Genomic DNA, 57,671 nt, shown 5'->3' on the forward strand with positions numbered 1-57,671 from the left:
GGGCCGCATCATTACTCAATACAGAGTTTGATACGGCCCCTTTTAAATATTATAGTTATAATCTGTAACTTTAGGGAGTAGTCATTTTAGTTTTGACACACCCTCTTTTTTGTCAATTATTTATTCGGAGTTTCCCAAACCTTAGTTTCTGAACAGCTTAAATCAATCCACTTATCGCCACATTTAAGCTTGAAGTCACCTTTCTCCAGACGCCACTTGCCGTCATAACCTACAAAGGCCAGATCACTTCCCTTTATCTTCATGCTTACAGTCTTAGTCTCACCAGGCTGTAATGAAACCTTCTCAAAGTTACGAAGACGGATGTTGTCCGGAGTACTGCTTGCAACCATGTCTTTTGAATACAGAAGAACGGCCTCTTTACCTGCTACACTTCCAGTATTAGTTACATCTACAGACACCGTTATTTCATCAACTGCAGTGAAAGAAGTCTTGTCTGCACGGAGATTATCATAACTGTATGTTGTATAGCTCAAACCGAAACCGAACGGCCACTGGACATCCATCACTGAATCATAGTTATAGTTACCGCCCATCTGACCCATATTCTCACAAGGCTTGTAATCATAGGTAGCTATGGCATTGATATATTTAGGATATGTAAATGGCATCTTAGCACTGAAATTGGCATCACCGGACATAAGGTTAGCTAAAGCGTCACCACCGTAGTTGCTTGGAAGCATTACGTTGATTACTCCCTGAGCCAATGGTTCTATATCATTTATGATACGTGGACGTCCCTGATTCAATACCAAAACAATAGGTTTGCCGGTCTTTGAAAGTGCCTTAACCAGATTGCGCTGATTTTCTGAAAGGGTAAGATCGGTAAGATTACCCGGTGTCTCGCAATAGGAGTTCTCACCTATACATGCAACTATGACATCGGCACGGGAAGCTGCTGATACGGCCTTACCTATTTCTGGAGCGTTCTCCTCCCACCAATTGTCATTCTTATAAGGAGCATATGTAACACCTGGTTCATAAATTATATTTTCCTTTCCATACTTATTGCACAAAGACTCATATATGGTATTATATGCCTGGGCACACTCGTCGGCACGGTGTCCCTGCCAGCTGTATGACCATCCGCCATTAAGACAACGCATGGATTTTGCATTTGGACCGGTCAACAGAATCTTACTACCTTTTTTTATTGGAAGGATATTGTTCTCATTCTTTAAAAGAACTTCAGATTCTTCGGCTGCCTGAAGAGCTACTGCAGCGAATTCTGAAGAACCGAACTTGTCATACTTCTTGATATCCCAGTATGGATTCTCAAACAGTCCCAAACGATATTTGAGACGAAGGACACGTGATACGGCATCATCGATACGGCTCATTGGTACTTCTCCCTCCTCTACCAATTCTTTCAGATAAGTGCAGAAACTTACCTCGTATGGAACCATAGACATATCTATACCCGCATTGATTGCTATCTTTATAGCTTCCTTCTTAGTGGCGGCAATATGGTCGCGGGTACAAAGATTGTTGATGTCGGCCCAGTCGGTTACTATCATACCGTCCCAGTTCAGGTCTTCTTTCAACCATTCGGTAAGGAACTCACGGTTGGCATGGAAAGGCATACCGTTGTCAACACCGGAATTTACCATTACACTCAATGCTCCGTTACGGATAGCTGCAAGGAAAGGAGCAAAATGTTTCTCACGCATGTCACTGCGTGATATTGATGAAGGTGTACGGTCCTTGCCGGAAACAGGGACACCGTATCCCATATAGTGTTTCATACAAGCGGCTACATTATACTCACCGATATGGTTAGGATCTTCTCCCTGGAAACCGGCAACAGCTGCCTTACCCATCTCGGCATTTACATAGCAGTCCTCACCGTAGTTCTCCCACATACGCGACCAGCGTGGGTCACGGCCCAAATCAACGACAGGAGCATATGTCCATGGAATGCATCCGGCCTTGGTCTCGTAGGCAGAAATTTCTGCTCCCTTACGGACAAGGTCACGGTTAAAAGAAGAAGCCATGTTTATACCTTGTGGGAACATGGTACCGCCAAGGGTATAGGTTGTTCCATGTATCTGATCGACACCATATATACAAGGGATTCCTATTTCCTTCATGGAAATGTCCTGAATCTGCTTTATTGCCTCGGCCCATTTCTCCTTGGTCTGTGCGATACTCAAAGGGACATTAAGAAGTGAACCTACCTTATATTTCCCTATTACCGTGTCGAGCATAGCAGGATTAAGCACAAAGCCGTGCTTCTTGCTTTCCTCAAAATCACTTACCACATCTATTGTTATTTCACACATCTGACCTATCTTTTCTTCCAAGGTCATCTTGCCAAGCCATTCCTTTATGTTGGCTTCAATCTCAGGATCTGATGGGATGGCAGCAGGAACTTTTTTCTCCGGTCCGCTGCACGAACTCACGCCTACGCATAAAGCAGAGGCGATAAACAGGTTCTTTAGTTGATTCATAGTTATTTATATTTGAAATTTATAATGTAATCTTTATCTCTCTCTGTATCAAGTTGTAAGATTCCTTTGGAACTATACTCTTTACCATTAACCGTTATCATACTACAATATTCCGGAAGTTTAATCTTTAATTCAGGCATCCAACCACCTTTTATTATAGCCTGCACCACTTTACCATTCTTCCATTTCAGTCCAACGGTAGCTCCGCCTCTCACCTTCATTCCATAGAATTCACCTTCTTGCCAGCTATCCGGTATTGCCGGTAGCAAACTAACGAAACCATCCTGACTTTGAAGAAGCATTTCTCCTATACCCGAAGTTCCACCCCAGTTTCCATCCATTTGAAATGGCGGATGCGAACAAAACAGATTTGGGAATGTACCACTGCCATGCTGTTTAGGGTTATCATGAGTGTATGCAGGATACAGCAGGCTCTTAAACAGTTTATAAGCTCTATTACCATCACCCAAACGTGCCCAAAAATTAATTTTCCATGCACGACTCCATCCGGTACCTTCATCTCCACGTCTGTTTAAAGTCACCTTACATGCCTCAGCCAACTCCGGAGTATTATAAACCGAAATCTGATTGCCTGGATGCAATCCATATAAATGCGACACATGACGATGATGTACATCTGTTTCCTCATAATCTTCAAGCCATTCCATCAGGTAACCTTTCTTACTAATCTGATGAGGAGGAAGCTGACATATAGCCTTCTTCAAAGAGTCTGCATACAATGAATCGACAGACAATATATGTGATGCCGTTATTACATTAGAATACAACTCCCTAACCAGCTGTATGTCCATAGTAGGTCCCATACAGACACTTATAGGTGTACGGTCTTTTCCTTTAAGATAGAAAGAATTTTCAGGCGATGATGTAGGAGCAGTTACCAGCCATCCATGTTTTGGTTCTTTTACCATAGTAGAATAGAAAAATTCGGATGCTCCTTTAAGAATAGGATAAATCTCCGACAGATAGTTTCTGTCTCCGGTAAAAAGATAATGTTCCCAAAGATGCGCACAGAGCCATGCACCACCTGTATTTGTAGCTCCCCACGACGGATGTTCTCCGGGAGCAGTGTAATTCCACACATTTGTCATCATATGAAGTACCCATCCCCTGGCGTTTTCTCCATAAAAGGACTTGGCACTTTCCTCACCACTCTCAACCAGACGTTTTACCAAATCAATCAATGGAAGATAAAGTTCTGTCAGGTTACCCTGTTCCAATGGCCAATGGTTCATCTGGACATTAATATTTGTATGATAATCTCCATTCCATGGAGTGCCAGGCTCATTTGCCCATAAGCCCTGCAAATTTGGAGGAAGGCTACCCGGACGTGTACTGCTTATCAACAGATACCTTCCATAATTATAATATAGTGCAGCCAGTGAAGGGTCGTCGTACGACTGAAAACTCTCTATACGTTTGTCTGTAGTAAGATGTGAAGTATTGGAATTCTCAGGCAAATGAATACCCACACGGTGAAAATAATCGCCATATGCCGAAATTGTTTCCGCTTTAAGTTTGTTCCAGTCATAATCCAAAACATTATCCAGAACACGCTCAGCCTCGGTAGAATACACTTCTCCATTCAGATACGAAGTCTTGGCTGATACAAATACCCATGCTTCATCCGCATTTCGTACAGATATATAACCCTCTCCTGTTTCTCTCTCCGCTTTATCTCCAATACCTACAACACTTGTTATGGCCGAGTATCGTACGCCTCTTGCCTTGCTTCCGCTATCAAGTTCACCCGATATAAGAAACTTGCCGTCCGAAGGACTTTCTACCTCTCCCCTCTCAGGTCTGCTCAGACTCATTTTGAAAGATATTGAATTTCCTTTATCTGCCTTTATATGTAAAACCATAACATCTGCAGTTCTGGAAACATAATACTCGCGTACATAATTTACCCCACCTTTTCTGAAAGAAGTATAAGCGACACTCTCACTCAAATCCAGCCAACGTCTGTAATCACTCATGCTTTCATCAGCAAGAGGATAAGAATATTCTATATTCATATCAGCAAGCATCTGATAAGCACCGTAAGTACCACCCTTTTCAGGTTTCTTAGGTACAAAGCTTTTATACATAAGTTCCTGTGCTTCCTTGTTTTTCCCTTTAAAAAGCAGTCTGCGTATTTCAGACAAACTGGTTGATGCCTCAGGATTAAGATAATCAGCCTCCGAACCGCTCCACATACTAATCTCATTAAGGACAATCCGTTCTTTTTCAGTTCCGCCGTCAGGCATCATTCCAAGTCTTCCATTTCCCAAAGGTAAAGTTTCCTCCCACTGTGCAGCCGGTTCATCATACCATAATACCATCTCAGGACGCCTTAGTTCAGGCAAAAGATCCATTCCTGTAATAGATTTATAAATAGACTCAGCAATTATCCTTGCACCATATTTGTTCGGATGTACTCCGTCCTGATATTCATTCGGATAATAAGGTTTCATAGCTGTATTGAGGTCTATCATACTGATGTTCCGTTCCACAGCCACTTCTTTTATAATCGGAATTATACAATTATGTATTATACTGTCATTAATTCCCCATATATTGTTTTCAGAAGGGATAGGCAAACACAAGTATATTTTAGGTGAAGACGACAAAGCAGAAAAACTATCCAACAATGTATTCAAGTCATGCTTAAAATCATCCTTATGCAGCCAGTTATGAGGTTTGGAATCGTTTGTACCAAGTTTTATTGTAACAATATCCGGTAGAAATTCAAGTGCATCCTTAAAACGCTGTTCCTTCATATAAGGCAAATCGCCTTTCATGAGCAATGTTCTGGCACTGAGTCCAAAATTTCCCACTTCGTAATCATAACCCAACAAAGACTGAAGAACAGCCGGATAACTTTCCTGCGACGGATTTTCCAGCCCAAAGCCTTCTGTTATACTGTTACCTACACATGCAATTTTAATATTGTCTGCTTTAACAGAAAACACAATAAAGGTGAATAATAAAAATGACAATATATGTTTTAACATTCTCATTAGATTTTGATATTTTCAGTTTTCAAAAAAACATCTTTTTATGGAATTATCCAATAAAACCATTTATAAATGGTCAATTTTATAAATGCAAAGCGCTCCACCAATATAAAAATGATGGAGCACCTTCAAATATTTTATTCCCAATTATCTGTTCTGAATGGATATAAAGGAAGACCACGAAGGTTTGCTACATTACCCGGTTTATAATCGCGGAATCCATACCTTACGGCAACAGGATTTTTTACATTTTCACATGTTACTTTTATCTGATTACCACACGCTTCAGCCTCTGCGGGATAGAACACTTTGTCTTCGCCTGCCATCTCAAAACCTTCCATGTCTGACATGCGATTGAAGCCTTCCGGAGCATTATCAAATGTGAGGTAAACATCACCATCCTTCATATACATTGACTTATAAACTGGTCCATACGCCTCAATACCACGTACACCATAGGTTTTGCTCAACGCCATATAAGCAAGTCTTTTCCCAACATCTGTCTTATTCTTCGGATGAATATTTTTCATTTCATAAGGCATAACCAAATCATTTGTAGAAATCATACCACTGTTAGGAATCATGGACTGAGCTTTGAACTGAGACTCTCGGAGAAGAGCAAATAAATTTGTTTCTGGAGAGTTGAAAGGTGCTATCTCCACATAGTAAAAAGGAAGTTCACCAAGCCCCCATTCTTTACGCCATAATTCAACCATTGTCCTCAAGCGTTCGGCATAAGTGTTATGTTTTCCCACATTGGCTTCACCCTGATACCATAAGAAACCTTTAATAGTATAATTTTGTAATGGATGTAACATACCATTATACATCAATGTAGGGCTAGTATAATGCCACCATCCGTCTTCTCTCCTTATATCACGTTCCAGGTCAATATCAGGATATTCTGCCACTATTTCACGAGGTAACCATCCTTCTACGGTAGAACCGCCCCAACTACAATTTATAATACCAATAGGAATATCCAAAACCTGATTCATCATCATAGCAAAATTAAACCCTGTGGCACTAAATTCAGGAGCATTTTCAGGATTACTGACTTTCCAACTGCCCCTACAGTAATCAACAGGTTCTGTCTGCCCGTCCCTACCTATTGTAGCAACTCGTATGCCTTTCCACTTCGAGGCCGTAGCTATCAATTCATTTGCACCTTCTATTGGAGCATTCCAAAAACCCCTTAAAGGCATTTCCATATTAGACTGTCCGGAGCAAAACCAAACCTCACCTATCAGAATATTACTCAACTTAGTTTCCTCGCCATCGGATAATGTTATGGCATAAGTCTGGTAACTTGCAGATGGAGTCTCTATTTTTATTATCCATTTGCCATCCTTATCTGACATTGTTCTATAAACATTATTCGTCCAAGAAGGACAAATTGTTATTTCCTTGTCACTATCTGCTTTCCCCCACAGACAAACATCTGTTTGCTGCTGCAAAACCATATTGTCACTCAAGATTTCAGGCAATACTATTTTTGCCATTGCTCCAGCCTGCATCATCATCAGGCATGTAATCGTAATTAATTTTTTCATGTTTGAATTAATATTATATTATTCAAGTTTCGCAAATGCAAAACTTGAGTTTTAAAGTAATAAAGGAGGTATCAGCCCACCTAAAGTGGTCTTCAGTATGTAAAGTTTAATAGTAAGTACATTGACTGTATAATGCTGTTTGGCATTTAAGCTTTACCTTCTAAGTCAACTTGTTGACTGATAATACTTTATTACTTGCGAAACTTGAATTATATTAAACTTATTATTTATATTACTATTTACACTTTGCATAGCAGGTATTATTTCATAACAGATTAATTTCAAAATAGGCTATTTTATTTTAAAATGTTACCAATTATTTATTTAAAGGCAAAAATTTTATACTCCTCTCATATTTTGTTACTGGTACTTTATATGGTAACATTATAGACCTGCATGTACATCCAACTCCAGAAGTTGCATAATCAAGATTCAAAGTAACATTCTTACTCTTCTTCAACTGATAAGTATATAATGATTTGGTTAGATTATCAGTCGAAAACGGATATACATTAAAATTAAACAATTCATTCATAGAGATTTTTAAGCCACGTCCGCTCTTATTCTTAATCATCAACCATCTGTTATCACACCTCAAACCATAATCTTGCGGTATCAGATAAGGTTCATACATATCATTAACATTTGAGCTATATTGTCCAACCGGATATCCTGTTTTTCTATCCGGATAATTTTCTTGAGGTCCTCTTCCATACCATAAAATATTATTATAAGTAGAATCTATTTCCATTGTAAGGCCTATCCTCATTAACCACCTCGGAAGTCTACCTTGTGGAACAATCATATGGTTTATATCAATCTCTCCAGTATTTTTAACGCAATATCTATATATATTCTCAAATCCATTTATCTGAACGCCTGATATATACTTATCTAGTTTTCCATAAGACTCATCAGGAGACAATTTATAGCTTCGGCTATAAATATTGACAACATCATTTCCTTTATTATAATCAAAAGATACCATGATATCCTTCAATTTATCAATCCCGAAAGAATATTGTTCATTGACGGTACGCATACCATATTCTTTCTTCCAGCCAGTACGATCTTCTCCCCATGCAGCCCAATCGTCCAGTTCATTAGCAAGAGGGGCTCTCCATACATTAAAATCAACATCTGATTTTATTACCTCCTCATTATTTATATATAAAGAAAACAATCGTCCAGTTCCTTTAGAAAATCCATATTTAAAACCATCTCCTTCGACCCACAAACAAGTATCAGTATCCACACAATTCAAATTATGGTTTCCACATTGCATAGGTAAAACAATGTCCCTATGCCATGGCAAATCAAGCTGTTCCCATGCAACTATATGACCTTTATCGGCCCATATCTCTTTACTCTTCAGGCTTACCTTAAATTCCAATCTATATTCTACATTATCTTTTATTTCAGGTATAGAAATAGGTATAGCCACATTCTTTTTATGCAACGGAGCTATATTCTCATCTACAATGCCACGTTGGACAATTTTACAATCCTCCGTAAGGAACCATTCAACCAAATATTTATCCAGTTCTATAAAACTATGCTTATTCCATATCTCAACAATAAAATTGCCATTATTATCTATCCAGCTGAAATCAACCGGTTGTGCTGATTTTCTCATTTGCCACATTTCCGGTTGCGGCTTTCTGTCAGGCCATATTGAACCGTAAGTCCTTGCACCAATACCATAGCTATAAAATGTCCCTGACGGGTTTTCATTCTCAAAATCAAGCCATAGTACAGAATTTTCTTTACTCAAAACATTTGCTGAATAGATTTTATCAAATATGGCGACATTATCAATCATTGCGTCACATATAGCAACATTAATATCACACCCCTGGGTTTCTGAATTACGACCTATATTTACCGGGAATGGCAGATTCTTAATATGACCATTAGCAGGCATCTCTGCCAATTCTATATTATCTACAGATATAGACATGAATTTCCCATCATACTCACATAATACACTATGCCAATTATACTCCCAGTTTAACGGAAGTTTTGCTGTCAGTTCGTACCTTTTGTCAGTGAAAATATAAAACTTTATTTCATCTACTCCGTTTTGATGTACCCCAAATTGATTATTGCCCTTAGTTATAAAAGAGCCTGAATCCTTACATGAAGCACGCGGATATACATCAAATTTTAAAATAAGCTGATTACTCGTCAACTCCAGATTCTCTCCTCTGTAAATCTCAATCCATGCATCATGACCACTAAAGTCCGCAACCGTATTATTCCCAATCCTTTTCAAGTATACTTTTCCCATAATGTTTGCAGGAGTATCAAATGGTGAGCCGTCCTGTATCCTCCTTACTTTTTCTTCTATACCAGGACTAACAAAATCCCAAATAGCTCCACCAATTATCCTTGAATGAGAATTTATGACACGCCAATAATCATCCAATCCACCGCCTCCATTTCCTGCTACAGACAAATATTCATCCATAAAAGAAGGTCTTATATCATTATCATAGCCCATACCTTGCTGTATTTCCAACTCTATCGGACTAGGATATCTAGGGCCGACAATATCCTCTGCTTCATGTTTTGGTGCATTTCCACCATACATCCAAAGCCTTGTTTCATCATATTTCTTGCCTTCTTTCACAACTTCCGTAATATTAAATCCCTCACCAGACTCATTTCCAGCGCTCCAAAACAAGACACAAGGATAATTTCTATCCCGCAAGACCATCCTTCGCACTCTCTCTTTATACATTTCCGTAAAATCACTTCTTTCAGATACCCATTCTGTTGCATGAGCTTCAACCCCTGCCTCATCTATTACATAAAGTCCATACTCATTGGCCAATCTTAGATATGAATTCACAGGAGGATAATGCGAAGTACGCACGGCATTAAAATTAAACTGTTTCAATAATTCAAAATCCTGTCTGATAACATCCTCACGCATCACATGTCCCCATCGCGGATGTTGCATATGTGAATTCTGAGCATTGATCTTTACTGGAACTCCATTCAAGCAAAATACTCCATCTATTATTTGCGTTTCCTTAAAACCTATTTTTGTTTCAATTTTATCAATTATCTTATCCTGACTGTTTAAAAGTAACAAATGCAAGTCATATAGATTTGGTGTTTCAGCAGTCCATTTCAAAGGATTGATTATTTCTTCCGATATAGATACAGACTGTTCCCTGTCTATTTCAAACAAAGGAGATGAAAACTCACTTATTATATCGGAGTGTCTATCCAGCAAAACGGCTTTTACTTTCAACTCACCTTCTATACTATTTCCATACCTTTTTACATCTACTCTTAGATTAAGTTCTGAGTTGATATAATTATCATCCAATTCTGTTTCAACACACCAATCAAACAATCTTGTATCCGGTGTTGAATAGATTATGACATCATCAAATATTCCTGCAAAGCGCCAATAATCCTGACCTTCAAGATAATAGCCGTCACTATATTTGACTACCAAAACAGAAATAACATTTTTACCTTCCCTTAAACAAGACGTGATATTATATTCGGCAGGCTCCTGAGCCCCTTCATTATATCCCACCTCTTGCCCATTTATCCATACGAATGATGCTGAGGCAACTTTCTCCATACGCAAAAATACTTGTTTGCCATCCCAATCATCAGGTATTGTAAAAGTTTTCCGATACAGACCTGTAGGATTATAGTCTCTCGGCACAAACGGCACATTAACTTTAAATGGGGCATTCACATTTCTGAAGAGCTTGTCACCATATCCCAACATTTCCCAGTTTGAAGGTACTTCTATTTTATCCCAGTTATCATCATCGTAACTATAACTGTAAAAATCAGCTGGTATGCTATCCGGGGTAACAAACCACCTAAAATTCCATAAGCCGTTAAGTGAAATGTTACTTTTTGGTATATAATAACTTCTTCCCGGCTCCTGATTAACCTCAAATATTGCCGGATTCTCTATATAATAATATATATTGTCAAGAAACGCTGTTTGGGCTGTTCCAATAACGGCCTGAATAGATATAATAAAAAATATTATCTTCTTCATAGGATAAATATAAAAACTACTTGCATTCAATTGTATAAGAAGTTCCGGCAAGTCCTTCTCCTTCTACTGTTAAAGTAGCCGTTCCCTTCTGTGTATCAGATTGCAATAAGATTTGTGCCAAGCCATTGAATGATTTTACCTGATAGTGGCGCGCGCCTCTATCCTTCGGCGAATCACCATCTTTATATGCAGGGTCACCATTCCCTACACCTAAAATCCGTATAGGACCTTCAACGGTAAACTTTAACAAAGGACAAGCTGTAGGAACAAAATTATTCTTCTTGTCTTTTAGCTCCACATCTATAACAGCTACATCTTGTCCGTTTGCAAACAATGTATCCTTGTTTGCAGTCAGTACAATACGTTCCGGTTTCCCTGATGTACGAATCATCCGTGTTAATTGTCTTTTACCGTTCTTAAATCCTATAGCTTTGACTGTACCAGGATAATAAACGGCATCCCAGGACAAATGACCATTTTCAGGCATTTTTTTACGTCCGAGTTTCTTATTATTCACCGTAAGTTCCACTTCATCACAATTACTGTAAACCCAAACTTTTACACTTTCGCCTTCATGCCCTTCAAGGTTCCAATGCGGAAAAATATGTAGCGTAGGTTCGTCTGTCCACCATGATTTCAGATACCATGCTTCATCTTTCGGGAAACCGCAGTAATCGAAGATTCCTTTGTGTGTACCGGTCTGCGGATACCCTATTGGAGTAGGTTCACCACGGAAATCAAATCCAACCCAATAAAACATCCCACCTAACCAAGGGCGTTCGCTATAAAACTTCCACCCACGCTCTATACAATTCAAAACGCTGTCTTTACCTTCAGGTTTAAGATTGAGAGAGGCGATATGCCCGTTTTCATAATCGTCGAAATAAACCCCTCTTGTTCCGCACCCTGAGATTTCTTCAGTACCAATACCACACCGTAACGGATATTGCTCACGATATTTGTCAATAGGATTCTGGAGTATGTAATTATAACCTGCCACATCAGCCGGAATAAGGACTGCAGGCCCGCCGCTTGATGCCACGGTCATCATCCTGCTTGGGTCAAACCTGTGGCAATATTCACGCATGGAAGCAATCACACGTGTACCCTGTTGACTCCACTCCATTCCCCATTCCTCATTACCAACACTCCAAAGTATAATGCTCGGATGATTCCTGTCACGCTCAATCATCCGCTTTAACAAACGTACATGCTCGTTGTTTATCCCTGTAAGACGGTTTTCTTCTATCACAAGAATACCCAGACTGTCGCATGCGTCAAGCAATTCAGGAGTCATTGGATTATGAGAAGAGCGGTAAGCATTACATCCAAATTCTTTCAACCTCTTCAAACGGTAAATCTGCAAGTCATCTGGAATTGCGGAACCTACCCCGGCATGATCCTGGTGCATGTTCACTCCCTTTAGTTTCACCACTTTCCCGTTCAAAAGAAAGCCTTGATTCGCATCAAATTTAACTTCACGAATACCGATTTTAGTATTGTAAGTATCAACCTTCTTATCATCTACAAAGACCTCAGTTATTACATTGTACAGATATGGATTGTCCGTACTCCAAAGTTTCGGATTATCCACAGTCAATTGCGAACATACTGTTTGTGAGGCCTTTGGGCATAGATTCTCACCATTACCATAGCAACTGCCAACTTCTTTTCCTTCACAATCAAATAATATATGACGTAATTTGAAAGATGTTGCTTTCATTCCGGAGTTTTCTATATTTGTTTCAATATCCAAAACTGCGGAATCATATGTAGAGTTAAGCCTGCTGCTTATGAAAGTTCCGAAAGGAGCCACATGCAAGGCAGATGTTTTATGCAACCATACGTGACGGTATATTCCTGCACCTTCATAAAACCAACCCTCGGTCATTGAGGCATCCACACGAACGGTAATCAAGTTTTCACCCCCGTAATTCAGGTATTCAGAAATGTCATACGTCTGGGTGGCATATCCACTTGGTTCACCTCCCAAATAAAATCCGTTGACCCATATTCTAGAATCCCTGAAAATACCGTCAAACTGCAAATACAAATGACGCCCCAAGTCTGTTTGCGGTATATCTATAATCTTACGATACCATCCAACACTGTTTTCAGGATAGTTGTATCCCAACGTTTTATACCCATGGCTATGTATGGCATTCTTATCATAAGGCAAATATACAGCCCAGTCATGCGGCAAGTCAACCTTTTCCCATCCTGAAGCATCAAAATCCTTTGAATAAGGACCTTTATTATGAACTGAACTAGCTTTAGTAAGATAATTGAAATCTTCAATGCCACAACCGAAATCCTTTTCCGGAGATGAAGCAGAACCTAAAGCAAACTGCCAACCTTCGTCCAAAAGGATACGTTCACGTTGCGAATAGACATCAAATGGATTCCATGACACAAAAATAACCATTATAAATGCCAAGACATTTTTTCTCATATTTAATGATATATTCATATTAACTTAACAATATTTTTTTTATTATTCAAACTTCCATGAATCAAAACTAATATTCTGTCCTCTCAACACAAAATAAAGATCCGTCTGCCCTTTGAACTTTCTGGTAACTTCGCTTTTTATGATTTCCATATTACCGTTATCAACCATCAATGTGGCAATTGTCTCCCCTGAAGGAATGCCACGACGTACCTCAATAACTCCGTTTCCGCAAACCTTAGCCACAAAAGAAGAAGGTTTCTTGGAAAATTTCACACCTCTCAGACATATCAGTCCCTCTTCGCCATTTGAAATTCCCGCATACATGTTACCCACTTCAGGCGACTGCGTGAATTTTATGTTTTGTGTTGCGGCTGTAGTCTCTGCCTCATGAAATACAAATGGATTTAACGGCTGTATCTGTTCAACCCCTTTCAAGGTCTGGTTTCCCATGGAAATACGCACACTCTTTTCATCCACATTTATTTCATCCACACATACATTACGGAATCCTCCGTCGGTATTGAAACTACTTTGCAATGTCAATGTGTGATAAAACAAATACCATTTGTCACGGAATTTATGCAAATGTGTATGATTGTTACTGAATCCAAGTCCATAGTCACCAGGATTCTTCAGGTAATTATTATGATATTTCCAGCTCGTATTGTCAAGAGGCGTTTTGCTCGTCATATAGAACATACTACATTTCGTCGGTTTCTCTGTAGTATAGTTCCAATCGCTATAATCCTGCCAATCAGTATTATAAGTATAGACGTATGTACCGTTTATAAAATTCAACTCATTTGCCTCGAAATGATGAGGAGCATTCATTTTCACGATTTCACTGTCTATGCTTAGCATATCCTTTCCCAGACGCATGATACACGAAGAACCTGCACCTACCGCAAGCCATCCGGTACCATTGTCATCAATCACTGTCCCCGGATCAAAAGGGACTTTACAATCTCCAAGTCCCGGAGTATTGGCGTCAATCAAGCTTTTATCAAGAGGACTGCTCCAAGGACCTACCGGTGATGTAGCTGTCAAGACCCCTGTTCCAAACCCACTGTTTGAGAAATAAAGATAAAAATGTGTTTTCCCGTCACTCTCCTTACGTTTTACGATAGACGGTGCCCATGATGCCATAATCCATGGAGCTATGCTGTTTACATCTATGACTCCATGATAAGTCCAGTTCACCATATCATCAGTTGACATCATGACGAGAGATTTTATACGTTCGTAAGTGTTACGTCCATCACGTCCTACAGCCTCATATTGCTGGTTGTCGTTTGTAGCATACACATAGAGTCTTCCTTCATGTTCCACGGCAGTAGGATCTGCCGTAAACATAAAATCAAGCAAAGGATTGGCATCTCCGGACATCAATTTAGGAGAAACTTCCGGAACAATAGGCATATACTTGAAATTGTCATAGTCCGCCTGAACTTCCCCCTCCGCAAAAAGTCCGATATATACCCCAGTGAAACCTCCGTTGGTCTCGGTACTAAGATAGCGGGTATTCATACGTCCGGCTTCCGAATAATGTGTACCGTCAATGGAATACATCAGTGAATAAACCTCTTCACTCCCCTTTATTCTCAGATATATGAAATCATCAGGTATCTGACAGATGTCCTCCACATGGCAGAGTTCGTTCAGACGATAACGGAGTTTCAATTGTCCGTCAGCTACATAAAGGTCGTAATGAGCAGAAGGGCAAAGATAAGCAGTCATTCCTACATTCCCGTTTCCCTTTGCCTTCATCCTCGTAGTGGCTTGGAAATTAATATCCTCCTGCCGGCGTCCCACAAACGTAGGTGAGACTCCATAATCATCCAGTTTTTTGTCACTTCCTTTTATACGGAGAAAACCCTTGTTTTCCGTAAGAGAATAATTTTCCTTTACAGGAATACCTATCCAGTTCCATTCCACTCCCAGTTCAGGATTGTTAAAGTCCCAATCCGGACTGTTTTTTATTGTTGCTTGCGGAAGCGTCTTCACATCCTTCATATCGAGATTTATGGTTCCGTCCACATTCACCACCGGCCATCCTTCTTTATTCCATTCCACCGGTGCAAGGAATGTCTCTCTTCCCAATACATGGTGCTGACCGTTCTGCGTACGGAATCCAAGACATACCAGCCACCATGAACCGTCGTGCGCCTGTACCATATCAGCGTGTCCTACTCCCTGAATCGGATTGTTCTGCCCATTTTGGTTTATATGTGTCAAAATCGGATTTGCCGGATTTCCCTCATAAGGACCTTCGATATTCCGGCTGCGTGCTATAGTTACCTTATGACCATATTCCGTACCTCCTTCACTTATCATCAGATAATACCATCCGTCGCGCTTATAGACATGCGGTCCTTCCGGGAAACGTCCGCCGGTACCGCCCCAAATGCGCTTCGATTCTGTCAACATTTCTCCCGTTTTCGGATTGATTTCACAGAGCCATATGGCACCGTCGGGATTGCTCACCATGTAACAATGACCATTTTCAAAATAAAGTGAAGGATCAATGCCTCCCTGCTTAATCCACACCGGCTCTGACCATTCTTCTCTTGGATTATCCGTATATACCAAGAAATTTCCACGGTCTGAAGTATTGGTAGTAATCATATAATACGTTCCGTCATTATAACGGATAGTAGGAGCATAGATACCGCCCCACATATTTCCGCCTTTTATTTTCAATTGCGATTCGCGTGTCAGTACATGCCCTGTCTGTTCCCAGTTGACAAGGTCACGGCTGTGAAAAATAGGCACACCAGGAAAATATTCGAACGAACTGTTTACAATATAATAGTCTTCTCCCACGCGGCAAATACTTGGATCAGGATGGAATCCGGGAATAACAGGATTCTTATACCCCTGTGCCATACCGCAAAAGGTTAATAAAAATAAGACAATGAAGATACTTGATGTCCTTTTCATGTGATTCAGTTTTTCTTATTCTGCTTTTATAGTTAGGTTAAACAAAAGACACAGAGACACTATATTAAAAAACGATTGATACTTACAACTTATACGCTTTTGTGTCCCTGTGCCATCGAAAAATCTGTTATTGTCAATATGGATATTGACCATTAGCAGCACCATCCATCAGCATCTGGTGGATAACAGGAACGATAATACTCAGAGTATTACGGTCAAAGAAACGTGCTCCCTGAATATCCCACAGGAATGGAACACAGCCGTAGTTCTTCGCCTGCTCTGCCACATAACCGAGGAAGTAGCCTTCGGATTCTTCACATTTTTCCTGAAGCATATCCATATTTGCCAAAATCTTGTCATAGTTCTTATAGTCTTCAAGTAACGGATCGCTTTCATATACACGATATGCCAAGCCAAATTCTCCAATGATTACAGGAACCCCCAAGTCAACGAACTTGGTCTTCATCTTATTCATCTGATTGTGAACATATCCTTCCTGGTTGTCATAATCGAATTTTCCGTCCATGTATTCAAGGGCATACTGTTCGTAAGGTTCGCCCCAAAAATATGTCATACTTGCCGCCAAATCGCTGGACGGGTCGTTTATACAGAAATTGTATGGCGTATAGTAGTGTACTTCCACCATCAGACGTGCCGGTGTCGGGTCTTCAGGGAGCTCGAACCAGTCGTATGTCTTGTCTATATTGGTGTCAGGTCCCTGCACGATCAAGTTACGGTAAGTGTTGTTTCCACCCGTGTCGCGTACTGCATTCACGAACGCCTGTTCGTATCGACGCAGAACAGCCATATCCTCACGATTTGCGACAGCAGGTTCGTTTGCTCCGGCAAACAAAAGACGTCCGTCATAATCACGGAATGCAGTAGCAATTTGTTCCCAAAAATCATAGACTTTAGCCTCGACTGTAGCTATAGAATCTGCTGTCAGAGCAGAAGCATCACAACTCCGTTCCAGCCATCCTCCATCCCAGTGAATATTGACAATGGCATACATATCTGCATTCAGACAGAAATCAACTACTTCTTTCACACGGTTTAACCAATCAGCCTTGAGTGTCTTTCCATCCGGTTCCAGATATTGAGGCTGATTCCATGCACACGGAATACGTACTGCATTGAAACCCATCTCCTTTACTTTATCAATAATAGCTTGGGTTGTATGAGGTGCTCCCCAAGTATCCTCTCCGTCCGGTGCTTCGAGCGTATTACCCAGATTCCATCCTATATCAATTGATTTGGCAACTTCTATTGCATCCTTTTCCATGCCTTCCGGATATATCGTATCATATTTGGAGCCTTGGGTAACTACATATTGTTTGATGTTCCCACCTGCATTCATAGTGATTGTTGCCTTACGCGCCTGCTCTCCAGTATTTCTTTCGTAAGTTATTTTTATGTACTGTTCTTTTGTGGCTTTACCGGAAACATTAGAAAGAGTACACCACGACTGGTCGCTTGCCAGTGTCCATCCTGTATTCGAAGCAAGTGCTACCATAAGATGTCCTTGTCCGTAACCAAACGAGAAATCCGTTACCTCCTGTCCGTCACGGCTGAGGGAAAACACAGCTCCCTCAACTATGCTGTCATCCTTGCATCCCTGAAACATTGTGGCAAGGATGATGAAGAATAAATATAGATAGTTCTTTTTCATATTTCATTATTTTAGTCTTTTGATTCTTGAATTGGCATAATTCGGAAATTATCCAGATAGATTTCCACTTTAGTCTCATCAGGGCAGTTTGGATAGGTGACATAGAAATTCAAAACCTCACTATGCTCAGCTATGAAGTCGCTCCATAAATTTTCTTCCACAAGCAACTCCAATGGAATACTGCACTGCATCCATTTTCCGATTTCGGTTTTTCCGGTGAAAGCACTGACTGGAACATAACCACTGACACCATTTCCTTCTCCCATTGTAATTTGGATGACAGGACCTTCCATTTTTTCACCCAGATAACACTCGAACTGTAGTTCCAAATCTGAAATCTTGGCGTTGTCCGGTATTGCATTTGAGCCTGGCCAGACCGGTTTATTGAGCACTTGTTGCCACCACCATTGTGTGGCAGTGTCTATAGTTCCTTTCATACCAGTACAATTTCCGGTAGAAGTGTAAGGAGCCTCTTTTCCATCAGCCACAAATAATCCCAGATTAGCACCACTCCAGCTTGGGTCAAGTCCACCTCTTCCGTCATAATCTATTACCACGTTTTCAAGAGGATAGAAATTATCCATTTCGGCAGTTCCACCTATGGCTGTCACTGAAATCTTGCCCGGACTTGTAGGTGCCGAAGGCATAGTGAAAGTAACAGAGTTAAATAATTCCGATACTTCTATGTCTTCTTGCGGAACAGTGATTTCACCGTTGATATCGATTCCTGACACATCAATGAAGTTCTTTCCCACAATAGTTACTTTACTTCCTACAACCGGCATAGTAGAACTGATTCCTGTGATTACAGGTTTAGGACCATCATACACAAATTCAATGCTTGCATCGCTAGTATAACATTCCATTATTATATAACCTTCTTTCATCACATCAGCGGCAGAAAACGTAACACGGTCATAGTCTGCACTTACCTGATAGTCGGTGATAGGAAACGTAACCTCAACCGAATCTTTGGTAAAGTAAATTCGTTTGATTTCATAGAAATTTTCCCCTATCAGATTAATTTCATCTCCAGGATCAACAGGATATAGAGCTGATATGTAAGAGATAATCGGACCTGGCGAAAGTACATGCAACGGATATGTTGCTACTCCATGGTCTGTTACAATACGTAGTTCAGATGTAATATCAGGATTCGGCCCTGACAACATAAAGTCTTCATCGGAAGGGACAGTAATAATCAGACTTGTAGATGTCCCGTAATTGGCATTAAAGCTGATTTTCTGGTTGTTGATATATACCTCCTTTACACCTGTCAGGTTCTCTCCAATTACGGCTATCATTGTACCAGGACTTACATCAGTGAATGTACTATCCGCCAATGCCGGATCTGTAACTCGTATATAATGTATGACTGGCAGACCGTTTCCATCTCTGCCATCCTTACAGGATGTAGTGGTTAGAATTGTTATAAAAGCCAGTATGAACAGGCTTAACCATACGCCTCTATTTATTTGTTTATTCAATTTTTTCATGGCTTTTCTATTTATTCGTTAAACGTATATGGGACAGGTTCTTCTTTCAACAATGGATTTTGGATAACATCAGATTCTGGATAAGGGAAAAATATGTCATCATCGGCAATATTTATTTCTATTTGCGGTTCTTCATATTCTCCTTCATGGAATTCTCCGGTGTAGTCCTCAGTACCAAGAAGCAGTCTTCCTGCCTGATCTTCATCTCTCTTTATCACAGTAGCCCGCTCTCCGCGCTTCTGGCTGTTGAAATATTTCAGCATGTAATCCGGTTTCCAACAATACCATGATACCATGTCGTACCAGTTGCAATATTCCATACAAAACTCAACCCTGCGTTCACGTATGATATCATCAAAGTCAATGGACATTTTCTCCCAATCGCCTTTTCCGTTAAAAGCACGATATCTTACCTTGTTGAAATATTCCAGTCCCGGTCCCTCTGTCAGTTTCTCATTGTTACCCAAACAAGCTTCCGCGTATGTCAGATACACATCCGCCAGACGCAGGATATAGGTGTTTAGCGGAGAATTCATAGACTGCACATATCCGTCATTGTCATCATCAGGACCTCCGACTACTCCTTTCTTTATAGGCGCGCCGGTATATGTATAAGTGTATCCACCGTCCGAAATACAAATATAATCATAATATGTTCCTTGAGTGAAGAATGTTGCATTTCGACGCAGTGTGTCTCCAGGCTCCTCATTATATATTTCCAACATCTCTACACTGGCCGCATAACTGCTCCATACGTTAACACCTCCGGTCACTTCTGTAGAGAATGCCAGGTCTGCAAACAAGGTGTTGCATACTCCCCATTCACCCAGCGGCACCCACTGCATGGCTAACAGCGACTCTTGGTTGTTGTTCTGTTTATACTTGAATAAATCTTCATAATCGGGCAGAAGTTCCAAACCGCTGTTTTCACATACATCGGCTGCATACTGCTTTGCCAGTTCCAGGTCGGCATTGTCACGCTGTCCGCCTTTCTTCCATCCTGAACGTGCCAGATAAACCTTGGCAAGCATTCCTTTAGCTGCCCAACAGGTAGCCCGTCCAGGTTGGTCTCCCTTTTCCGGCAAATTCTCTGCCGCATAAATAAAGTCATTTATGATGAACTGGAACACGTCTTCTTCCCTGTTCAACGGAAGAACAGGATTATCCACTACAGTCTGATTGTCCTCAATAAGGATAACCGGTCCCCATGCACGCAACATATAGAAATAGGCACACCCACGCATCAGACGGGCTTCGGCTATGGCCCTCGCTTTTGCTTCCTCGCTGACATCGCCTGTAGATTTTTCTTTTACATCCGAAATGACAGAATTCGACATGGTGATTACTGAATAGAACGATTTCCATGCAGCGGACAGCAGTTCGTTAAGGGCTGTCACCTGGAAAGTGGTAAATTCGGGACTTCCCCACGGGCTGTACATGTCGTTGGCACGTCCGCTTCCTATAGGAACAATGGCACGCTGGTTATAGTCGAACCATGCACGATTGTATAACGGGGCTGTCGCCGCTTCCAAAGCTTCGTCGGAAGCATAGAAATTCGCGTCCGTATATGAGCCTTCAGGTGTCCTGTCAAGGAAACTGTCGCTGCATCCCGTCAGGATTCCTGCCATAAGGAATAATGTTGAGAATATTTTAGTTTTACTTTTCATTGCTGTAATATTATTAAGGTTAGAAACTCAAATTCAGTCCGACAGTATAAATGCGTTGTGACGGGTAACGCGCATAATCCACACCACGAAGCAACACATTGTAGTTATACGCTCCAACTTCAGGGTCATATCCCTTGTATTTGGTGAATGTGAATGCATTCTGTATGTTCATATACACACGCAGGTTCTCAATATGCCATTTGCGTGTCCATTTTTGCGGGAATGTATATCCCAGCGAGATATTCTTGATTCGCAGATAAGAACCATCTTCCACAAAACGGCTGCTCATACGGTTGTTGTCATTACCATCCGCCGTATTGAGACGCTGCACTGTAGCCGATTCAGGATTGGATACATGCACATTCCATATTTCCTCAGGCTGTGCCGGGTCAATCAGTTCCACATGTGCTATGCCTGTAGCTTCCTTCAGCAGGTTACTGTTACGCATAGGATTTGTAAAGTCCTGGCGGAACAGGTTTACAAGTTTGTTGCCATACACACCGTTGATGAAGATATTCATATCAAAGCCTTTATAAGTAAAAGTATTGTTGAAACCGTAAGAGAATTTAGGTTCAGGATTTCCAAGATATGTGCGGTCTTGTTCGTCAATAACTCCGTCACCGTTCAAATCCTCAAAGATATAGTCGCCCACCCAGACTTCATCCTTGGCTATATGCTGGTTCTCAGGGAGTGCCACAGGAAGCCTGTTACCGTTCTGGTCAAGCAGGAAGTTTCCGTCAGCGTCACGCTGGTAAAAATCGCTTTCCTCCTTGAACATTCCAACTACCTTATATCCATAGTATTGTCCTACCGGCTGACCAACTGTAGAGTAAGTCAGCGTTTGTGATCCGTCAACTGTCCCTGAAAGCCCTGCTGTTTCAGTATAAAGTTTCGTTATCTTGTTTTTATTGAATGAGATGGTAATTCCTGTACGCCATGTGAAATCCTTTTTGGATATATTTACAGTGTTCAATGTAAATTCGGCACCTTTGTTTTCCATTGCACCCGCATTCACCCATGGCGAATTGATAATTCCTGTTACGTATGATGGCAATGATGCTTGCATCAGCAAGTTGTCGGTATTCTTCAGATAAGTATCGAAAATGAATTCAACCCGATTGTCGAAGAGATTAAGGTCAAGACCTGCGTTCCATGCTCTGGTCTCTTCCCATTTCAGTTTGTCGTTCGGATAATTTCCTGCATAAAACCCTGTTCCCCAAATACTGGCAGCCGATGCCATTGTTACTCCATAAGCATAACTTGAAGCCGACTGGTTACCTACAAGTCCCCAACCTAACCTCAATTTCAGGTTATTGAGCCATTTCACGCCTTTCAGGAATTTCTCGTTATTGATTTTCCATGCAAGTGCCATTGACGGGAACACACCCCAACGGTTTGCCGGACCGAAACTGGAAGAACCGTCGCCACGGACAGTAAAAGTAGCCAGATAACGGTCGTCATACCCGTAATTCAATCGTCCATAGTATGACTCGATGGCAGATGAACCTCTTCCGCTACTGTTTTTTGCAGTAGAAGAATCTCCCATGTTCAGTTCATGAATGGTATTGAACAGATAATTGTCACGACTTGCATAAAGGGTTTCATAACTGTTCTCCTGAGCTTCGTGACCTGCCATGACGGAAACATTATGCTTCCCGAACGTACCGTTATAGGTCAGGTAAGTCTTGAGAGTCCAGTTTGAACCGTTGTTTGCTCCTCGGCTTCCTGTAGATGACTGTACATAATGTCCGTAATCATACGATGGAGTGTAAGTGTAACTATTGCTGTAATAATAGTTTCCCGCATATTCGGCACGGAACACCAGCCCTTTCCATAATGTAACATCTGTAAAGAAGTCAACATACATTTGCAATCCCCTGTTATAGTTTTCACGCATGAGCGCTTCTGCCACAGGATTAGAGAAATAAGTGCCATACATGTTTTCTGCCTGTGCTCCCCAACTTCCATCAGGATTTCGCGCCGGAGTATCGGGCAACTGTTCGATAGCTGTACGGATGATGTTACCGCTGTCTATCGTGTTATTCTGTGTAGTTTGTGCCACAGAAGCCCTAAGGCCTGTTGACAGCCACTTCGTTATTTTGTTATCCATATTGACACGTGCAGAAAAACGTTCAAAATCCGAGCCGATGGCTATACCTTCCTGCGACAAATATCCGGCGGAAATAGAGTATTTCACATTGTCGTTTCCTCCCGAGATATTCAGCTGGTGGTTATGCATCGACGCATTCTGGAAAATCTCCCCCTGCCAGTCTGTACCTTCGCCCAACAGACTGATGTCGGCAAATTCAGCACGTTCGCCGAAACCAATTACTTCCGCACGCAGGTTCTGGTATTCTGCATACTCGCGCAGGTTCATCACACCCAACTTTTTAGGGAGCTGTTGCAAACCATAATATCCTTCATAGCTGATACGTGTCTTTCCCGCTTGTCCCTGTTTGGTTGTGATAAGCACCACGCCATTAGACGCACGCGAACCATATATGGCCGTGGCTGATGCATCTTTCAATATTTCCATGGAAACCACATCCGAAGGGTTAATGGATGACAGTACACTTGAATTTGAGTTATTGTTACCCGAAATCGCCACACCGTCTATCACATAAAGCGGTTCATTTCCATTCAAGGAGTTGATACCTCGGATGCTCACTGATATACCTCCACCCGGTGTTCCAGAGTTTTGGGTCACCGACACTCCGGCCGCCTTGCTTTGTAGCGCCTGGTCGAGCGAGGTGACTATGGATTGCTTGATTTCATCTTCTCCAACGGAAACCACAGAACCTGTAAGGTCGCTACGTTTCATCGTTCCATATCCGACAACCACAACCTCGTCCAAAATTTCGGAGTCTTCCTCCATTTCCACGTTTATTACCGTTTTTGAAGCCTTCACTTCCTGTGGTTTAAAACCGATATAAGAAAAAACAATGGTTTCATTGGATTTGACCTGCAATGAATACCTTCCTTCAAAATCCGTAATAGTTCCCGCCTGAGGCCTCTCTTTAACCTGGACACTCACGCCTATTAACGCTTCACCATCTGTTCCCGACGTTACAATTCCGGTAACAGTCCTTTCCTGCAAAATCTCTGCATAGGAGAATTCCATGCCCACAATACATGATATTACGAATACCAATGCGATGCGGTAGCAACAAAAGGTTTTGCACCATTTTAGAAACTCGTTTCTCATTTCAGCTTATCATTTTTAAAATTAACAAATTAACATTCTCAACAAGCAATACTTCGCCAAAATCATCACTGCAAAAGTAAAGAAAATAAAAAGACACAAACTCAAAACGTGTTTTACGAATATGGCATGTTTGTTAATATGAAGTACACGTATGTTGCCACACATGGTATAGAATGTTACATTCCATCGCCAGAATACTGTACAAGCATCATTTTATCATAAAAACAAGATTTAATTATCCTCATCACGTCATATAGAACCATGCGATAGCGATTCACCATAAAGCATGTTTTGTGCATACATAAAATATATTCTGTGCTTATATTTTCTCTAAATACAGCTTATGTTTTTATAAATACAAGTTATATTTATAAAGATACAAATTGTATTTACATATATATGTATTGTATTTACAGAATATAAGCATGCGAAATCTCTTTTTCATATATACATTATTAATATATTCTCAATATCATGTTTCAAAAAGTGTTCTCTCAGCATTTTCATAACGTTCAAACCACGCTTTAACAGCACATAAAACAACAATACACGGGCACCGGTTACATATCATACTGTCATTGATAACATTTTGGCAACACACCATAACAAACGCCTGTGCTACAGTTACGATTTATACCCTTATTTAAATATTATATTCGATAACTTTGCAACAGTGATTTTAGAATTATTTTTGTTTAATCGTTAAACATTTTTATTATGAGAAAGACTTTTATTTTAGGCTTTGGATTAGCAACCACATTGATTGCAACGTCTTGCGTAAAAGACAATAGCTTCAATCAGGAATTGATGAATGAAGGAATTGTCTTTAGCAGTTCAATCAGTTCGCGAGCAACAGACACTTCATTTGAAGCAAATGATGAGATTGGCATTTCCATGAGTCCGGGAGATGCAAACAATGTACTTTATTCCACAACAGACGGAACCAATTTCACATCGACAGCTCCGATTACCTATAATATGGCTGGTGCCGTTGAAACTGTTGACTTCTACGGAGTATATCCATACAAAGAAAATTCAATAAGCAATAATGCTTATAATTTTACACTTTCAACAGATGCAGCAACACCATTGACAAAAAATGACGTGATGATGGCAACGGCAAAAGGGGTAACATTAGGAGCTAAAAATGTAAGTTTGGATTTCAAACATAAATTGGTAAAAATAGTTGTCCAACTTTCCAACGCTAACGGCCAGCCCATTACCGATGCACAATTAAAAATAAACAATCAACAGTTGGCTGGTACATTAAACATGACTGACGAAACTGTAACAGCAACCGACGCGGCAGATGATGAAATGCCTTTTGCATACAACACTTCAATTAGCGGACAATACCAAACAATTGTAATGCCGTCAGCCCCGGTACAAGGACGTTACATTGAAATTACACACAACGGCAAGACCTATACATTACCTGTAGATAATCAGGATTTCGTTTCCGGTAAAAAACTCACTTTCACGGCAACTCTTAATGTAGATGGTACAGTAGAACAAGGAACACCTATAACTGTAGTTCCATCAGTGTCAGACTGGGATGAAGAGAAAATAAACTCCGGATGGCTTCTGAGTGGAGAAATCCAGGTAACAGGTAAAACACCAAAACAATTGGTCAGCAACATACAATTAAACAACGGAACAACCACTGTAATCAATAATTTTACTGGAACATTAAACCAAGATGATGTTTACTGCATATCATATACATGTGGAAATGGCTCTTTATTATCAACAGATACACAGACTGCAAGTATTACCATAACTCCGGTAGCTGGTGGAACCGGAATAAGATACACTTTACAACAGCCTGAAGGAAAACTTCTGATTAAAGTTGGAGATGGCACAGCAGGAATAAGCATAAAAGCCAATGATAGCGACATTACCTTAAATGAGGTAACTGTATATACGTCATCCAATAATGTGATTGTCCCCATTACTCTATGGGAAGGAAATGCGGAAAACAAAGAAGTATACAATGTTTTAGGCCTGGTTAATATCCAAATTAAAGAAGCTGACTTGGCAGAACTTAAACTTGGATCAAAACTACGTATTTACTATACACCGTGCGACGCAAATCAAGGAGCAAGCTTATATTCCGCACAATATACTGAAGGAAATTATACATCTTCAAAAACTATAATTTATGACAGCTATAATTCCATAGAACCTTACAATAATGAATACATCACTGTTTATGTATTGAATCAATGGCTTAAAGAATTCAAAGAAAACAATAATTCAATAGGCATAAGCGGAACAAACTGTAAGATTACAAAAGTTATTCTCATCCCGGCATCAGGAGGTGAAGATGTAAATGAAAACATGTTATGGAAAGGAAGATGTCAAACATTTAGCATATGGAATAGTGTAAACTTATGGCTACCTGAAGAAATCTCAACAGGAGGAACACTACGTGTCAATTTTGAACCTGCTCAACATAAAGTTGATGGAGATGGAGATGGAGCAATAATTACCAAGCCATTACTCGGAGGATTTGTAATAACATACCCTGAAGGTGGAGAGACACGAACAGAAATCCTCACACCGGTAGAGATTGAAGAAAATGCTACATCACAAGACTTTGTAATAACAGATGAAGTATTACAGAAATTACAGGAAAATATCTTTAACATAAACCGACTTTCAATATATGATAAAAATGAAACAGGCGGACTTGCAATTACCAGCGTAGAATACATCCCAGCCCAATAAGAACAATAAAGACAGATAATTTTTTATTGTGGTAAACTCTTTATATTTTTCACTTGCCGGTCTATGGGGTATTGTAGGGGAATTCAATGCCTCATAGATTCCGGCAAGTAATTTTATAGGCATCACCAGATTAATCAAAACATCTTGCATGAAAAGACATATACTACTTTTAAAACTATGTATATTTATTTTAACTATAAATACATGGCCGGCACTACACGCCGTAACAAAATCAAAGATTCCTTATGAAACAGCCAAAGAATTGGGGCTAGGGTGGAACTTGGGCAATCAACTCGATGCTTTCCAAGACGGTAAAGCACAAGAAACGGTATGGGGAAATCCACCTGTGACACAAAAATTCTTCTATCGATTGGCCGAGGTCGGATTTACCTCCGTACGTATCCCAATAACATGGGTAGGACATTTTGGTGAGGGTCCTGAATATAAAATTTCGGACAGTTATATGAACCGGGTAGCAGAAGTTGTAAACTACGCAGAAAATGCAGGCTTAAACACAATTATAAACATACACCATGACGGAGTGGAAAGTTACTTCTGGCTTGACATCAAAAATGCAGCACTAAACGAAGAAGCAAACGATACTATTAAAAACATGATAAAGTCTATATGGACTCAGATAGCAAACCGTTTCAAGGATAAAGGTGATTTCCTTATATTTGAATCAATGAACGAAATCCATGACGGTAAATGGGGATGGGGAGCAAACCTTAGCGACGGTGGACGCCAATATGCTGTTTTAAATGAATGGAATCAAGTATTCGTAGATGCGGTACGTTCCACAGGAGGGAATAACGCAAACCGTTTTCTGGCAATACCTGGCTATGCCACCAATATAGATTTGACAGTAAAACACTTCAAATTACCTAAAGACAAAACTCCCAACCGACTGATGGTGTCAATCCACTATTATGACCCAATGGATTACACAATGGGAGATATTTATTCAGAATGGGGACATACAGCGAGTCAGGATATGAAATATAAAGGAATGGATGAAGAATATATGCAGGAACAATTCAAGTCAATAAAATCAACTTTCATTGACAATGGTATTCCGGTTTATATAGGAGAAATGGGATGCAAATACCGTGAGGATAAACGCTCTGAAAGTTTTAGAGAATATTTTCTAGAATATCTTTGCAAGGCAGCCAAAGAAAACGGTATGGCTCCATTCTATTGGGACAACGGAAAAGACCGCTCATGCATTTTTGACCGGTCGAACGGGAAGCTGGTACATAACGGAAAACGTGTGATAAAACTTATGAAACGCGCTGTTTTTACAGACAAAAAATCATATACACTCCAAACAGTTTACGAAAACGCGCCACAATAGTCTCAATAAAATAATACAGAAATAAATTTGTTAATAAAGATTTATTATGCGATGAAAAAACTATTCTATTCTATCATTATGCTTTTGTTTGTTTCTTGTAGCACAAACGAGAAAAAAACAGATGTGATGTCCGTTGAATCTCCGAAAGGAACAAATGTATTTCAGGACAACTGGGAAAACATAGCCGAGAATTACCATTTCCCTGAATGGTTCTCTGATGCCAAATTTGGAATATTCATCCACTGGGGAGTATATTCAGTCCCCGCATACGGAAGTGAATGGTATTCCAGAAATATGTATCAGAAAGGGTCTGACGAATATAAACACCATATTGAGACATATGGCCCACAGGACAAATTCGGATACAAAGATTTCATACCAATGTTCAAAGCAGAGAAATTTGATGCAGATGAATGGGTGAAATTATTCAAAGAAGCAGGGGCAAAATACATAGTGCCGGTTGCGGAACATCATGACGGCTTCGCCATGTATAATAGCGAACACAACCCATGGAATGCAGTTAAAATGGGCCCCAAAAGAGATATTATAGGTTTATTGAAAAAAGCTGCGGAAAAAGAAGGGATAATATTCGGATTATCCAGCCACAGACTTGAGAATGCATGGTTCTTTAACGGTGGTATGGAATTTCCATCTGATGTACAGGATACTACAATTACACTATATGGTAAGCGTTCAGAAAAAGAAGTGTATTCAGACGAAGTATGTATAGACTTCCTTATACATACACATGAACTTATTGACAAATATCAACCACAGCTTATATATTTCGACTGGACTGTAAACAAGATACCGGAATATTTTAACAAATTCCTTGCATATTATTACAATTGTTCGTTAGACTGGGGCAAAGGTGTTGTTGTTAACACAAAGCATGGCTATCCTACAAACATACTGGTTGGAGACGTGGAACGTGGAAAACTAAATGAAATGAGAAAATATCCATGGCAGACTGACACCTCAATAGGTAAACATTCATGGGGATATGTAAACGGAGAAGAAAATAAAACTCCTGACCAGATAATACACGACCTAGTGGATATAGTAAGCAAGAACGGCAATCTCCTGTTGAATATAGGGCCACACCCTGACGGAACTATTACGGACGAACAAAAGCAAGTACTGCTATCAATAGGTAAATGGTTAAAGATAAACGGTGATGCCATATATGGTACACGTTGTTGGATTAAGTCCGGTGAAGGTGAATCAAAAGGTACTTCTGGTTCATTTTCCGACAATGAAGCAACAAAATATAATTGCCAAGATATACGTTTTACCACTAAAGACAACACTCTATATGCCATCACTTTAGATTGGGGCAAACGAGTAATGATAAAATCTTTGAACAAGGATGTTGTACGTGATGCAAAGATTCTTAACGTGAAAATGCTCGGCTCTGATGAAAAAATAGCATGGCAACAAACAGACAAGGGCCTCTTAATAACTTTCCCTTCCAAAAAGCCATGCGAAACCGCATATTCATTTAAAATCTCTTTTGACAAAAAAGTAGGTGAAGGATTAGAATCCGAAATGATTGATATACCATTCAAACATGGATAAAAACATGGATTTATTAATTTAATTTGTTGATGTATATGTTTTGCCCGGCTTAAATTATTTTTAAGTCGGGCAATTAATTATATATAGTTGTTATGTTTTTGGTTTTTTGCTTACTTTTTATTTCTTTTGTAAAATAAAAAAATAAATTGATTTATATGAAAAGATTGTCTTTGGTCATATTATGGCAGATTATATTCGTTTCTTTGTATTCGCAACCTTTCAATTTCAAACACCTTGAAGTGGCTGACGGATTATCCAACAATTCAGTTTATGCCATATTGAAAGACAAAGACGGTTTTATGTGGTTCGGAACCAACGCCGGACTGAACCGTTTTGACGGATATACATTCAAGGTTTTCCGTCATTTACATGATGATAAACATTCACTTCCTGACAATTACGTAAAAGAAATAATAGAAAGTCCCAATGGAAATTTATGGATAAAAATGGGGACAGGATACACTATGTTCGATAAAGCGGCCAACCAGTTCAATAACGATACCAAAAATTTTATGAAAAAACTAGGCAGCAATGGTTTACCTGAATGTATTTATGTAGATTCAAATGAACAGACATGGTTCTTTGTAGGATGGGAAGGTTTTTATCGTTATGACAAAAATAATAATACAAAATTCGTTTCATTATATAACTTTGGATTGCCTGAATTTGGTGTCAGCGCTATCAATGAATGTAACGATGGAATTTTATTCCAATACAACAACGGAATACTTGTCTGCATTGACCCGTCTGAGATGAAACCTAAATGGATAAAGGATGAAATATCTCTTCAAATGAACGGGAAACAAGCATTTTATTCATTATTCGTAGATAAAGAACAATGCATTTGGATTTCCAATAATTCAAATTTATATGTATATGATACAGTTTCAGACGAATGGAGACACGATTTGGAAGAACCATGGAAAAGCCAGAATGATATTATACATTCAGTTTCACAAGATAACATTGGTAGAATATGGGTAGGCAAAGACTACGGAGGCATAGATGTTTTTGATAAAAAAACCGGTCATTTAACAAATCTTGTAAATGATAAAAATAATACTCGCAGTTTATCACATAACACCGTTTACAAAATATATACAGACAAATATGGAACAACATGGATTGGAACATATAAAAAAGGTATTTCATATTATAGCGAAAGTATGTTCAAATTCAACATGTATGAACTTGGTGATATTACATGCGTAGAACAGGCCGATGATAAGCATGTGTGGTTAGGAACAAATAATGATGGACTATTTTTATGGAATATCGAAGAGGCGAAAGTAAAAAAACACTACAACTTTACCTCACCCATAGTTTCACTATTAAAAACAAGTGATAACAGATTATGGATAGGCACATTCAACAATGGTCTGTACAGTCTTGACATAAAAGGATTAACCAAATACACAGTAAACAATAACGGGTTATTGGGCAATAACGTATGGTCCATGGCAGAAGCTGACGGAAAACTATGGATAGGTTTCTTAGACGGAGGAATCCAATATATTGATATGAAAAGCAACAAACTTACCAAGTACGATGAAATAAATGGGATGGTACCATCACTATGCGTAACAAAAGACAATATCCTTGTAGTAGGAAAGCCACAATTAGCTTTAGTAGATCTGGAAACACTCAAATTAAAAGAAACAATCAGAAATACATCTTTAAGCGGACATGGTGTAAATCAGGTATATAGTGACAGCCGTGGATTAATATGGATAGCGACAAACGAAGGTCTTGAAATGTATAACAGAAAACGTCACGCAACTACAAATTTTACAGAAACAACAAATGCAGAAGGCGAAGTCATATCGGGTATAACAGAAGATAATAATCACGATATCTGGGTTACATCTACACGTCACATGATCCACATAAAGGTATCAAAAGATGCAAACGGAAAATATGTATTCGAATCACACATTTACAATGAGAAAGACGGACTACAAAACTGCGATTTCAATCTAAGGGCAATTAAGACATTGAAAGACGGTACAATTATTGCAGGAGGACTTTATGGACTAAACACATTTAATCCTGATAAAATACATTATAACACAATACCTCCTAAAATAATGTTTTCCGAATTATATCTGTTTAATCAGAAGATTGAAGCTGGAGTAGAATACAATGGCAATATCATACTGACTAAAGACATAAACTCAACAAGAAAAGTAGAACTTAAAAATACACAAAATATATTCTCATTAGAATTAAGTTCAGACAATTATAATCTACCTGAAAAAACATGCTATAAATACAAAATGGAAGGTGTAAATGATGAATGGCTTACATTGCCTATAGGATTAAACAGGCTTACATTCACAAATTTAACCCCGAAAAAATACATTTTATATGTAAAAGCCATAAACAGCGACGGATATGAAAGTATAGAAACTGCAAAACTGGAAATCGTGGTACATCCTCCTTTCTGGTTATCTTGGTGGGCATATTCATGTTATACCTTAATAGCAATATGTATATTGTTATCAGCACGTAAAATGATTTTAAAACGTGAGCGTGAAAAATTCCGTTTACAACAAATAGAACAAGAGGCTGTAAAAAATGAAGAAATAAACCAAATGAAGTTTCGTTTCTTTACAAATATCAGCCATGAGCTTCGCACTCCTCTGACATTGATTATATCACCATTAGAAGACTTGTTGAAAAGTACAAAAGATGAATCACAAAAATCAATGCTCATGCTTATATACAGAAACGCACAACGCCTACTGATACTTGTAAACCAGCTACTTGATTTCAGAAAAAGTGAAATGACAGGACATACTCTATCGTTATCAGAAAGTGATATCGTAGCATATATTCGCGAAGTATGTAACTCATTTCTGCTAATGGCAAACAAAAAACATATTCAGTTCTTTTTCTTTTCAGGAATAGACAATTTCCATATGGCATTCGATGCTGATAAAATAAGTAAAATAGTTACTAACTTACTTTCAAACGCATTTAAGTTTACACCTGACGGCGGACGAGTAACTGTCATGATAGAACACATTGAGGGAACACAGGAAATGCTGGAAATAAAAGTATCAGATACAGGTATTGGTATCCCAGACTCTGAGAAAGAGCATATTTTCGAACGATTCTATCAAGCTGGACATAAAGGAATTGAAGAAAGTACAGGTAGCGGTATAGGACTTAGCCTGGTACGTGATTTTGTAAACTTACATGATGGAAGTGTAGAAGTATTCGACAATATAGGGACAGGAACAGTTTTTGTAATACAACTTCCTGTAAAACATGTAGACTTAATATCGGAACATATTGTCAGTGCTGTTGAAAATACAAATGAAAAAAATAATGAAGATACAGAAAAAGTAATAGAGCAAACAGACCGTAGAGACTTCCCATTAATACTAATAGTAGATGATAATGAAGATTTCCGTATTTTCATGCAACATAGTTTAGAATTACAATACAATGTTGAAATAGCATCCAATGGAGAAGAAGCATGGGAAATGATACAACAGAAACGCCCTGATCTTATTATAAGCGATGTAATGATGCCTGTAATGGATGGCATAGAACTATGCAAACTAATAAAAAACAATCAGCCAACAGCACACATACCTGTAATATTACTAACTGCACGACAGGCTGTTGAATCAAAAGTTGAAGGCTTGGAAATAGGTGCAGATGATTATGTAACCAAACCTTTTAACATGACGGTATTGACATTACGTATCAGGAAATTGATTGAGTTAAGTCATTACAAACAAATATCACACTCAACAATAGATCCTACGCCAAGCAACATAGTAATAACATCATTAGATGAAAAACTAGTAGAAAAAGCTATTAAATACGTAGAAGACAATATATCTAGGAGTGAACTTTCAGTTGAAGAACTTAGTAGCGAACTTGGAATGAGTAGAGTACATCTGTATAAAAAGTTATTACAGATAACTGGAAAAACGCCAATAGAGTTTATACGTACAATCAGACTGAAAAGAGCAGCTCAATTATTACGCGAAAGTCAGTTATATGTATCCGAGATTGCTTATGAAGTAGGATTTAACAACCCCAAATATTTCAGCAAATATTTCAAGGATGAATTTGGAGTTTTACCTTCAGCATATCAGTTAAAAGAGAAAAATAACAAATAATACCCTTGCATGAAACAAACAGACCTCTGAGGAACAAGATAATACCCTTGTATAAAACATTATAAATCTTAACTCCTAACAATAAACAGTATTTTTGCATATGAGAAAAGTTTTATAGAATTAACTAATTAAATACTTGGGTATATGAATGCGAGAAATATCTTTTATTGTCTCCTTGCCGTAGGGATGTCATTCGGATGTTCGAATGTCTATGAAGAAACAGACTATGGCGTAATAGTTAAAGTTAAACCTAAAAACGAAACGGATGCACATCTGGTTCGTATGGAAGTAATGGGTGACAAACTATTTCATGTATCGGCTACAAAGGAAAATAAATTTGCCGATTCTAAAAGTTTGATAATTGTTCCACAAACAAAAAAAATACCTTTTACTGTTAAACAACAAGGAGATACCGTAATTGTTTCTACTGGGAAAATAAACGCCTCCGTGTTAAGTTCCACGGGAGAAGTATGGTTTACTAACAAGAAAGGAGAGATAATTCTGCAGGAAAACAAAGGTGGAGGAAAGACTTTTACCCCTATAGAAATTGAAGGCACAAAAGGATATTCTATAAGACAAGTTTTTGAATCGCCGAAAGATGAAGCATTCTACGGACTCGGACAGCACCAGTCTGAAGAGTTTAACTACAAAGGTAAAAACGAAGAACTATTCCAGTACAACACTAAAGTTTCAATACCTTTCATCGTATCTAATAAAAACTATGGTGTTTTGCTGGACAGCTATTCACTATGCCGTTTCGGAAATCCTAATGACTATTCGCAACTTGGAGAAGTGTTCAAACTATACGACAAAGAAGGTGTTGAGGGTGCGATTACAGGTACATACGTTCCAGAAAAGAATGCATCATCAGGAACTATAGTCAGACGTGAGCCTCAGCTATACTTCGAACACCTGAAAAGAAAGGATTTGTCTAAAGTAGTGAATCTTCCTGAAAACTTCCCGTTCATGGGAGCAAACGTAACATACGAAGGTATGATTGAACCTTCCGAAACAGGTGAATTCAAATTTATACTTTATTACGCAGGATATACAAAAGTATATATCGACAATAAACTGGTAGTACCTGAAAGATGGCGTACTGCATGGAATCCTAACAGTTATAAATTCTCCGTCAATCTGGAAAAAGGAAAAAGAGTTCATCTTAAAATTGAATGGAAACCGGACGGTGCCGTATCTTATTCAGGATTACGTGTAATGAGTCCTGTAGCTCCTGAAGAACAGGGAAAACAGTCATGGTGGAGCGAAATGACAAAACAGCTTGACTACTACTTCATCGCAGGAGATGATATGGACGACGTAATCAGCGGATACAGAACTCTTACCGGGAAATCACCTATCATGCCTAAATGGGCTATGGGTTTCTGGCAGAGCAGGGAAAAATATAACACTGCAGATGAAATGCTGGGAGCACTGAAAGGTTTCAGAGACAGAAACATTCCTATCGACAATATCGTGCTTGACTGGAATCACTGGCCGGAAGATGCATGGGGAAGCCATGAATTCGACAAGAACCGTTTCCCTAATCCTAAAGCTATGGTTGACTCAATACATGCGATGAACGCACATATGATGATATCAGTTTGGCCTAAATTCTATACTACAACCGAACATTATAAAGAGTTCGACAAGAACGGATGGATTTATCAGCAGTCTGTAAAAGACAGCCTGAGAGACTGGGTTGGCCCTGGTTATACTTACGGATTCTACGATGCATACGATGCAGACGCACGCAAGCTGTTCTGGAATCAGATGTATGAACATTATTATCTGTTGGGTATAGACGCATGGTGGATGGATGCCAGCGAACCTAATGTGAGAGACTGTACAGACCTGCAATACAGAAAAGACTTGTGCGGACCTACTGCACTTGGTCCTTCTGCAGAATATTTTAATGCATACGCACTCATGAACGCTGAAGCAATCTATGACGGTCAGAGAAGCGTGGACAACAACAAACGTGTATTCTTGCTTACACGTTCTGGATTTGCCGGACTGCAAAGATACTCAACTGCCACATGGAGCGGTGACATAGGTACAAGATGGGAAGACATGAAAGCACAGATTATGGCCGGACTTAACTTTGCAATAAGCGGAATTCCATACTGGACCATGGATATTGGCGGTTTCTGTGTAGAAAACAGATATGTAGCCGGACAACAGCAGTGGAACAATAACAAGACAGAAAATGCCGACTATAAGGAATGGAGAGAGCTGAATGCAAGATGGTATCAGTTCGGAGCATTCTGTCCGCTATACCGTGCACACGGACAATACCCATTCCGTGAAATCTGGGAAATTGCCCCTGAAGGACACCCGGCATATAATTCTGTAGTTTACTATTCTAAACTGAGATATAGCCTTATGCCATATATTTACTCACTGGCAGGTATGACTTGGTTCAACGATTACACTATCATGCGTCCTCTTGTAATGGATTTCACTGCCGATACAAATGTAAATAATATTGGTGACCAATACATGTTCGGTCCGTCAATCATGGTATCACCGGTATATAAATATGGAGAACGCCAGCGTGAAGTATATTTCCCTAAATCTGCAGGATGGTATGATTTTTATACAGGAGAATTCCAGCAGGGTGGAGAAAAAAAACAGGTTGACGCACCATACGAACGTATGCCTTTGTTCGTACGTGCCGGTTCAATCATTCCTTTCGGTCCTGATATACAATTTACTTCTGAGAAACAGCCTGAACATATAAAACTTTATGTTTATCAAGGTGACGACGCTTCATTTACTTTATACGAAGACGAAGGTGTAAACTACAACTACGAACAGGGTAAATACAGTATGATTGATATAAATTATAATGAAAACACCAAAGAACTTGTAATATCAGACAGAAAAGGTGAATACGACGGAATGTTGAAAGAACGCACATTCGAAATCGTAAAAGTGAACAAGGAAAACTCTGATGCTTTCGACAAAAAATCAAAAGGTATAATCGTCAAGTATGACGGTAAATCACAAACAGTCAAATTGTAATCAATGAAATTATTTACATACATAGGTATATTTTGCTGCATGCTCCTGGGGGCATGCAGCTCTGTATCTGTATCCCCAAGGGAAAAGATATGCTTCAATGACAACTGGTCATTCTCTCTGAGTGACAATCCCAAAGCATCAGAAACAGATTTCGATGATAAGGAATGGAGAGTATTAAACCTTCCTCACGATTGGGCCATAGAAGGTGATTTCAGTAAGGACAATCCATCGGGAACAGGCGGTGGCGCTTTACCTGGAGGAATAGGTTGGTACAGAAAAACATTTATTCCAAGTAATGAAGATTCCGACAAGATAATAAGAATAGATTTTGACGGTATATATATGAACAGTGAAGTGTTCATAAACGGCCAATCATTGGGTAAACGTCCATACGGCTATATCTCATTCGGTTACGACATAACTCCATATTTGAAATGGAATGAAAAGAATGTGATAGCAGTCCGTGTAGATAACTCGGAACAGCCGAATTCCAGATGGTATTCCGGATGTGGCATATACAGAAATGTATGGTTGACCAAAACAAACCCTTTACATGTTGACGAATGGGGAACTTATGTAACAACTTCTGAAATCAGTAAAGATGCGACATTAAACATTGTGACCACAGTACAAAACTCAGGGAATAACAATGAAACAGTAACCCTGAAGTCTATACTGAACGATATGGATGGCGCTGTTGTTGCCGAGACAGAATCATCAGTTTCTGTTGTTGCAGGACAGAAATCCGATGTCAGCCAAACCCTGAATATCTCATCACCTAGATTATGGGATACAGAGAATCCGTATTTGTACTCCCTCGTCACAGAAGTTATCAAAGACGGCAAATGTATTGACAGATACACCACAACCACGGGAGTACGTGATTTCAAGTTTGATGCCGAAAAAGGATTTATCCTGAACGGCAAACAGACTAAAATTAATGGTGTGTGTATGCACCACGACCTTGGATGTCTTGGAGCTGCAGTAAACACCAGAGCTATAGAAAGACAGCTGCAGATTCTGAAGGAGATGGGATGCAACGGTATCCGCTGTTCACACAACCCGCCTGCACCTGAATTGCTTGACTTATGCGACAAGATGGGATTCATTGTAATGGACGAGGCATTCGACATGTGGCGCAAGAAAAAGACTTCGCACGACTATGCAAGATACTTCAACGAATGGCATGAAAAAGATCTTCGTGATTTTATATTACGCGACCGCAACCATCCTTCCATATTCGTATGGAGTATAGGCAACGAAGTGTTGGAGCAATGGAGTGACGCAAAAGCAGATACTCTTTCATTGGAAGAGGCAAACCTTATACTTAACTTCGGACACTCTGCTGACATGCTGGCTAAAGACGGAGAAATGAGTGTAAATTCACTATTGACAAAAAAGCTGGCAGACTTTGTAAAAGAACTTGATCCCACACGTCCGATCACCGCTGGATGCAATGAGCCTAATCCAGGAAACCATCTGTTCAAATCAGGAGCACTTGATATCATAGGATACAACTATCATAATGTAAATATTCCTGACGTACCAAAGAACTTCCCCGGTAAACCTTTTATTATTACAGAAAGTAATTCAGCACTAATGACAAGAGGATACTACCGTATGCCTAGTAATGATATGTTCATATGGCCTGAACGTTGGGATAAACCTTTCTATGATGAAAGTTTCTCATGTTCTTCATATGACAATTGCCATGCTCCATGGGGTAACACTCACGAGGAAAACATAAAACTGGTAAGAAACAATGATTTTATCAGCGGACAGTACATCTGGACAGGATTTGACTATATAGGCGAACCTACTCCATACGGATGGCCTGCAAGAAGTTCCTACTTTGGAATCGTCGATCTGGCAGGTTTCCCTAAAGACGTTTATTATCTGTATCAGGCAGAATGGACAAACAAACAAGTACTGCACCTGTTCCCTCACTGGAACTGGACTGAAGGACAGGAAATAGACATGTGGTGCTACTACAACAATGCCGATGAGGTTGAACTTTTCATAAATGGCGAGTCGCAAGGAATACGCAGTAAAGACGAGGACAACCTGCACGTGGTATGGAGGGTTAAGTTCATACCAGGTACTGTTAAGGTCGTTGCAAGAAAGAATGGCAACATTATTGCTGAAAAAGAAATACATACAGCCGGAACTCCACATAAGATAAGACTTACTCCTGACAGAAATATCATAACAGCGGACGGAAAGGATTTGAGCTTTGTCACTGTAGAAGTGCTGGATAAAGACAATAATTTGTGTCCTCTTTCTGAAAATCTTATTAATTTTGAAGTTAAAGGTAATGCTTTCATTGCCGGTGTTGACAATGGTTACCAAACATCAATGGAACGTTTCAAGGACAATAAACGCAAGGCGTTTAACGGAAAATGTCTGGTTGTATTACAGAATAACGGAGAAAAAGGAACAGCCACATTAACAGCAAATTCCAATGGTTTGGAAAGTTCAACTATAGAAATCAAATCAAAATAAATATATACATAACCATGAAAAATACATTTATTACAACAGGTCTATTGGCTTTGTCATTTATATCAACAAACGCACAGAACAACAGCGTACCTGTATATCTAGATGACAAACAGCCTATAGAGTTAAGGATAGAGGACGCATTAAAGCGTATGACTCTTGAGGAAAAAACACGTTTAAGCTACGCACAGGGAAAATTCAGTTCTCCTGGTTGCCCTCGTTTGGGTATTCCTGAACTTTGGATGAGCGACGGCCCTCACGGTGTACGTGCAGAAATAAACTGGAATGACTGGGGTTACGCAGGATGGACAAGCGACAGCTGTACAGCCTTCCCTGCATTGACATGTCTTGCAGCCAGCTGGAATACGACTCTTGCAGCTGACTATGGTAAAGCAATAGGTGAAGAAGCAAGGTATCGTGAGAAAGATGTACTGCTCGGCCCTGGAGTAAATATCTATCGTACTCCATTGAACGGACGTAACTTCGAATACCTGGGTGAAGATCCTTATCTGGCAGCTGAATTATGTGTGCCATATATCCAGGAAGTTCAAAAGAACGGTGTGGCAGCTTGTGTAAAGCACTACGCACTGAATAATCAGGAACTATGGCGTGGACATATCGACGTGCAGTTGAGCGACAGAGCTTTGCGCGAAATATATCTTCCTGCCTTCCAGGCTGCAGTTGAGAGAGGTGGAGTATGGAGCATAATGGGAGCGTACAACAAAGTAAGAGGAACTCACGCTACACACCACAAACTGCTCAACAACGACATTCTGAAAGGTGAATGGAATTTCGACGGATGTGTAATTACCGACTGGGGAGCTGCACACGACACATACGAAGCAGCAATGTACGGGCTTGATATAGAAATGGGGTCATATACCAACGGGCTGACTTCAGAATCTGAATTCGGTTACGACGATTACTATCTGGGAAAGAATTACCTGCAGATGGTAAAGGACGGAAAAATTCCAATGGAAGTGGTAAATGAAAAAGCGGCACGAGTATTAAGACTTATATTCCGCACAGCCATGAACAGAGAAAAGCCTTTCGGTTCAATTACAAGTGAGGAACATTACAAGACTGCATATAACATTGCTACCGAGGGAATAGTACTTCTCAAGAACAAATCATCAAAGAAAGCTCCTGCACTTCTTCCGATAGATATGAACAAATATAATAAGGTACTTGTAGTCGGAGATAATGCTGTGAGAAATCTTATGGCAGGAGGAGGTTCGTCAGAGCTGAAACCAAAACTTGTAGTGACTCCACTTGACGCACTTAAAAAAGAGTTCGGAACAAAAATAGAGTTTGCTCAAGGATACATGGCAGGAAGACCTATGTACGGAAATGAAGAAGTCATTCCACAGGCTACTATGGATTCACTGCGTAATGATGCTGTACAAAAAGCAGGTAAAGCAGATCTGGTGATTTTCATCGGAGGTCTAAACAAGAATCATTTCCAGGATTGTGAGGGTGGAGACAGAAAGACATTCGGTCTCCCATTCGGACAAGATGAGTTAATCGAAGAAATGATGAAGGTAAACAAGAATATCGTGGTAGTGATAACAAGCGGTAACGCAGTAGAAATGCCATGGGAAAAAGAAGTGCCTTCAATAGTACAATCATGGTATCTTGGTTCTATAGGCGGATCAGCATTGGCCGATGTCCTTACAGGAAAAGTAAATCCTAGCGGCAAACTTCCTTTCTCTTATCCTGTGAAACTGGAAGACTGTCCGGCACACTATTATGGCGAAATGAGTTATCCTGGCGATAGTATCAAACAGGAATATAAGGAAGACATCCTAGTAGGCTACCGTTGGTACGATACTAAAAACATAAAGCCTCTGTACTCATTCGGCCACGGTATCAGCTATACCACTTACACCTATTCAAAACCTTCTATTTCAGGAAAATCAATATCTGAAAACGGAGAACTGACAATATCTGTCAAAGTAAAGAATACTGGTAAAGTTAAAGGTAAAGAAACCGTGCAGCTATATATAGGAGACGAAAAATGCAGTCTTCTACGCCCTGAAAAAGAGCTGAAAGGTTTCTGCAAGGTTGAACTTGCTCCAAACGAAGAAAAAGAAGTCAAGTTCACCATTGACGCTAATGACTTGAAGTTTTTTAATGACAGAACCCAGAAATGGACAGTAGAACCCGGAAAATTCAAAGCTTATATTGCTGCGGCTTCTGATGATGTACGAGGCGTTTTAGAGTTCGAATATAAATAAAAAACTATAAATTACTTAAACCTATTACACATGAACAAATATTTACTATTCTGTACACTTGCTTTATCATGTTCTCTCCTGTCAGCACAACAGGCAACTGTCACAGGACCTGACAAAAACTTAAAAGTAGATATATCTGTAAAATCAGGTAAACCATTTTACAGTGTTACTTATAAGAATAATATAATTCTAGAAAATTCTCCGCTTGGATTTATTACCGATATAGGTGATTTCAGTAATAACATATCTTACGTGGAACAAAAATCATCTTCAATAAATAAGACCTATGTTCAAGACAGAATAAAGCATTCGGTCATAAAATATAATGCAAACGAATTGAAGATTACATTCTGTAATGCAGATAAACATCCTTTCGATGTGGTATTCAGAGTCAGCAATAATGACATAGCTTTCCGATATGAGATACCACAACATGGTGAAAGAGCTTCCATTGTAATGAAATCTGAAACTACCGGCTTTGATTTTCCAGAAAACACCACTACTTTCATTTGCCCTCAAAGTAAGCCTATGGTTGGATGGAAAAGAGCAAGACCAAGCTACGAAGAAGAATATAAACCGGACGAACCGATATCTACTCCATCACAATTTGGCGAAGGATACACTTTCCCGTGTCTTTTCCATATAGGAAACAACTGGGCACTGGTATCAGAAACCGGAGTAAGAAGCAAATATTGTGCTTCACATCTTAGCGATGCCAGTGATAATGGACTTTATACAATAACATTCCCTAATGAAAACGAAATGAACGGACTTGGAAGTTCTACACCTGGACTAGCCCTTCCTGGAGAAACTCCATGGCGTACAATAACCGTTGGAGACAACTTAAAACCAATTGTAGAAACAACAGTTCCTTTTGATGTTGTTGAACCATTGTACGAACCTTCACAGAAATATGAATTCGGACGTTCCACTTGGAGCTGGATTGTATGGCAAGACCCAAGCATTAACTATGATGACCAGATAAAATTTATAGATCTTGCTGCACAAATGGGATATGAATTTACACTCATTGACGGTGGATGGGAGAAAAACATAGGACGCAAACGAATGGAAGAACTTTTCAAATATGCCCAAAGCAAAGGCGTAGGAGTATTTGTATGGTACAACTCTAACGGATATTGGAATGATGCCCCACAATGCGCCAAACAGTGCATGAGCAACTCTATAGACCGCAAGCGTGAAATGAAATGGCTACAGGAATGTGGTGTAAAAGGGCTTAAAGTAGATTTCTTCGGAGGAGACAAACAACAGATGATGGGGTTATATGAAGACATTCTAAGCGATGCTAATGACCATGGACTTATGATAATATTCCACGGTTGTACCATCCCTCGCGGATGGGAAAGAATGTTCCCTAACTATGTAGGAAGTGAAGCCGTTCTTGCATCAGAGAACTTGATTTTTAATCAATATTATGATGATAATGAAGCATATAATGCAACATTACATCCCTTTATCCGTAACACTATAGGTTGCATGGAGTTTGGTGGTACAGTATTAAATAAATACCTTAACAAAACAAATGATGGTGGAGCAATACGCCGTACGACAGACGTATTTCAAATTGCAACAGCCGTTTTGTTTCAAAATCCTATACAGAACTTTGCAATAACTCCTAATAACATGTACGACGCACCTTCCTCCATGATAGAGTTTATGAAAGATGTTCCTACCACTTGGGATGAAACAAGATTTATAGACGGATATCCGGGTAAATATTGTGTTTTGGCACGCCGTCATAACAACAAATGGTATATAGCAGGAGTCAATGCATTGAAAGAGCCACTAAAACTGAAGCTAAATTTATCAATGCTTGATAACGGTAACGAATGCACATATTATTATGACAATAAAAACCGTCAACCTCAGAAAGAAGTTCTTAAAATTAAAGATACATCCTCTGTTAATGTTGTTATCCAACCCGAAGGCGGCATAGTTATTGTAAAATAAAAATATAAAATTAATGAAATTCATCTATAGTTTGAGACTCAAATCATAGATGAATTTCATTAACCCCCAAAAGGAATAAATCATTTATTGCCAAGAACAAAGTCTTATTACATTATCATCATCTGTATTATCACCATCTCCTCTCCGGCATCACAATCATAAGTATAAGAAATACTATCACTCCGGAAAATGCAGTAAATACAGTAAGCAAAGCATAGCCTACTCTTACTAAAGTAGTATCCAAACCGAAATACTCTGCCAGACCGGCGCAAACTCCGGCTATCATGCGGTCGTTAGAACGCGAAAGTTTTCTATTATCCATAATCACTGATTAATTTTTTATACGAAGATAAGAAAAAACACTGAATATACATTCTTACTCTTAAAAACTTTTAAATAAATGCCATATATACCTATTTATTTTGTTATTTTGCAACAAATTAGGGATAAAAGTGAGTAAACTATATATAGATAAGTGTCCCATCTGCGGACAAAGCCAGTTTGAAAAGGTTATGACATGTACTGACCACTATGCTACGGGCGAATCATTCGATTTGTGCCGATGTACTAACTGTAACTTTTTGTTTACTCAAAATGCTCCTGTCGAATCCGAGATCGGCAGATATTACGAATCACCGGACTATATTTCACACAGCGATACTCACAAGGGCCTTATGAATTCGGTATATCATAAGGTAAGAAAGTATATGCTTTCCGAAAAAGCCAAACTCGTTGGTAAAAGCAGCAATCTTACATGCGGAAGAATTCTTGACATAGGAACAGGAACAGGATATTTTGCCGACAAGATGAAAAGAGAAGGCTGGCAGGTGTCTGCCATCGAAAAAAGTCCTCAGGCAAGAGAATTCGCAAAAGAGCATTTCGGAATAAAGGTCAACCCTCCGGAAGATTTGTTTACCATTAAGGACAAAACATTCGATGTTATCACCCTATGGCACGTAATGGAACATTTGGAACAACTGAACCGTACATGGGAGACCTTGGGTAAAATACTTAAAGATAGCGGAGCATTGATAATAGCGGTACCTAATGCGGCGTCTTATGATGCGGAAAAGTATAAAAATATGTGGGCAGCATATGATGTTCCAAGGCACTTATGGCACTTTACTCCTACTACAATCAAGAAAATAGCCTCAAAACATGGTTTTGTGATGACAGAAAGATATCCTATGCCATTCGATGCATTTTATGTGTCAATGCTTAGCGAGAAGTACATGAAAAGGTCGAATACCTTTATTCGAGGACTATTGACAGGAGCAAAAGCATGGATAGCATCTATAAACCATAAGGACAAGAGCAGTTCAATGATTTATATATTCAGAAAGAAACAGTTATGAGAAAACATAAGTCTATATTCGACATGCAATTTATAACGGCAGGAATAAGTACCACAATGGTATTGTTTCTGTTGGGACTGGTAGTCTTTTTCGTACTGACGGCAAACAATCTTTCTGTGTATATCAGAGAAAACATAGCCTTCAGCGCTATACTTGACGACGGAATAAAGGAGACTTCCATAATAAAGCTTCAGGAAAGCCTCAACAAGAAAGATTACGTTAAACAGACAGTCTATATATCGAAGGATCAGGCTCTTAAAGAACAAATAGAAGCCATGGGAACAGATCCTAGTGAATTTTTGGGACATAATCCGTTCAACGCTTCCATAGAGATAAAGCTTAACGCTGGATATACTAATCCGGACAGCATAAAATGGATCGAGAAAGAGCTTATGGCTAACAAGAGCATATTGGAAATAAGTTATCCTCAAAATCTGCTTGACTCCGTAAACAGGAACCTTCAGAAAATAAGCGCTTTCCTGCTGGGACTTGCAGTTCTGCTCTCTCTGATATCATTCTCGCTGATAAACAATACCATACGTCTGACCATCTATTCCAAAAGGTTTCTGATACACACCATGAAGCTGGTAGGTGCAAGCTGGGGGTTCATACGCCGTCCGTTCATCACCAGAAACCTGTGGATAGGAATACTTTCCGGAGCTGTGGCAAACGCCATTCTTACTGCATCGGCATATACGGCAGTGAAATACGAGCCTGAACTTTTGGCTATCGTATCGCCTAAAAGCATAATGATTGTAGCGGCTGCAGTAATGGTATTCGGTATGATAATAACCACACTGTGCGCATATATATCAATCAACAAATATCTGCGCATGAAAATAAGCGAACTGTATTGAAAACAATAACATTATCAAGATATGGACAGAACTAAATTTGCATTCGACAAGACAAACTTCATCCTCCTGGGGATAGGGATGGCAGTCATCATCATCGGCTTTCTGCTGATGACAGGACCGGGTTCGACAGAAACAGCATTCGAGCCGGACATTTTCAGTGTGCGCCGCATCAAAGTGGCTCCTTTTGTATGCTTCGTAGGATTTATTTTCATGATATACGGCATACTGCGCAAACCAAAATCAATTTCAGAAAATATCGAAAACTAAGAATAACAAAACATGACTTGGATTGAAGCTATTATTCTGGGAATCCTTCAAGGACTCACAGAATACCTGCCTGTGAGCAGTAGTGGGCATCTTGCCATCGGCTCTGCACTTTTTGGAATAGAAGGTGAAGAAAACTTGACATTCACCATTGTGGTGCATGTGGCGACCGTACTTAGTACTCTGGTAATATTGTGGAAAGAGATAGACTGGATTTTCCGTGGTCTGTTCAAATTCCAGATGAACGAAGAGACAAAATATGTATTGAACATCATAGTTTCCATGATTCCTGTGGGTATTGTAGGAGTGTTCTTCAAAGACTATGTAGAAGACATATTCAGTTCAGGACTTCTGATTGTAGGAATAATGCTGTTGGTCACTGCATCTCTGTTGGTATTCTCTTATTATGCCAAGCCTCGCACCAAAGAGAAAATCAGCATGAAAGACGCGTTCATTATCGGTTTGGCACAGGCTTGTGCAGTAATGCCGGGATTGTCACGTTCAGGCTCTACCATAGCCACAGGATTGTTATTAGGCAACAAGAAAGAGACACTTGCGCAATTCTCATTCCTTATGGTTATTCCTCCGATACTGGGTGAAGCATTATTGAGCGGAATGGAAATAGTGAAAGATGCGTCAGCAGCCAACGCAGAAATGTCCATTGGTGCACTTATTGCAGGTTTCCTTGCAGCCTTCATTTCCGGATGTATCGCCTGCAAATGGATGATTAACATTGTCAAGAAAGGAAAACTGGTTTACTTTGGTATTTATTGTGCCATAGCCGGAGCCATAACTATAGCTGTATCATTATTGAACTAAAACGGTCTGTATGCTGGATTTTAAGGAAGGAGAAATTCTATACATAGACAAACCGCTGAAGTGGACATCATTTGCTGTAGTAAACAAGCTTAGATATCACATAAGCCGTAAACTGGGGGTGAAGAAAATAAAAGTGGGACATGCCGGAACACTCGACCCTCTTGCCACAGGAGTGATGATTATATGCACAGGAAAGGCAACCAAGAGAATAGAGGAATTTCAGTATCACACCAAGGAATATATCGCCACTCTGCAACTGGGAGCAACCACTCCGTCGTTCGACCTTGAAAAGGAGATAGATGCGACATATCCTACCGAACATATCACACGCGAAATGGTGGAGGAGGTACTGAAAAAATTCATAGGAACCATAGAACAGGTGCCACCGGTATTCTCGGCATGTAAGGTTGACGGTAAAAGAGCATACGACCTTGCAAGAAAAGGCGATGAAGTTGAACTAAAAGCCAAGACACTTGTTATAGATGATATAGAGCTACTGGAATGCAACCTGCCTGAAATAAAAATCAGAGTAGTCTGCAGCAAAGGAACTTACATCAGGGCTCTGGCAAGGGATATCGGACAAGCCCTAGACAGCGGCGCACACCTCACGGGACTGATACGTACCCGAGTGGGAGATGTGAAACTGGAAGACTGTATGAAGCCTGAAGATTTCGAGCAATGGCTCGACAAGCAAGATATTAAAGTTACAAACGATTAAGGAAAGAAAGGAACAAAAGATGAAACTGTCACAATTCAAATTCAAATTGCCGGATGAAAAAATTGCTCTGTATCCTACCGACTACAGAGACGAGTCGCGCCTGATGGTGGTACATAAATCAACAGGCGAAATAGAGCACAAAGTGTTCAAGGACATCCTGAATTATTTCGACGACAAGGATGTGTTTATCTTTAACGACACTAAAGTATTCCCTGCGCGTTTGTACGGAAACAAAGAAAAGACCGGAGCCAATATCGAAGTTTTCCTGCTCAGGGAACTGAACGAAGAGCTACGTCTGTGGGACGTTCTTGTCGATCCAGCACGTAAGATACGTATCGGTAACAAGCTGTATTTCGGCGAAGATGACTCTATGGTAGCCGAAGTTATAGACAACACAACTTCAAGAGGACGTACACTACGCTTCCTTTACGACGGTCCGCATGATGAGTTCAAGAAAGCCCTTTATGCGCTTGGCGAACCACCATTGCCTCCATTCATACACCGTCGTGCTGAAAAGATTGACGAGGAACGCTTCCAGAATATCTTTGCAAAGAATGAAGGAGCCGTAACCGTTCCTGCTTCAGGATTACACTTCAGCCGCGAGCTTATGAAGCGTATGGAAATCAAAGGTATCGACTTTGCATTCATCACAATGCATGCAGGACTTGGCAACTTCCGCGAAATAGACGTTGAAGACCTTACAAAACATAAAGTTGATTCTGAGCAGATGTTTGTCAATGCAGAAGCATGCCGCATCGTCAACAATGCCAAAGACAACGGTCACAATATCTGTGCCGTAGGTACTACTGTAATGAGGACAATCGAAACTGCAGTAAGTACAGACGGCCACCTCAAGGAATACGAAGGCTGGACAAACAAGTTCATCTTCCCTCCATACGATTTCAGCGTGGCAAACTCAATGGTGAGCAACTTCAACATGCCTATGTCAACAATGCTTATGCTGGTTTGCTCGTACGGTGGATACGAACTGATAATGGATGCCTACAACATCGCCCTTAAAGAAGACTACCGCTTCGGAACTTACGGCGATGCAATGCTTATACTCGACAAATAATTATGGCAAAAGTATTCTTGGGCCTTGGTACCAACCTTGGCGACAAAAGAAACAATCTGCTTACTGCAGTAAACCATATAGAAGAAAAGATAGGGAGGGTAACTTCCCTATCTTCTTTTTATGTGACAGAACCTTGGGGATTCGAATCAGACAACTCATTCCTGAATGCAGCCCTTTGTGTGGATACATCGCTCGAACCTGCGGCTATTCTTCATATTATAAAAGAAATAGAAATAGAAATGGGCAGAACACAGAAATCTGTAAACAAAGTATATTCCGACCGACCTATTGACATCGACATCCTCCTTTACGATGATATGATTATGAAGTCAGATGAACTGACCATCCCCCACCCGCTTATGACAGAAAGGGATTTCGTTATGAAACCATTAGTAGAAATTGCAGGTGATGCCGTACATCCTGTTTTTAAGAAGAGACTAAAAGAAATATCACATTAGTGTAGAGTGAATTTCTTATATAATTTGAGCTGTCGCAAATTATTCGACAGCTCAAATTATAATATCAACACAAAACAAAAAAACTAAAACATCTTGAATAAATCTATAAACCACACTGTTGTTTATATAAATATCACTGTGATTTTTATAAACAACAGTGTTGTTTATAAAAACACAAGTTTGATTTATAGGTTACGACAGCATATTTATAAGTTTTTTCCAGCACATCTATAACTTTCCTAGGCCAAGTATGTTAAAATAATATGCATTTTGTAATTATTCCAATTAATATGCGTATCTTTGCAGGCGAAAATAAAAAGTGGAAAGATTTGAGTAGCTTGCAACCACGGAAAAAAATGCTAAAACACATATATTTATTCCAACATTCCTACTCTGTCCGTACACGGATAATTACAATCACTAATTTTTTAATTTAAAACGTAAAATGGGATATTTATTCACATCCGAATCAGTGTCTGAAGGACACCCCGACAAAGTAGCCGATCAAATATCGGATGCTGTGCTTGACAAACTGTTGGCTTATGACCCCAGTTCTAAAGTAGCTTGCGAAACATTGGTAACTACCGGACAGGTGGTACTGGCAGGAGAAGTGAAAACCAATGCGTACATCGACTTGCAGCGTGTAGCCAGAGAGGTTATCAACAAGATTGGCTATACAAAGAGCGAGTATATGTTTGAAGGAAACTCATGCGGAGTACTTTCTGCAATCCACGAACAGAGTGCAGATATCAACCGCGGAGTGGAACGCGAAGAACCAATGGATCAGGGTGCAGGCGACCAGGGTATGATGTTCGGTTACGCTACAAACGAAACTGAAAACTACATGCCTCTTTCGCTCGACCTTGCTCACAAGATACTTAGAGTACTTGCCGATATCCGTCGCGAAGGCAAAGTAATGACTTACCTCCGTCCGGACTCAAAAAGCCAGGTTACTATCGAATACGATGACGACCGCCGTCCTGTAAGAATAGACACTATCGTAGTTTCTACACAGCACGATGAGTTCGTTGCTCCTGCTGATTCTTCTAAAGAAGCTCAATTGAAGGCTGACGAAGAAATGCTTGCAACAATCCGTAAGGACGTTATCGAAGTACTTATGCCAAGAGTGATAGCAGAGATACACAATCCTGCAGTATTGGCTCTGTTCAACGACAATATCAAGTATCACGTAAACCCTACAGGCAAGTTCGTTATCGGTGGTCCTCACGGTGATACAGGTCTGACCGGACGTAAGATTATCGTTGACACATACGGTGGAGCCGGTGCTCACGGTGGTGGTGCTTTCTCCGGTAAAGACCCAAGTAAGGTTGACCGTAGCGCAGCATATGCTGCTCGCCACATCGCTAAGAACCTTGTAGCGGCAGGTGTAGCAGATGAAATACTGGTACAGGTATCATACGCAATCGGTGTTGCGAAACCTATCAACATCTACGTAAACACTTACGGAAGAAGCAATGTAAAAATGACCGACGGTGAGATAGCCAAGAAGATTGACGAAATATTCGACATGAGACCTAAAGCTATCGAACAGCGCCTGAAACTCCGTAACCCTATCTACAGCGAAACAGCTGCTTACGGACACATGGGACGCGAACCAAAAGTTGTTACAAAAACATTCGAATCTGTTTACGAAGGCAACAAGACTGTTGAGGTAGAACTCTTCACATGGGAGAAACTGGATTATGTTGACAAAGTAAAAGAAGCTTTCGGACTATAATCCAATAAGATATAAAATGAAGAATGAATGGCACATAGTGTCTTCATTCTTCATTTTTTTGTATTGACAGGTTACAATGTCATTCGCTGTTATCTTCTAACAACTAAAAACTAACAACTAAAATTAAAGACTTGGAAAATATAAAATCAGTATGCGTTTATTGCGCATCAAGCACAAAGATAGACGAGGCTTACTTCGAAGCAGCAAGACAATTAGGTAAACTGCTGGCAGAAAAAGGTATAAATGTAATAAACGGAGCCGGATGTCAGGGACTAATGGCAGCCGTATCGGATTCAGCTCTTGAAGCAGGAGGAAAAGTGACAGGAGTTATTCCACACTTCATGGTAGAGCAAGGCTGGAACCATACAGGACTGACACAGACCGTTGAAACCGAGACAATGCACGAAAGAAAAAGCCTCATGGCCGAAATGAGTGATGCAGTAATCACACTACCGGGAGGATGCGGCACACTGGAGGAACTGCTGGAAATAATCACATGGAAGCAGCTTGGGCTGTATCTCAAGCCTATAGTAGTTCTGAACATAAACGGATATTTCACCCCCCTACTCAATATGCTTGAAAAAGCCATTGAAGAAAACTTTATGAGACCGGAACATGTAAAACTGTGGGAAGTGGCAAATACTCCGGAAGAGGCAGTAGATTTATTATATACAATACCGATATGGAACAAAGAATTTCGTAAATTTGCGGCTATATAAGCATTTATACAGATAGCAGATATGAATGAGTGGAAATTATTCAACGACAGTGTATGCGTAAAACCTGAAACCGAAGAAATCTCAGTACCGCCAGACAGCGGTATGCAAGGTGAGGCAATGCCTTACAAATTGGTTTCGGACAGTAACGTCATGCTTGCCATAGTGTCAGGTCTTCTCCTCATTGTCATAGCCCTTCAAAACGAGAAAAAAGGAATTATCAGAATATTACGCAACTGCTTTTCCACTTCATCAGAAAGGACCAATATATTCGACGACAGCTACAACTCCACATCCAACATTCCTACTGTACTGCTGTGTGGTGTGTCATGTATAATGGGAGGCTTGCTTATTTATCATTACTATTCATACTCCGATCCTGATTTCTTTTTCAAGACAAAGCATACTGTAATGTTGGGAATATACATAGGAGTATTAATATCATATCTGATAATCAAATGGTTTATATATTCTTTCATAAACTGGGTTTTCTTCGAAAAAGAGAAAAACAAATTATGGATTGAAGCCGTTTTTAACATAATTGCCGCACTGGGATTTATACTTTTTATCACTGCGCTTTACATCGTATTTCTTGACTCGGAATTTCATTTTTCCGCGAAAATCATACTAATTATCATCTTTATAAGTAAAATATTGTTATTTTACAAGTGTTTTAGGTACTTTTTCAGAGGTTTTCATGGCGTTTTACATTTAATTTTGTACTTTTGCACCCTCGAAATAATACCCGACCTGTTTCTGTGGAAAGGTATAGAATTAATTAACAGCATATTGATATTAAAAATTTAAAGCATTGAAGATAAAGAAAGTTCTTGTTTCTCAGCCAAAACCGACAACAGAGAAGTCTCCTTATTTTGACATTGCTGAGAAATACGGAGTGAAGATAGATTTTCGCCCGTTTATAAAAGTAGAGAGCCTGACTGCAAAGGAATTCAGACAGCAGAAAGTTTCTATCTTGGACCATACAGCTATCGTGTTCACATCACGCCATGCAATAGACCACTTCTTTAATCTTTGTGTGGATTTGCGTGTTACGATACCGGAAACAATGAAGTATTTCTGTACATCAGAAGCTATAGCACTCTACATACAGAAATATGTACAGTACAGAAAACGCAAAGTATTCTTCGGACCAAGCGGAAAGTTTGCAGACTTGCTTCCTACAATCATCAAACACAATACAGAGAAGTATTTTATCCCTATGTCGGATGTTCACAACGATGAGGTAAAAGATTTGCTCGACAAGCATAAGATACAGCACACTGAAGCTGTTATGTATCGTACAGTAAGCAATGACTTCACACCTGAAGAAAGCTTCGATTACGACATGCTGGTATTCTTCAGCCCTGCGGGAATACAGTCGTTAATGAAGAACTTCCCTGACTTCGAACAGAAAGATATCGCTATAGGATGCTTCGGACCTACAACAGCCAAAGCTGTGAAAGATGCAGGATTGCGTCTGGATCTTGAAGCTCCATCTGCAACAGCTCCATCAATGCCTGCTGCACTTGATTCTTTCATTCGCGAACATAATAAGTAATAAAAGAACAAATATCACCCATAATCGGGAGTTTTGTATCGGGAAAGTTTTTAACTTTGCGGTGCGGAACTCCCGATTTGTTTTTTAACTATAAAATAAAGATTAATGAGCGAGAAGAAAATATTCACATTACAGAAGGAAGAGAGACTGAACAGCAAGATAATCATAGAAAAGCTGTTTTCAGGCGGAAGCAAGTCTCTGCCCGCATTCCCGCTCAGAATAGTCTATATGCCTGTAGAGGAAGAATCGCTTCCCACAATTTCACTTCTGATAAGTGTCCCGAAAAAGAAATTCAAAAGAGCCGTAAAAAGAAACCGTGTCAAGAGGCAGATAAGAGAGGCATACAGGAAAAACAAATTTATACTGAAAGACTTTCTGGAAAAGGAAAACAAGAAAGCCGCAATAGCCTTCATCTGGCTTGGAAATGAGCTGTACGACTCGTCTGAAATAGAAAGCAAAGTAATAAAACTGCTACAACTCACTGCCGAGAAGCTTGTCTGAAAGATGAAAACCATCAAACTTATATTGACATACATACTCCTGATTCCGGTCTATTTCTACAGAAATTGCATATCGCCATTCACACCTCCGTCATGCAGGTTCACCCCAACATGCTCACAATATGCCATCGAAGCTCTGAAAAAGCACGGTCCTGTAAAAGGTTTGTACCTCACAATAAGAAGAATCTTGCGATGCCATCCGTGGGGTGGTTCAGGATATGATCCGGTACCCTAATATTATATCCAACTATCATGATTATAGATATCCATTCACACAATGTCTCTTCCATGCATGAATATAAAATAAACAGTTTTTGCATGAAAGACAAGGATACCGTAGATTTCATATCGGCAAAACAGATTTCGATAGGTATCCATCCGTGGTATGTCACCGCAGACGATATAGAGCAACAGACAGAATGGATAAAACATACTGCTATCAACGACAAGCGCGTAATTGCAATAGGCGAATGCGGAACAGACAAACTGTGCAATACAGATATGAATATTCAGAATGAAGCTTTCTGCAACTGTATAACCTTATCGGAAGAACTAAAACTCCCCCTCATAATACACTCCGTAAAGACATCTAACGAAATAATAAGACTCCGAAAATCCATAAGGCCAAAACAGCCTTGGATTATACATGGTTTCCGTGGAAAACCGGAGCAGGCATTACAATATACAAGCAACGGATTCTACCTGTCTTTCGGAAAGTTATACAACGCCGAATCGATAAAAATAATACCTCTTGACAAACTTCTGTTTGAAACTGACGAGTACACAGGAAACATCACAGAAATAATCAGAAATGCAGCAGAAACGCTTGACATTCCGAGCGATAAAATACAGGACATCGCATCAGAAAATGCTAAACGTCTCTTTTTTAATAGATAAAAATTGGTTATTCAGATAAAGTGTCGTAATTTTGCCATCAACAACTAACGGTAAACGAAGTTAAACCAAAAATTTTATATGTTAAACTAAGAATTTCATTCGATGAACTTTGTAGAAGAATTAAGATGGCGCGGAATGGTACACACCATGATGCCAGGCACAGAAGAACTACTTGAAAAAGAAATGGTAACAGCTTACCTCGGTATTGACCCTACTGCAGACTCTTTGCACATCGGTCACTTATGCGGCGTTATGATGTTAAGACATTTCCAGCGTTGCGGCCACAAGCCGTTGGCTCTAGTAGGTGGTGCTACAGGTATGATTGGCGACCCATCCGGAAAATCACAGGAACGTAACCTGCTGGATGAAGAGACATTGCGCCATAATCAGGAGTGTATCAAGAAGCAGTTGGGCAAATTCCTCGATTTCGAATCGGACGCCCCAAACAAGGCAGAACTGGTAAACAACTATGACTGGATGAAAGACTTCTCATTCCTCGACTTCGCACGTACAGTAGGAAAGCACATCACCGTAAACTACATGATGGCAAAAGATTCTGTACAGAAACGTCTTAACGGGGAGGCACGCGACGGACTTTCATTCACTGAATTTACTTATCAGTTGTTGCAAGGATATGACTTCCTGCATCTGTATGAAACCAAGAACTGTAAACTTCAGTTGGGCGGTTCCGACCAGTGGGGTAACATCACCACAGGTGCCGAACTGATTCGCCGTACAAACGGTGGTGAGGTTTACGCACTTACATGTCCGCTTATAACAAAAGCCGACGGTGGTAAGTTCGGTAAGACAGAATCAGGAAATATATGGTTGGATCCTCGATATACATCTCCATATAAATTCTATCAGTTCTGGCTCAACGTTAGCGATGAAGACGCTAAGAAATATATCAAGATTTTCACTTCAATATCAAAAGAAGAAATCGACAGCCTGATAGCTGAACATGAGGCAGCTCCTCACTTGCGCGTTCTTCAGAAACGTCTTGCCAAGGAAGTTACTATCATGGTTCACTCTGAGGAAGACTACAACGCTTCAGTCGAAGCATCAGGAATCCTGTTCGGCAATGCAACTTCAGAAGCTCTGAAGAAACTTGACGAAGATACTCTTCTTTCTGTATTCGAAGGTGTTCCACAGTTCGAAGTTGCCAAATCAGATATCGAAGCCGGAATAAAGGCTGTTGACCTGTTTGCTGAAAAGACAAACATCTTCCCTTCAAAAGGCGAAATGAGAAAGATGGTACAGGGCGGTGGCGTTTCTTTGAACAAAGAGAAACTTACTGCATTCGATCAGACTATCACAAGCGAAGATCTGCTTGACGGTAAATATCTTCTCGTACAGCGTGGAAAGAAAAACTATTATCTTATAATAGCAAAATAAAAAACATTATCTACCTCATTTAAAGACTGCAGAAGCATCCGTTTCTGCAGTCTTTATTTTTATTTATACCCTAATTTGTTATCTTTGCATCAAATACTATAATCTAATTAATTTTATCAACAATGAAGAATCACTCTTTACTTCGTATGTGGACTATATGCTGTATGTTGCTATTCACGACAGCTATGTTTGCATATACCGAAAGAAATCTGCTGCAAAACTCTGTAACCAAAGAACAGCTAAAGGAAGCTTTGGTAATGAACGGTGCCTGGGTACCATATCCGGCATACTCCGACCGTGAAGGCTGGAACTCTCTGCTTAATGACGAAGACAGACAAACTCTTATCAACGCCGGAGAGAAGATGCTTGACTACAAATGGCAGGTAATCCGCGCTACAGACTATCTGGAATACGAACGTAGCGGCGAAAGAAACATTATGCAGAATCCATACGAAGCAAACCGCAAAGCCATAAACGTACTTATGATGGCCGAACTTGCCGAAGGAAAAGGACGTTTTATCGACCAACTTATAAACGGTGTATTCTTCAGCTGCGAAATGACTTCATGGGTTCTGTCGGCACACCTGCCAAGACAAAGCACCAAACGCTCAATGCCTGACTGGCGCGAGCAAATCATTGACCTTGGTTCCGGTAACTACGGTTCTATGCTGGCATGGGTATATTATTTCTTCCACGATACATTCGACAAGGCTGATCCTGTTATATCACTTCGTATGCGCCATGAGCTTCAGGAACGTATTCTTGACCCTTACATGGAAAACGACCGCGAATGGTGGATGGCTTTCTACTGGAAACCTGGAGAAATCATAAACAACTGGAATCCTTGGTGTAACTCTAATGTACTTCAGTGCTATCTCCTTCTTGAAAATGACCGCGACAAACTTACCGATGCGGTATGGCGTACAATGCAGTCTGTTGATAAATTCATCAATTTCGTGAAATCAGACGGCGCATGCGAGGAAGGCACTTCATACTGGGGACATGCTGCGGGAAAGATGTACGACTATCTCCAAATTCTTTCTGACGGAACTAACGGAAAAGTATCCCTGTTCAATAATCCTATGATACGCCGTATGGGAGAATATATCAGCCGTTCGTACGTTGGCGACGGTTGGGTAGTAAACTTTGCTGACGCTTCGGCAAAAGGTGGCGGCGATACTCCATTGATTTACCGATACGGACGTGCAGTAGGCAGCGAAGAGATGATGCAGTTCGCAGCATATCTGCTCAAGGGCAAACGTCCTACAATTCCTCTTGGCAAT

General features: G+C 39.9%; 35 protein-coding genes and 1 pseudogene (1 of these 36 running past the window's edge). 24 read left to right on the forward strand and 12 right to left on the reverse strand.

Translation table 11 applies throughout. The features are described 5' to 3' along the window. Positions 1 to 116 precede the first annotated feature (116 nt). The 11 genes and pseudogenes from H6A61_RS04510 to H6A61_RS04555 form a co-directional block, all read right to left on the reverse strand. Positions 117 to 2,468 carry a glycoside hydrolase family 3 N-terminal domain-containing protein gene (locus H6A61_RS04510; RefSeq protein WP_204391429.1) on the reverse strand — a complete coding sequence of 784 codons (2,352 nt, stop codon included), beginning with the start codon at positions 2,466 to 2,468 and terminating at the stop codon, positions 117 to 119. 2 nt (positions 2,469 to 2,470) lie between these two features. Next, positions 2,471 to 5,482 carry a glycosyl hydrolase family 95 catalytic domain-containing protein gene (locus H6A61_RS04515; RefSeq protein ID WP_430746777.1) on the reverse strand — a complete coding sequence of 1,004 codons (3,012 nt, stop codon included), beginning with the start codon at positions 5,480 to 5,482 and terminating at the stop codon, positions 2,471 to 2,473. Between the two features lie 140 nt (positions 5,483 to 5,622). Continuing rightward, a complete protein-coding gene (locus H6A61_RS04520; protein ID WP_204391433.1) occupies positions 5,623 to 7,038 on the reverse strand; it encodes a sialate O-acetylesterase in 1,416 nt (471 codons plus the stop codon). Between the two features lie 316 nt (positions 7,039 to 7,354). Beyond that, positions 7,355 to 11,077 carry a glycoside hydrolase family 2 TIM barrel-domain containing protein gene (locus H6A61_RS04525; RefSeq protein ID WP_204391435.1) on the reverse strand — a complete coding sequence of 1,241 codons (3,723 nt, stop codon included), beginning with the start codon at positions 11,075 to 11,077 and terminating at the stop codon, positions 7,355 to 7,357. A 16-nt stretch (positions 11,078 to 11,093) separates the two neighbouring features. Beyond that, entirely contained in the window at positions 11,094 to 13,529 is a 2,436-nt protein-coding gene (galA, locus tag H6A61_RS04530) for a beta-galactosidase GalA (RefSeq protein WP_204391437.1), read from the reverse strand. Between the two features lie 42 nt (positions 13,530 to 13,571). After that, positions 13,572 to 14,948, reverse strand: coding sequence for a glycoside hydrolase family 43 protein (locus tag H6A61_RS15925; RefSeq protein ID WP_346342328.1), 1,377 nt, complete (start codon positions 14,946 to 14,948; stop codon positions 13,572 to 13,574). Further along, positions 14,949 to 16,469, reverse strand: a pseudogene (locus tag H6A61_RS04535) (glycoside hydrolase family 43 protein); the annotation flags it as partial. A 133-nt stretch (positions 16,470 to 16,602) separates the two neighbouring features. After that, entirely contained in the window at positions 16,603 to 18,138 is a 1,536-nt protein-coding gene (locus H6A61_RS04540) for a cellulase family glycosylhydrolase (protein ID WP_204391439.1), read from the reverse strand. An 11-nt stretch (positions 18,139 to 18,149) separates the two neighbouring features. Continuing rightward, positions 18,150 to 19,634 carry a glycan-binding surface protein gene (locus H6A61_RS04545; protein ID WP_204391441.1) on the reverse strand — a complete coding sequence of 495 codons (1,485 nt, stop codon included), beginning with the start codon at positions 19,632 to 19,634 and terminating at the stop codon, positions 18,150 to 18,152. An 11-nt stretch (positions 19,635 to 19,645) separates the two neighbouring features. Beyond that, positions 19,646 to 21,301 carry a RagB/SusD family nutrient uptake outer membrane protein gene (locus H6A61_RS04550; protein WP_204391449.1) on the reverse strand — a complete coding sequence of 552 codons (1,656 nt, stop codon included), beginning with the start codon at positions 21,299 to 21,301 and terminating at the stop codon, positions 19,646 to 19,648. Positions 21,302 to 21,320: 19 nt separating this feature from the next. Beyond that, positions 21,321 to 24,506: a SusC/RagA family TonB-linked outer membrane protein gene (locus tag H6A61_RS04555; RefSeq protein WP_204391452.1), complete on the reverse strand. Its 3,186-nt coding sequence runs from the start codon at positions 24,504 to 24,506 to the stop codon at positions 21,321 to 21,323. Positions 24,507 to 25,223: 717 nt separating this feature from the next. Here H6A61_RS04555 and H6A61_RS04560 point away from each other — a divergent pair. From H6A61_RS04560 to H6A61_RS04595, 8 genes are all read left to right on the forward strand, one after another. Further along, a complete protein-coding gene (locus H6A61_RS04560) occupies positions 25,224 to 27,236 on the forward strand; it encodes a fimbrillin family protein (protein ID WP_204391454.1) in 2,013 nt (670 codons plus the stop codon). Between the two features lie 148 nt (positions 27,237 to 27,384). Further along, a complete protein-coding gene (locus H6A61_RS04565) occupies positions 27,385 to 28,590 on the forward strand; it encodes a glycoside hydrolase family 5 protein (protein ID WP_204391455.1) in 1,206 nt (401 codons plus the stop codon). A gap of 51 nt (positions 28,591 to 28,641) precedes the next feature. After that, entirely contained in the window at positions 28,642 to 30,168 is a 1,527-nt protein-coding gene (locus H6A61_RS04570) for an alpha-L-fucosidase (protein WP_204391457.1), read from the forward strand. Positions 30,169 to 30,323: 155 nt separating this feature from the next. Then, positions 30,324 to 34,307: a hybrid sensor histidine kinase/response regulator transcription factor gene (locus H6A61_RS04575; RefSeq protein WP_204391459.1), complete on the forward strand. Its 3,984-nt coding sequence runs from the start codon at positions 30,324 to 30,326 to the stop codon at positions 34,305 to 34,307. 144 nt (positions 34,308 to 34,451) lie between these two features. Then, on the forward strand, positions 34,452 to 37,331 hold the full coding sequence (locus H6A61_RS04580; protein WP_204391461.1) for a glycoside hydrolase family 31 protein: 2,880 nt from the start codon (positions 34,452 to 34,454) through the stop codon (positions 37,329 to 37,331). 3 nt (positions 37,332 to 37,334) lie between these two features. Further along, positions 37,335 to 39,833 carry a glycoside hydrolase family 2 TIM barrel-domain containing protein gene (locus H6A61_RS04585; RefSeq protein ID WP_204391463.1) on the forward strand — a complete coding sequence of 833 codons (2,499 nt, stop codon included), beginning with the start codon at positions 37,335 to 37,337 and terminating at the stop codon, positions 39,831 to 39,833. A gap of 14 nt (positions 39,834 to 39,847) precedes the next feature. Next, positions 39,848 to 42,067, forward strand: a complete 2,220-nt coding sequence (locus tag H6A61_RS04590) for a beta-glucosidase (protein WP_204391465.1) — start codon at positions 39,848 to 39,850, stop codon at positions 42,065 to 42,067. 30 nt (positions 42,068 to 42,097) lie between these two features. After that, positions 42,098 to 44,038, forward strand: coding sequence for a glycoside hydrolase family 97 protein (locus H6A61_RS04595; protein ID WP_204391467.1), 1,941 nt, complete (start codon positions 42,098 to 42,100; stop codon positions 44,036 to 44,038). Between the two features lie 130 nt (positions 44,039 to 44,168). On the opposite strand, the gene H6A61_RS04600 is transcribed toward H6A61_RS04595, so the two are convergent. Next, positions 44,169 to 44,360 carry a PspC domain-containing protein gene (locus H6A61_RS04600; RefSeq protein ID WP_204391474.1) on the reverse strand — a complete coding sequence of 64 codons (192 nt, stop codon included), beginning with the start codon at positions 44,358 to 44,360 and terminating at the stop codon, positions 44,169 to 44,171. A gap of 130 nt (positions 44,361 to 44,490) precedes the next feature. On the opposite strand from H6A61_RS04600, the gene H6A61_RS04605 reads away from it, so the two are divergent. From H6A61_RS04605 to H6A61_RS04680, 16 genes are all read left to right on the forward strand, one after another. After that, positions 44,491 to 45,393, forward strand: a complete 903-nt coding sequence (locus H6A61_RS04605) for a methyltransferase domain-containing protein (RefSeq protein WP_204391476.1) — start codon at positions 44,491 to 44,493, stop codon at positions 45,391 to 45,393. Continuing rightward, the gene (locus tag H6A61_RS04610; RefSeq protein WP_154045007.1) at positions 45,390 to 46,250 is read left to right on the forward strand and encodes a cell division protein FtsX; all 861 of its coding nucleotides are present in this window, start codon (positions 45,390 to 45,392) and stop codon (positions 46,248 to 46,250) included. The genes H6A61_RS04605 and H6A61_RS04610 overlap by 4 nt, the downstream gene beginning before the upstream one ends. Before the next feature lie 21 nt (positions 46,251 to 46,271). Next, a complete protein-coding gene (locus H6A61_RS04615) occupies positions 46,272 to 46,517 on the forward strand; it encodes a DUF3098 domain-containing protein (RefSeq protein ID WP_154045006.1) in 246 nt (81 codons plus the stop codon). Between the two features lie 12 nt (positions 46,518 to 46,529). Further along, complete coding sequence (locus H6A61_RS04620) at positions 46,530 to 47,333, forward strand: undecaprenyl-diphosphate phosphatase (RefSeq protein WP_154045005.1); 804 nt, start codon at positions 46,530 to 46,532, stop codon at positions 47,331 to 47,333. Positions 47,334 to 47,346: 13 nt separating this feature from the next. Continuing rightward, a complete protein-coding gene (gene truB, locus H6A61_RS04625) occupies positions 47,347 to 48,051 on the forward strand; it encodes a tRNA pseudouridine(55) synthase TruB (RefSeq protein ID WP_204391511.1) in 705 nt (234 codons plus the stop codon). Between the two features lie 19 nt (positions 48,052 to 48,070). Continuing rightward, positions 48,071 to 49,126, forward strand: coding sequence for a tRNA preQ1(34) S-adenosylmethionine ribosyltransferase-isomerase QueA (gene queA, locus H6A61_RS04630; protein WP_204391478.1), 1,056 nt, complete (start codon positions 48,071 to 48,073; stop codon positions 49,124 to 49,126). 2 nt (positions 49,127 to 49,128) lie between these two features. Beyond that, positions 49,129 to 49,584: a 2-amino-4-hydroxy-6-hydroxymethyldihydropteridine diphosphokinase gene (folK, locus tag H6A61_RS04635; protein WP_154045003.1), complete on the forward strand. Its 456-nt coding sequence runs from the start codon at positions 49,129 to 49,131 to the stop codon at positions 49,582 to 49,584. A 445-nt stretch (positions 49,585 to 50,029) separates the two neighbouring features. Continuing rightward, complete coding sequence (gene metK, locus H6A61_RS04640) at positions 50,030 to 51,322, forward strand: methionine adenosyltransferase (RefSeq protein WP_154045002.1); 1,293 nt, start codon at positions 50,030 to 50,032, stop codon at positions 51,320 to 51,322. Between the two features lie 131 nt (positions 51,323 to 51,453). Further along, positions 51,454 to 52,041: a TIGR00730 family Rossman fold protein gene (locus H6A61_RS04645; RefSeq protein WP_154045001.1), complete on the forward strand. Its 588-nt coding sequence runs from the start codon at positions 51,454 to 51,456 to the stop codon at positions 52,039 to 52,041. Positions 52,042 to 52,062: 21 nt separating this feature from the next. Next, the gene (locus tag H6A61_RS04650; protein WP_154045000.1) at positions 52,063 to 52,845 is read left to right on the forward strand and encodes a DUF4271 domain-containing protein; all 783 of its coding nucleotides are present in this window, start codon (positions 52,063 to 52,065) and stop codon (positions 52,843 to 52,845) included. Between the two features lie 4 nt (positions 52,846 to 52,849). Continuing rightward, entirely contained in the window at positions 52,850 to 53,596 is a 747-nt protein-coding gene (locus H6A61_RS04655) for a uroporphyrinogen-III synthase (RefSeq protein WP_154044999.1), read from the forward strand. Positions 53,597 to 53,701: 105 nt separating this feature from the next. After that, a complete protein-coding gene (gene rnpA, locus H6A61_RS04660) occupies positions 53,702 to 54,097 on the forward strand; it encodes a ribonuclease P protein component (protein WP_154044998.1) in 396 nt (131 codons plus the stop codon). Positions 54,098 to 54,109: 12 nt separating this feature from the next. Then, on the forward strand, positions 54,110 to 54,331 hold the full coding sequence (gene yidD, locus H6A61_RS04665; protein WP_154045011.1) for a membrane protein insertion efficiency factor YidD: 222 nt from the start codon (positions 54,110 to 54,112) through the stop codon (positions 54,329 to 54,331). Between the two features lie 83 nt (positions 54,332 to 54,414). Continuing rightward, positions 54,415 to 54,993 (forward strand): TatD family hydrolase, encoded by a 579-nt coding sequence (locus H6A61_RS04670; RefSeq protein ID WP_204391480.1) that lies wholly within the window; start codon positions 54,415 to 54,417, stop codon positions 54,991 to 54,993. Between the two features lie 102 nt (positions 54,994 to 55,095). Continuing rightward, on the forward strand, positions 55,096 to 56,388 hold the full coding sequence (gene tyrS / locus H6A61_RS04675) for a tyrosine--tRNA ligase (RefSeq protein ID WP_204391482.1): 1,293 nt from the start codon (positions 55,096 to 55,098) through the stop codon (positions 56,386 to 56,388). 146 nt (positions 56,389 to 56,534) lie between these two features. After that, a protein-coding gene (locus tag H6A61_RS04680) for a heparinase II/III family protein (protein WP_239469111.1) crosses the window boundary here: on the forward strand, positions 56,535 to 57,671 show its 5' portion. Its footprint extends 765 nt past the window's final position; 1,137 of the gene's 1,902 nt are visible here — the first part of the coding sequence; its start codon is at positions 56,535 to 56,537; its stop codon lies beyond the right edge, outside the window.

Origin of the sequence: Bacteroides caecigallinarum (assembly GCF_016901995.1) — a bacterium.
Taxonomy (GTDB): domain Bacteria; phylum Bacteroidota; class Bacteroidia; order Bacteroidales; family Bacteroidaceae; genus Phocaeicola; species Phocaeicola cellulolyticus.

Coding starts and splice junctions, on each gene's coding strand:
- H6A61_RS04510 (WP_204391429.1), bottom strand. CDS start 2,468: ATGAATCAACTAAAGAACCTGTTTATCGCCTCTGCTTTATGCGTAGGC.
- H6A61_RS04515 (WP_430746777.1), bottom strand. CDS start 5,482: ATGTTAAAACATATATTGTCATTTTTATTATTCACCTTTATTGTGTTT.
- H6A61_RS04520 (WP_204391433.1), bottom strand. CDS start 7,038: ATGAAAAAATTAATTACGATTACATGCCTGATGATGATGCAGGCTGGA.
- H6A61_RS04525 (WP_204391435.1), bottom strand. CDS start 11,077: ATGAAGAAGATAATATTTTTTATTATATCTATTCAGGCCGTTATTGGA.
- galA (WP_204391437.1), bottom strand. CDS start 13,529: ATGAGAAAAAATGTCTTGGCATTTATAATGGTTATTTTTGTGTCATGG.
- H6A61_RS15925 (WP_346342328.1), bottom strand. CDS start 14,948: ATGCCTATTGTTCCGGAAGTTTCTCCTAAATTGATGTCCGGAGATGCC.
- H6A61_RS04540 (WP_204391439.1), bottom strand. CDS start 18,138: ATGAAAAAGAACTATCTATATTTATTCTTCATCATCCTTGCCACAATG.
- H6A61_RS04545 (WP_204391441.1), bottom strand. CDS start 19,634: ATGAAAAAATTGAATAAACAAATAAATAGAGGCGTATGGTTAAGCCTG.
- H6A61_RS04550 (WP_204391449.1), bottom strand. CDS start 21,301: ATGAAAAGTAAAACTAAAATATTCTCAACATTATTCCTTATGGCAGGA.
- H6A61_RS04555 (WP_204391452.1), bottom strand. CDS start 24,506: ATGAGAAACGAGTTTCTAAAATGGTGCAAAACCTTTTGTTGCTACCGC.
- H6A61_RS04560 (WP_204391454.1), top strand. CDS start 25,224: ATGAGAAAGACTTTTATTTTAGGCTTTGGATTAGCAACCACATTGATT.
- H6A61_RS04565 (WP_204391455.1), top strand. CDS start 27,385: ATGAAAAGACATATACTACTTTTAAAACTATGTATATTTATTTTAACT.
- H6A61_RS04570 (WP_204391457.1), top strand. CDS start 28,642: ATGAAAAAACTATTCTATTCTATCATTATGCTTTTGTTTGTTTCTTGT.
- H6A61_RS04575 (WP_204391459.1), top strand. CDS start 30,324: ATGAAAAGATTGTCTTTGGTCATATTATGGCAGATTATATTCGTTTCT.
- H6A61_RS04580 (WP_204391461.1), top strand. CDS start 34,452: ATGAATGCGAGAAATATCTTTTATTGTCTCCTTGCCGTAGGGATGTCA.
- H6A61_RS04585 (WP_204391463.1), top strand. CDS start 37,335: ATGAAATTATTTACATACATAGGTATATTTTGCTGCATGCTCCTGGGG.
- H6A61_RS04590 (WP_204391465.1), top strand. CDS start 39,848: ATGAAAAATACATTTATTACAACAGGTCTATTGGCTTTGTCATTTATA.
- H6A61_RS04595 (WP_204391467.1), top strand. CDS start 42,098: ATGAACAAATATTTACTATTCTGTACACTTGCTTTATCATGTTCTCTC.
- H6A61_RS04600 (WP_204391474.1), bottom strand. CDS start 44,360: ATGGATAATAGAAAACTTTCGCGTTCTAACGACCGCATGATAGCCGGA.
- H6A61_RS04610 (WP_154045007.1), top strand. CDS start 45,390: ATGAGAAAACATAAGTCTATATTCGACATGCAATTTATAACGGCAGGA.
- H6A61_RS04615 (WP_154045006.1), top strand. CDS start 46,272: ATGGACAGAACTAAATTTGCATTCGACAAGACAAACTTCATCCTCCTG.
- H6A61_RS04620 (WP_154045005.1), top strand. CDS start 46,530: ATGACTTGGATTGAAGCTATTATTCTGGGAATCCTTCAAGGACTCACA.
- queA (WP_204391478.1), top strand. CDS start 48,071: ATGAAACTGTCACAATTCAAATTCAAATTGCCGGATGAAAAAATTGCT.
- folK (WP_154045003.1), top strand. CDS start 49,129: ATGGCAAAAGTATTCTTGGGCCTTGGTACCAACCTTGGCGACAAAAGA.
- metK (WP_154045002.1), top strand. CDS start 50,030: ATGGGATATTTATTCACATCCGAATCAGTGTCTGAAGGACACCCCGAC.
- H6A61_RS04650 (WP_154045000.1), top strand. CDS start 52,063: ATGAATGAGTGGAAATTATTCAACGACAGTGTATGCGTAAAACCTGAA.
- rnpA (WP_154044998.1), top strand. CDS start 53,702: ATGAGCGAGAAGAAAATATTCACATTACAGAAGGAAGAGAGACTGAAC.
- H6A61_RS04670 (WP_204391480.1), top strand. CDS start 54,415: ATGAAAGACAAGGATACCGTAGATTTCATATCGGCAAAACAGATTTCG.
- tyrS (WP_204391482.1), top strand. CDS start 55,096: ATGAACTTTGTAGAAGAATTAAGATGGCGCGGAATGGTACACACCATG.